This is a genomic window from Rahnella sp. PD4, assembly GCF_049199325.1.
Classification (GTDB): Bacteria; Pseudomonadota; Gammaproteobacteria; order Enterobacterales; family Enterobacteriaceae; genus Rahnella; species Rahnella perminowiae.
On the sequence record NZ_JBLZQF010000005.1, the window covers coordinates 249950 to 307620 of the forward strand.

Annotated in this window: 52 protein-coding genes and 1 pseudogene (1 of these 53 cut by a window edge); 27 read left to right on the plus strand and 26 right to left on the minus strand. The window is 52.1% G+C overall.

All coding sequences use genetic code 11. The features are described 5' to 3' along the window. Window positions 1-216 carry the 3' portion of a GNAT family N-acetyltransferase gene (locus ACOZIO_RS15140; RefSeq protein ID WP_129991523.1) on the plus strand. Its footprint begins 264 nt before the window's first position, so 216 of the gene's 480 nt are visible here — the last part of the coding sequence; the start codon falls outside the window, past its left edge; its stop codon occupies window positions 214-216. 9 nt (window positions 217-225) lie between these two features. Here the strand turns inward: ACOZIO_RS15140 and ACOZIO_RS15145 are convergent, their stop codons facing one another. Then, entirely contained in the window at window positions 226-678 is a 453-nt protein-coding gene (locus ACOZIO_RS15145; protein WP_129953990.1) for a GNAT family N-acetyltransferase, read from the minus strand. A gap of 29 nt (window positions 679-707) precedes the next feature. Further along, entirely contained in the window at window positions 708-1274 is a 567-nt protein-coding gene (locus ACOZIO_RS15150) for a helix-turn-helix domain-containing protein (RefSeq protein ID WP_129953991.1), read from the minus strand. A gap of 138 nt (window positions 1275-1412) precedes the next feature. Between ACOZIO_RS15150 and ACOZIO_RS15155 the strand changes: the two genes are divergently transcribed. The 6 genes and pseudogenes from ACOZIO_RS15155 (at window position 1413) to ACOZIO_RS15180 (ending at window position 8177) form a co-directional block, all read left to right on the plus strand. Then, entirely contained in the window at window positions 1413-2615 is a 1203-nt protein-coding gene (locus ACOZIO_RS15155) for a benzoate/H(+) symporter BenE family transporter (protein ID WP_129953993.1), read from the plus strand. Between the two features lie 122 nt (window positions 2616-2737). Further along, the gene (gene idnD, locus ACOZIO_RS15160; RefSeq protein WP_129953995.1) at window positions 2738-3769 is read left to right on the plus strand and encodes an L-idonate 5-dehydrogenase; all 1032 of its coding nucleotides are present in this window, start codon (window positions 2738-2740) and stop codon (window positions 3767-3769) included. Window positions 3770-3856: 87 nt separating this feature from the next. After that, window positions 3857-4453 (plus strand): DJ-1/PfpI family protein, encoded by a 597-nt coding sequence (locus tag ACOZIO_RS15165; RefSeq protein WP_129953997.1) that lies wholly within the window; start codon window positions 3857-3859, stop codon window positions 4451-4453. Window positions 4454-4581: 128 nt separating this feature from the next. Further along, window positions 4582-5124: pseudogene (locus ACOZIO_RS15170) on the plus strand (isochorismatase family protein); the annotation flags it as partial. Window positions 5125-5171: 47 nt separating this feature from the next. Next, window positions 5172-6086 (plus strand): GlxA family transcriptional regulator, encoded by a 915-nt coding sequence (locus ACOZIO_RS15175; RefSeq protein WP_129991528.1) that lies wholly within the window; start codon window positions 5172-5174, stop codon window positions 6084-6086. Between the two features lie 99 nt (window positions 6087-6185). Continuing rightward, window positions 6186-8177: an RNA-binding domain-containing protein gene (locus ACOZIO_RS15180; RefSeq protein ID WP_421595467.1), complete on the plus strand. Its 1992-nt coding sequence runs from the start codon at window positions 6186-6188 to the stop codon at window positions 8175-8177. A gap of 19 nt (window positions 8178-8196) precedes the next feature. Here the strand turns inward: ACOZIO_RS15180 and ACOZIO_RS15185 are convergent, their stop codons facing one another. After that, window positions 8197-9192, minus strand: a complete 996-nt coding sequence (locus ACOZIO_RS15185) for an acyltransferase (RefSeq protein ID WP_217138513.1) — start codon at window positions 9190-9192, stop codon at window positions 8197-8199. Between the two features lie 237 nt (window positions 9193-9429). On the opposite strand from ACOZIO_RS15185, the gene ACOZIO_RS15190 reads away from it, so the two are divergent. Then, the gene (locus ACOZIO_RS15190) at window positions 9430-10668 is read left to right on the plus strand and encodes an MFS transporter (protein ID WP_129954005.1); all 1239 of its coding nucleotides are present in this window, start codon (window positions 9430-9432) and stop codon (window positions 10666-10668) included. A gap of 65 nt (window positions 10669-10733) precedes the next feature. On the opposite strand, the gene ACOZIO_RS15195 is transcribed toward ACOZIO_RS15190, so the two are convergent. The 8 genes from ACOZIO_RS15195 to fdnG form a co-directional block, all read right to left on the minus strand. After that, window positions 10734-11351, minus strand: coding sequence for a hypothetical protein (locus tag ACOZIO_RS15195; protein WP_129991531.1), 618 nt, complete (start codon window positions 11349-11351; stop codon window positions 10734-10736). Beyond that, window positions 11351-11671, minus strand: coding sequence for a DsbA family protein (locus ACOZIO_RS15200; RefSeq protein ID WP_129954008.1), 321 nt, complete (start codon window positions 11669-11671; stop codon window positions 11351-11353). The genes ACOZIO_RS15195 and ACOZIO_RS15200 overlap by 1 nt, the downstream gene beginning before the upstream one ends. Window positions 11672-12076: 405 nt before the next feature. Beyond that, window positions 12077-13615 carry an aldehyde dehydrogenase family protein gene (locus ACOZIO_RS15205; protein ID WP_129954010.1) on the minus strand — a complete coding sequence of 513 codons (1539 nt, stop codon included), beginning with the start codon at window positions 13613-13615 and terminating at the stop codon, window positions 12077-12079. A 101-nt stretch (window positions 13616-13716) separates the two neighbouring features. Beyond that, window positions 13717-14358 carry a glutathione S-transferase gene (locus tag ACOZIO_RS15210; protein WP_129954012.1) on the minus strand — a complete coding sequence of 214 codons (642 nt, stop codon included), beginning with the start codon at window positions 14356-14358 and terminating at the stop codon, window positions 13717-13719. Between the two features lie 85 nt (window positions 14359-14443). Further along, window positions 14444-15358, minus strand: a complete 915-nt coding sequence (gene fdhE / locus ACOZIO_RS15215) for a formate dehydrogenase accessory protein FdhE (protein ID WP_129991532.1) — start codon at window positions 15356-15358, stop codon at window positions 14444-14446. Continuing rightward, window positions 15355-16014, minus strand: coding sequence for a formate dehydrogenase cytochrome b556 subunit (gene fdoI / locus ACOZIO_RS15220; RefSeq protein WP_129954015.1), 660 nt, complete (start codon window positions 16012-16014; stop codon window positions 15355-15357). Before fdoI ends, fdhE begins: the two co-directional genes overlap by 4 nt. Then, on the minus strand, window positions 16011-16922 hold the full coding sequence (fdxH, locus tag ACOZIO_RS15225; RefSeq protein ID WP_129954017.1) for a formate dehydrogenase subunit beta: 912 nt from the start codon (window positions 16920-16922) through the stop codon (window positions 16011-16013). Before fdxH ends, fdoI begins: the two co-directional genes overlap by 4 nt. Window positions 16923-16934: 12 nt before the next feature. Further along, a complete protein-coding gene (fdnG, locus tag ACOZIO_RS15230) occupies window positions 16935-19982 on the minus strand; it encodes a formate dehydrogenase-N subunit alpha (protein WP_421595468.1) in 3048 nt (1015 codons plus the stop codon). A 145-nt stretch (window positions 19983-20127) separates the two neighbouring features. Between fdnG and fdhD the strand changes: the two genes are divergently transcribed. The 6 genes from fdhD (at window position 20128) to yiiM (ending at window position 25774) form a co-directional block, all read left to right on the plus strand. Further along, window positions 20128-20970 (plus strand): formate dehydrogenase accessory sulfurtransferase FdhD, encoded by an 843-nt coding sequence (fdhD, locus tag ACOZIO_RS15235; RefSeq protein ID WP_129954021.1) that lies wholly within the window; start codon window positions 20128-20130, stop codon window positions 20968-20970. A gap of 50 nt (window positions 20971-21020) precedes the next feature. After that, a complete protein-coding gene (locus ACOZIO_RS15240; protein ID WP_421595469.1) occupies window positions 21021-21233 on the plus strand; it encodes an AAA family ATPase in 213 nt (70 codons plus the stop codon). A 141-nt stretch (window positions 21234-21374) separates the two neighbouring features. Further along, window positions 21375-21548 (plus strand): hypothetical protein, encoded by a 174-nt coding sequence (locus ACOZIO_RS15245; protein ID WP_217219909.1) that lies wholly within the window; start codon window positions 21375-21377, stop codon window positions 21546-21548. A 613-nt stretch (window positions 21549-22161) separates the two neighbouring features. Then, window positions 22162-22782: a superoxide dismutase [Mn] gene (gene sodA, locus ACOZIO_RS15250; RefSeq protein WP_129954025.1), complete on the plus strand. Its 621-nt coding sequence runs from the start codon at window positions 22162-22164 to the stop codon at window positions 22780-22782. A gap of 267 nt (window positions 22783-23049) precedes the next feature. After that, window positions 23050-24996, plus strand: coding sequence for a methyl-accepting chemotaxis protein (locus ACOZIO_RS15255; RefSeq protein WP_129954026.1), 1947 nt, complete (start codon window positions 23050-23052; stop codon window positions 24994-24996). Between the two features lie 106 nt (window positions 24997-25102). After that, window positions 25103-25774 (plus strand): 6-hydroxyaminopurine reductase, encoded by a 672-nt coding sequence (yiiM, locus tag ACOZIO_RS15260; protein ID WP_129954028.1) that lies wholly within the window; start codon window positions 25103-25105, stop codon window positions 25772-25774. Between the two features lie 63 nt (window positions 25775-25837). On the opposite strand, the gene ACOZIO_RS15265 is transcribed toward yiiM, so the two are convergent. Continuing rightward, on the minus strand, window positions 25838-26197 hold the full coding sequence (locus ACOZIO_RS15265; RefSeq protein WP_217158895.1) for a YibL family ribosome-associated protein: 360 nt from the start codon (window positions 26195-26197) through the stop codon (window positions 25838-25840). A 65-nt stretch (window positions 26198-26262) separates the two neighbouring features. After that, complete coding sequence (locus tag ACOZIO_RS15270) at window positions 26263-27762, minus strand: PLP-dependent aminotransferase family protein (protein WP_129954032.1); 1500 nt, start codon at window positions 27760-27762, stop codon at window positions 26263-26265. A 144-nt stretch (window positions 27763-27906) separates the two neighbouring features. Between ACOZIO_RS15270 and ACOZIO_RS15275 the strand changes: the two genes are divergently transcribed. Next, entirely contained in the window at window positions 27907-28515 is a 609-nt protein-coding gene (locus ACOZIO_RS15275) for a LysE family translocator (RefSeq protein WP_129954034.1), read from the plus strand. Window positions 28516-28645: 130 nt separating this feature from the next. On the opposite strand, the gene ACOZIO_RS15280 is transcribed toward ACOZIO_RS15275, so the two are convergent. The 5 genes from ACOZIO_RS15280 to ACOZIO_RS15300 all read right to left on the minus strand — a co-directional run bounded on the left by ACOZIO_RS15280 (window position 28646) and on the right by ACOZIO_RS15300 (window position 34752). Beyond that, a complete protein-coding gene (locus ACOZIO_RS15280; RefSeq protein WP_014411435.1) occupies window positions 28646-29194 on the minus strand; it encodes an MltR family transcriptional regulator in 549 nt (182 codons plus the stop codon). A gap of 136 nt (window positions 29195-29330) precedes the next feature. After that, entirely contained in the window at window positions 29331-30479 is a 1149-nt protein-coding gene (locus ACOZIO_RS15285; protein WP_129954035.1) for a mannitol-1-phosphate 5-dehydrogenase, read from the minus strand. A 138-nt stretch (window positions 30480-30617) separates the two neighbouring features. Beyond that, on the minus strand, window positions 30618-32531 hold the full coding sequence (locus ACOZIO_RS15290; RefSeq protein ID WP_129954037.1) for a PTS mannitol transporter subunit IICBA: 1914 nt from the start codon (window positions 32529-32531) through the stop codon (window positions 30618-30620). A 526-nt stretch (window positions 32532-33057) separates the two neighbouring features. Further along, window positions 33058-33852: a DsbA family protein gene (locus tag ACOZIO_RS15295; RefSeq protein ID WP_129954039.1), complete on the minus strand. Its 795-nt coding sequence runs from the start codon at window positions 33850-33852 to the stop codon at window positions 33058-33060. A gap of 177 nt (window positions 33853-34029) precedes the next feature. Beyond that, window positions 34030-34752: a DUF3053 domain-containing protein gene (locus ACOZIO_RS15300; RefSeq protein WP_129954041.1), complete on the minus strand. Its 723-nt coding sequence runs from the start codon at window positions 34750-34752 to the stop codon at window positions 34030-34032. Between the two features lie 504 nt (window positions 34753-35256). On the opposite strand from ACOZIO_RS15300, the gene ACOZIO_RS15305 reads away from it, so the two are divergent. Continuing rightward, window positions 35257-36546: a hypothetical protein gene (locus ACOZIO_RS15305; RefSeq protein ID WP_129991538.1), complete on the plus strand. Its 1290-nt coding sequence runs from the start codon at window positions 35257-35259 to the stop codon at window positions 36544-36546. A 65-nt stretch (window positions 36547-36611) separates the two neighbouring features. Here ACOZIO_RS15305 and glyS read toward each other — a convergent pair whose 3' ends face one another. The 5 genes from glyS to ACOZIO_RS15330 all read right to left on the minus strand — a co-directional run bounded on the left by glyS (window position 36612) and on the right by ACOZIO_RS15330 (window position 42455). Next, complete coding sequence (glyS, locus tag ACOZIO_RS15310) at window positions 36612-38681, minus strand: glycine--tRNA ligase subunit beta (protein ID WP_129954047.1); 2070 nt, start codon at window positions 38679-38681, stop codon at window positions 36612-36614. A 9-nt stretch (window positions 38682-38690) separates the two neighbouring features. Then, window positions 38691-39605 carry a glycine--tRNA ligase subunit alpha gene (gene glyQ, locus ACOZIO_RS15315; protein ID WP_014333298.1) on the minus strand — a complete coding sequence of 305 codons (915 nt, stop codon included), beginning with the start codon at window positions 39603-39605 and terminating at the stop codon, window positions 38691-38693. Window positions 39606-39850: 245 nt separating this feature from the next. Then, window positions 39851-40135 (minus strand): type II toxin-antitoxin system RelE family toxin, encoded by a 285-nt coding sequence (locus ACOZIO_RS15320; protein WP_421595470.1) that lies wholly within the window; start codon window positions 40133-40135, stop codon window positions 39851-39853. Further along, window positions 40125-40373: a type II toxin-antitoxin system Phd/YefM family antitoxin gene (locus tag ACOZIO_RS15325; RefSeq protein WP_129991539.1), complete on the minus strand. Its 249-nt coding sequence runs from the start codon at window positions 40371-40373 to the stop codon at window positions 40125-40127. The genes ACOZIO_RS15320 and ACOZIO_RS15325 overlap by 11 nt, the downstream gene beginning before the upstream one ends. A 75-nt stretch (window positions 40374-40448) precedes the next feature. Then, on the minus strand, window positions 40449-42455 hold the full coding sequence (locus ACOZIO_RS15330; protein WP_421595471.1) for an autotransporter outer membrane beta-barrel domain-containing protein: 2007 nt from the start codon (window positions 42453-42455) through the stop codon (window positions 40449-40451). 191 nt (window positions 42456-42646) lie between these two features. Between ACOZIO_RS15330 and ACOZIO_RS15335 the strand changes: the two genes are divergently transcribed. The 10 genes from ACOZIO_RS15335 (at window position 42647) to ghrB (ending at window position 53643) form a co-directional block, all read left to right on the plus strand. Further along, window positions 42647-43219, plus strand: a complete 573-nt coding sequence (locus tag ACOZIO_RS15335) for a DNA-3-methyladenine glycosylase I (RefSeq protein WP_129954052.1) — start codon at window positions 42647-42649, stop codon at window positions 43217-43219. Continuing rightward, on the plus strand, window positions 43216-43659 hold the full coding sequence (locus ACOZIO_RS15340; protein WP_129954054.1) for an N-acetyltransferase: 444 nt from the start codon (window positions 43216-43218) through the stop codon (window positions 43657-43659). Before ACOZIO_RS15335 ends, ACOZIO_RS15340 begins: the two co-directional genes overlap by 4 nt. A gap of 221 nt (window positions 43660-43880) precedes the next feature. Further along, on the plus strand, window positions 43881-44543 hold the full coding sequence (locus ACOZIO_RS15345; RefSeq protein ID WP_129991541.1) for an OmpA family lipoprotein: 663 nt from the start codon (window positions 43881-43883) through the stop codon (window positions 44541-44543). A gap of 103 nt (window positions 44544-44646) precedes the next feature. Continuing rightward, window positions 44647-45654 (plus strand): LacI family DNA-binding transcriptional regulator, encoded by a 1008-nt coding sequence (locus tag ACOZIO_RS15350; RefSeq protein ID WP_129991542.1) that lies wholly within the window; start codon window positions 44647-44649, stop codon window positions 45652-45654. A 141-nt stretch (window positions 45655-45795) separates the two neighbouring features. Beyond that, window positions 45796-47922, plus strand: coding sequence for an alpha-galactosidase (locus tag ACOZIO_RS15355; RefSeq protein WP_421595472.1), 2127 nt, complete (start codon window positions 45796-45798; stop codon window positions 47920-47922). 59 nt (window positions 47923-47981) lie between these two features. Next, window positions 47982-49268, plus strand: coding sequence for an MFS transporter (locus tag ACOZIO_RS15360; RefSeq protein WP_129954062.1), 1287 nt, complete (start codon window positions 47982-47984; stop codon window positions 49266-49268). A 67-nt stretch (window positions 49269-49335) separates the two neighbouring features. Beyond that, on the plus strand, window positions 49336-50370 hold the full coding sequence (locus tag ACOZIO_RS15365; protein ID WP_129954064.1) for a LacI family DNA-binding transcriptional regulator: 1035 nt from the start codon (window positions 49336-49338) through the stop codon (window positions 50368-50370). A gap of 213 nt (window positions 50371-50583) precedes the next feature. Next, window positions 50584-51333, plus strand: a complete 750-nt coding sequence (locus ACOZIO_RS15370; protein WP_129954066.1) for a sugar phosphate isomerase/epimerase family protein — start codon at window positions 50584-50586, stop codon at window positions 51331-51333. Window positions 51334-51376: 43 nt separating this feature from the next. Continuing rightward, window positions 51377-52669, plus strand: a complete 1293-nt coding sequence (locus tag ACOZIO_RS15375; RefSeq protein ID WP_129954068.1) for an MFS transporter — start codon at window positions 51377-51379, stop codon at window positions 52667-52669. After that, window positions 52666-53643 (plus strand): glyoxylate/hydroxypyruvate reductase GhrB, encoded by a 978-nt coding sequence (ghrB, locus tag ACOZIO_RS15380; RefSeq protein ID WP_129991545.1) that lies wholly within the window; start codon window positions 52666-52668, stop codon window positions 53641-53643. The genes ACOZIO_RS15375 and ghrB overlap by 4 nt, the downstream gene beginning before the upstream one ends. A gap of 67 nt (window positions 53644-53710) precedes the next feature. On the opposite strand, the gene ACOZIO_RS15385 is transcribed toward ghrB, so the two are convergent. Next, entirely contained in the window at window positions 53711-54922 is a 1212-nt protein-coding gene (locus ACOZIO_RS15385; protein ID WP_421595473.1) for a hypothetical protein, read from the minus strand. A gap of 260 nt (window positions 54923-55182) precedes the next feature. Between ACOZIO_RS15385 and ACOZIO_RS15390 the strand changes: the two genes are divergently transcribed. Beyond that, a complete protein-coding gene (locus ACOZIO_RS15390) occupies window positions 55183-56436 on the plus strand; it encodes a valine--pyruvate transaminase (protein WP_129991546.1) in 1254 nt (417 codons plus the stop codon). An 89-nt stretch (window positions 56437-56525) separates the two neighbouring features. On the opposite strand, the gene ibpB is transcribed toward ACOZIO_RS15390, so the two are convergent. Further along, a complete protein-coding gene (gene ibpB, locus ACOZIO_RS15395; protein ID WP_129954076.1) occupies window positions 56526-56960 on the minus strand; it encodes a small heat shock chaperone IbpB in 435 nt (144 codons plus the stop codon). Window positions 56961-57103: 143 nt separating this feature from the next. Further along, complete coding sequence (gene ibpA / locus ACOZIO_RS15400; protein ID WP_014333282.1) at window positions 57104-57514, minus strand: small heat shock chaperone IbpA; 411 nt, start codon at window positions 57512-57514, stop codon at window positions 57104-57106. Window positions 57515-57671 lie beyond the last annotated feature (157 nt).

The window sequence follows — 57671 nt, forward strand, 5'->3', positions numbered from 1 at the left end:
GCTTTTATTTATGAAGTGTCAGTGTTTCCGCAATTTCGCCGTCAGGGTCATGCCCGCGCAGCCTTTTTACAGCTGGAAGAAAAAGTGCGCGGACTGGGTTTGACATCTGTCGGCCTGAATGTGTTTTATAAAAACAGTGCTGCGCAGGCGTTATACAGCAGTCTGGGCTATGCGCCGACCAATCTGACGATGGTAAAAGCGTTAAGCGCAGAATGACAGCGCCGGTCAGCGCTGGTATTTAATAAAATCAGTCAGCCGCCCCACACGATCGTACAGTTTGCGGGCAGTATGATTCGAGGTTTGGGTCGTCCAGTAGACGTTAGCTTTATTGTTTTCATCGGCGTAGGCGTAAACCGCTTCAATCAGTTTTTTCCCGATCCCCAGTTTACGCGCGCCGTCATCGACATATAAATCCTGCAAATACACCACCTGCTGCATATGCCAGCCATGATCGTGATTGATACAGTTCACCAGACCGACCAGTTTCCCCTCATACTCCGCCACATAGCCAAACATACTGGCATACTCGGGCTGCGATAACCGCCGGAAGGTGTGATCAAACTGCGCCGGATCGAGCGTCGACTGATAAAAATCCAGGTAATCGCGCCATAACATTTCCCACTCCTGACGGTCTGCGGGCGTTAACGGACGGATCACCACATCTTGCGGCTGGCTCATCGGGACATTCTCCTGAGGAAATGAAAACGTTACGGACGTGACTGCGGATAATGTATCAGGTCGTGGAAACGTACGGAATGACCGCTTTCATTGCGGTAAGCGTGCGGGCAATCGGCGGCAAAACGCAAAGCTTCACCGGCACTGAGCAGGCGCGTCATACCGTCCACCGTCAGTGTCAGTTCTCCTTCGATAACAATGACATGCTCAATCACACCGGCTTCGTGTGGCGTGGATTCGCTGCATCCACCCGGTTCAAGATCGATAACAAACATGTCCATACGCAATGTGGTGTCAAACGGAAACAAAGGCACCACGCGCATTCCTGAGCTGTCGCTGTTAAACGTGGTCAGCAAACCGTGCCGGTGCAATGCCGCCGACTGCGCAGGCGGGGTTTCAAGAAACTCCGAGAACGAAACATTCAGGCCACTGGCGATTTTCCATAGCGTCGCAACGGTCGGGCTGGATTCGCCGCGTTCAATTTGCCCCAGCATTGCCTTGCTGACACCGGTGTGTTCTGCCGTCTGGCTGAGGCTCCAGCCACGTTCGCTGCGAACGGCTTTCAGCTGGCTGCCAATATGGCGGGTGAGCTCCTGCATCCTGACTCCTCTGGCAATCATTTTTAGCGATCATGGTTGTGCGCTATAACGCACAATGATATTTTGAGCGCATCCGATGTACGCTATAACGCACAACAGCATACCGCCAGCAAGCGGTAACCAGAAGGAATTTCACCTATGGCCTCGCGTTTCAGTCCGCAGGATTTGACATTTTCGGCGGTAATCGCCGGATTTGTTGCGGTTTTAGTCGGTTATACCAGCTCCGCAGCGATTATCTTTCAGGCAGCGGAAGCGGCAGGGGCCAGCGCGGGACAAATTGGCGGCTGGCTGAGTATGCTGGGTCTGGGAATGGGGGTCACCAGCATCGGGCTATCACTGTATTACCGCACACCGGTGGTGACGGCCTGGTCGACACCCGGCGCGGCGCTGCTGGTCACCAGCCTGCCCGGCACCTCACTTAACGAAGCCATTGGCGTATTTGTCTTTGCCACCGGGCTGATCCTGCTGTGCGGCGTGACCGGCTTATTCGCCCGACTGATGCATTACATCCCGCAGGCGCTGTCAGCGGCGATGCTCGGCGGCATTCTGCTGCGCTTCGGGCTGGACGCCTTTACCTCACTGCAAAGCAATTTCGCCCTGGCAGGCACCATGTGTCTGGTGTATCTGCTGGCAAAGCGCGCCCTGCCGCGCTATGCGGTGGTGCTCGCACTGGCCGCCGGGCTGATCGTCGCCGGATTACAGGGTGATATTGCGCTGCACGGCCAGACGCTGACCTTCGCCGCACCGGCGTTTGTGATGCCGCATTTCACGCTTTCCTCAATTATCGGCATCGGCATTCCGTTTTTTGTGGTGACCATGGCCTCACAGAATGCGCCGGGCATCGCCACACTGAAAGCGCACGGCTATCATCTGCCTGTTTCGCCCCTGATTTCCTGGACGGCGCTGACTGCGTTAGTTTTAGCGCCGTTCGGCGGTTTTACCATCTGTATCGCCGCCATTACCGCCGCGATTTGTATGGGCGAGGATATTCATCCCGATCCTAAAAAACGCTATATGGCGGCCGTCTCGGCTGGCGTTTTCTATCTGATTGCGGGCGTGTTTGGCGGCTCCATCGGCATGGTCTTTACCGCCCTGCCACAGGCGCTGATCCACACCATCGCCGGGCTGGCGTTGCTCGGCACCATTGCAGGCAGCCTGTACCGCGCGCTGGAAAACGAGCGTCAGCGCGACGCGGCAATTATTACGTTTCTGATCACGGCTTCCGGTGTCACGCTGCTGGGTGTCGGTTCGGCATTCTGGGGTCTGGCGGGCGGTGTGATAACTCATCTGATCCTCAGCATGCCGGCGCGAAATCGTGATAAATCCGCCGGGAAAAGTTGAGTCCGTTCAAGTTATGGGTAACAGGTTTTCGTAACACGGCACAAGGTGACGACGATCACATTTTCTGACCGGTAAACCCTCTTTACTGGGTGCAATCAGGCCCTTTAAAGAGCGAGAATCCCATGACTATTGCCACACAATCCTGCGTCGTGACCGGGAAAAAAGACGTCTCGGTGATCCACCAGACCCTCAGCTATACCGGCCAGGGCACGCTGGTGAAAATCACCCGCGGCGGCATCTGCGGTTCGGATCTGCATTATTACGAACACGGCGCTGTCGGTGATTTCAGAGTGCGCGAGGCGATGGTACTTGGCCATGAAGTGGTCGGTGTGGTGGAGAAATCGGATAACCCGCGTTTGCAGCCCGGTCAGAAAGTGGCGCTGAACCCGAGTAAGCCGTGCAAAGCCTGCAAGTACTGTCTGTCCGGTGACGAAAACCAATGCACCACCATGAAATTTTTCGGCAGCGCGATGTATTTCCCGCACATCAACGGCGCGTTCACGCAGTATAAAATCGTCGACAGCGACCAGTGCATTCCTTACGACAATCAGGTCAGTGACCGCCTGATGGTGTTCGCAGAACCGCTGGCCGTCGCCATTCATGCCGTAAACCAGGCGGGCGATATTCATGGTAAAACCGTGTTTGTTTCCGGCGTAGGTCCGATTGGCTGCTTAATCGTGCTGGCAGCAAAAGCCAAAGGCGCGGCGCAAATCGTGGTGACCGACCCGAGCGAACGTTGCCGTACGCTGGCACTGGCGGTTGGCGCAAATAAAGCACTGGACGCTGCACAAGGTGATTTCAGCGAATATCAGGCAGAGAAAGGCTTTTTCGATGTCTCCTTCGATGCCTCCGGCCATCCGTCTTCCATCCGCCGTTGTCTGGAAGTGACCCGCGCACGCGGCACCCTGGTGCAGGTTGGCATGGGGCCGGTAGTGAATGAATTCCCGCTGATGTCGCTGATTGCCAAAGAAATTAACTGGGTCGGCAGTTTCCGTTTCACAGAAGAATTTAATACTGCCGTCGAATGGCTGGCGAATAGAACCGTCGATCCGATGCCATTGCTGTCAGCAGAATTCCCGCAGGAAAGTCTGGTGGAAGCGCTGGAATACGCCCTGGATAAATCCAAAGCGTCAAAAGTGCAGCTGGTCTTCTAGCCCGGTCTGCAATACCAGTCACAATATCAAAACACCGTTTCATTTTATGATGTCCTCTGATTTTTATCCTCAGAGGACATTTGCATTATGGTAAAGGACAAGGCGAAAAAGCAGGTCGCGCTGCTGCTGGCTAACGGATTTGAAGAAGGCGAAGCGGTGATTGTGCTCGATATTCTTGAGCGGCTGGAGATTCAGGTCACCACGCTGGCCTGCCAGGAAAGCCTGACGCTGCGCACGTATCACGGCATTCAGATGCAGGCCAACGAACTGCTGTCCGCGCAGGGCGACCGCTTATTTGATGCTGTGGTAATGCCCGGCGGACCGGAAGGCTCAGTGGCGCTGGCGGCCAGTAAAGCGGTGGTGGAATTTGTCCGACGTCACGACGACGCCGGTAAACTGATCTGCCCGCTGTGCTCCGCTGCCGCGCGTGTGCTGGGCGGGAACGGTCTGCTGAAAGGCCGTCGTTACGTCTGTTCCGGCGATTTATACCAGGACGTGAAAGACGGCGTTTACGTCAATCAGTCCTTTGTGGAAGACGGTAACTTGCTCAGCGGAAAAGGATTAGGGCTGGCGTTTGACTTCGCCTTTCAGCTGGCGTACCGCCTGACCGGCGATGCTGAAACCACCAATTTCCAGGCTGATCACATCGATTATCACCACTGGCGCGCCGGCCAGAAGCGTTGATCAAAAAGTTGAACCGGGGCAGATGGCGCAGGTCGTCCGCCCCGGTCAGTATCCTGTCCGTTTTTGGCATTCTTCCCTTTCCAATTCAGGCGCACACTGATTTCACACTCACCAGATGGAGTCCGTAAATGACCCAAAGCGCCCTGTTAAATATCGACGTTCAGCGTTCATTTGAACAAAAAGACTTCTGGCAACAGGATGATTTACCGGCTTTCAGCGAAGCCCTCAACGGCCTGATCGCTGGCTGTCAGACCCGCAATGTACCGGTTATCGATGTATTTCACGTCAACCCTGATGGCGACTTTTCGCTGGCCTCCGGTCTGGTCACGCCAATGACTTTTCTCACACACCGGCCGCAGCATGTTGTGCATAAACATGTCCACAATGCCCTGACCGAATCCGGCCTCGATAGCTGGTTGCGCGAAAAAGGTATCACGCATCTGATTATCGCCGGTATGCGCACCGAGCAGTGCTGTGAAACCACGGCCCGGGTGGCGTCAGACCTCGGCTATTCAGTGACCTTTGTCACCGATGCGACACTGACATTTCCGATGACGCACGCCAGTGGTCTCACGCTGAGCGCACAGGAGATCAAATTGCGGACCGAACTGGTACTCGCCGACCGCTTTGCCACTGTCACTGACGTGACCGGTGCGCTGGCGCAACTCGACCGCACTGTGTGAAGATAGCGTTTTTCCCCACAGACGGATGAAGCACTATGCAGCGCAATGTCTACTTTGTGACGCTCCCCGGCGTGATGTCGTTAGATCTTACCGGCCCGGCGGAAGCGTTGCGCCTGAGCGGGCAATTTTCGCTTCATTATATCGGGCCGCAGCCGGAAGTGATGATGTCAACCGGCCTGATGGTCAGCCATTTGCAGCCACTGCCGCAAAGCCTGCCCCCGGGCAGTATTGTGATCATACCGGGTGTGGCAGAATCCGACGAAAACTTCTCCTCACCGGTCGCACAGACCGCCTGTGAGTGGCTGCATCAGCAAAAAAGCGCCATTGAAGCAGGAAATTTAAGACTGGTATGCATCTGTTCCGGCAGCCTGCTGGCCGGGCAAGCCGGTCTGCTCGACGGCTATCAGTGCACCACGCATCACGATGTAATCGGACGGTTGCGCGAGCAGGTACCTGCTGCCCAGGTGAAAGATAACCGGATATTTGTCGAAGACCGTTCGGTACTGACCAGCGCAGGCATCAGCGCCGGTATCGATCTGGCACTACATTTGATCGCCACACATCTTGGGCCGCAGGCCGCGCTGGATGTTGCCCGCGAAATGGTGGTCTATTTCCGCCGTGGCGGTGATGATCCGCAACTCTCTCCGTGGCTGCGTTACCGTAATCATCTGCACCCCGCGGTGCACCGTGCGCAAAACCTGATTGCTGCCGAGCCGGAATCGGCCTGGCAGGTGGAAGATGTTGCCGCCAGGGCGCACATCAGCGCACGCCACCTCACCCGTTTGTTCCGACAACATCTGGGCATCAGCGTGCGTGACTACCACGAGCAATTGCGTATCGCCGTGGCGCAACAACGCCTTCAGCAGGGATCCGGCATCGAAAAAGCCGCACTCGCTGCGGGCTTCTCATCCGCACGGCAATTACGCCGGGCGCAGGAACGGTGGGCGTAATATCAGGTCAACCGGGAAGTCACAAGAACACGTATATTATTTTCTCCTGATTAAGAATAAAATTCCTTCAGTACTTAACCATGACTTCAGGAAATTGAGATGTTTAAGATAACAGACTTAATTGATCTCCAAACCCTTGCTGAATCTGTCGAGTTAGAATTTAAACAAGCACAGGGGCAGGATGGTCAAGGGAAATTACCTCAGGATTTTTGGCCAACATATAGTGCAATGGCTAATACCCGAGGAGGCTATGTTGTCTTAGGTGTCAAAGAAAAAAAGGGTCAGTTCATTCCTGTAGGAATTAATGATCCGGAAAAAATCAAAAAAGAGTTGTTTAACAATCTTAACAATAAAAACCTGGTAAATATAAATTTGCTAACAGATGCAGATGTGCAAACAACACTTCTTGATAACAAACTCATCCTTGTGATCCATATTCCTATTGCAAACCGACATCAAAAGCCTATTTTCCTTAAAAATAATCCTCTTGAGTTTACCTATATCAGGCTTCATGAAGGCGATCGCCATTGTTCTCAGGAGCAAGTAAAAAGAATGCTGGCAGAGCAGGTTGAGGATAGCCGAGATGATAAAATTCTCACTGGCTTTGACCTGAATGATATTGAACAAGAAAGCCTGAATGCTTATAAACAACTTTTAGCGATTGCGAAACCACAACATCCATGGTTAGAGCTTAATAATTTCGATCTTATGACCAAAATTGGAGGCTGGCGTAAAGATCGTCAGACGGGTCAGGAAGGAATCACTCTCGCTGGTATTCTGATGTTTGGGACCTGGCAAGCTATTCAGGATGCAGTACCTCATTACTTCGTTGACTATCAGGAACGCCCGGAAGCAAAGACCGAGTTACGCTGGGTAGATCGTTTATGCCCTGATGGTACATGGTCAGGAAATATCTTTGATTTTTATCGACGGACATATCGAAAGCTAACAACAGACCTAAAGATTCCATTCAAAATTAAAGATGGTGTGCGTCAGGATGATACATTAATTCATGTTGCGCTACGCGAAGCCTTAGTTAATACACTTGTTCATTCTGATTACACAGGACGCGCATCTATATTGATAGTTAAACGCCCCGATATGTTTGGTTTTCGCAACCCTGGGCTAATGAGAATCCCGCCAGAAATAGCAATAAAAGGCGGAGAAACTGATTGTCGAAACCGGCGCATGCACCAGATGTTTCTCAACATTGGTGCTGGCGAACGAGCCGGTTCCGGTATCCCAAAAATTTACAGCGGCTGGCAATCCGCAAATTGGCGCGCACCAAAACTTTATGAGAAAACTGAGCATACCGAGCAAACATTACTAGAACTTTCAACAGCAAGTTTGATTCCTGAATACATTTCAGCGCAGCTCCAAAAACTCTTCGGTACCAGGTTCAGTACCCTTGATGACTTTGAGCGCATGATCATAACGACTGCGGCGATAGAAGGGTGGATTAATCACCAAAGAGCCTGCCAGCTGACGAGCAAACACACGCGGGATGTCACGCTGGCGTTACCTCGTCTTGAGGCTAAAGGTTTTCTGGTTTCTAGTGGTGAGCGTAAGGATAAATCTTACAGCCTGCCGGGAATGGAGCAACCTCCTTCCCCTGAAGATGTATTTTCAAATGCGTTAAGTCTCATCTCTGACTTCACGCATAGCAAAGACAGCTTAACGCATAGTGAAGGGGACTTAACGCATAGCAAAAATAATCCGATGAGCCATGATGCAATGCTACCGAGAATAGATGAGCATCGAGACTCTCATGGCAGATATATTAGCCCTTTATTAGACCGACCTTTTGTAGATCAGCTTGACGCGTTGGAATTATCCTTTAGAAGTTATTTATTAAGCCTTGCAAAACCTGCAAGAGAGAAAAGAAGATTAACCAATGAAGAGATGCGAGATGTCATTAGTACATTGTGTAACGAACATTACATCGCCATCTCAGTTTTAAGTGATCTTACAAACAGAACGGCTCAAAATATCAGACAAAGCCATTTAAAACCCATGGTTGAAAAGGGTGAATTAAAACTGGCTTTTCCCAATAAACCAAATACCCCAAAACAAGGATATACCGTTACATAACAACTGGGTTTCAGAGTATTCAGCTCACCCAGTTCCGGCGGTCTATTTTCCCCAGCCCCATCGCCAGAAATAATCCGCCGCCGAGTCCGCAGATAAACAAAAAGACCAGGTTCAGCAGCGGGTATTGCGGAAAGTCGAGATGCCGGCCGCGCAGGCCGGTGATGATCAGCGCATGAAAGCCGTAGATAGCCAGAGAGTGGCGGGAGATTAACGAAAATCCTGGCAGGAGACGTTGTGCCAGTGTGTTCTTGAAAACCACAAATAAAGACATCGCAGAGATAAATACCAGCGGACCACTGTAGATATAAAAGGTATCGGCGAAACTCTGATTAATCTGCATTTGCCGGTATGTGCCGGTGGCAATCGCCAGCGTGCTGAGAATGAACATGGCGCTGGCGACGAGCGTGATCGCCGTTTTTTCAGTCCTGAGCTGGCTGATGGCGCGGCCCAACAGGGCATATAGCACGTAATAGAAAGTGTCACCGCTAATGTATAAATCCAGCGGCAAAAGATGGATTTTGTGCCACGTCACGGCAGGAAGCTGCGGATTTGCCAGTACGCCGAACAGCATTGCGACAATCAGCAGGTATCTGCCGGATACGGCTTTAACATTAATCAGCGGGGAAAGCAGGTAAATTAGGATGATCGCGTAGAAGAACCAAAGATGGTAAAACACCGGTTTTTCCATGATAAGACGCAGAGACGGCCAAAACCCGATTTTTGTCATCGTGAGGATATAAATCAGCGAGACGGCGCTGTAGAACAGCAAACATAATGTGACTCGCAGAAAATGGCGTTTTTGCGCGCTCCTTTCCCCCAAAAACAGCGCACCGGAAATCATAAAAAACAGGGGTACGCAGACGCGCGAAGCGGAATTGAGCACGTTTGCCACCGTCCATTCAGGGGTATTTACCGCAGCGAAATTGACGACCAGCGACGTGCTGGCGTGGATCATCACCACCATCATGCAGGCGAGTGCGCGCAGATTATCTATCCAGCTGATTTTTTGGCTCATTCCCGGTAATTTCCTTCTTATCGATGGGCTGTTTGCAGCCTAGCCAGCTTTTGGACGGCTAACAAGGCAAAAGTGCCGATCTCAGATTGTGCTGAACGTGAACCTGAACATTGCGTTGCGCTCAAATAATCGGCAAAATAGTCCCTATTACTGCCTCGCTTGCGAAACCCGCCCGGACAGTCTCTTATTTTCTGCTAATTTTCAAAGAATTAGCCTTACGTCTGTGAAATAACTACAATGCATAATTCTCCAAATACTGCTTCCCTTCTGGGTCGGCAGGCGCTTTTGTTCCCTCTGTGCCTGGTGCTGTTCGAGTTCGCGACTTATATCGGCAACGATATGATCCAACCGGGCATGCTGGCCGTCGTGGCTAATTTTAATGCCGGCGAAGAGTGGGTGCCGACATCCATGACCGCTTATCTCGCTGGCGGCATGTTCCTGCAATGGCTGCTCGGTCCGCTGTCCGACAGGCGCGGCCGTCGTCCGGTCATGCTCGCGGGCGTGAGTTTTTTCATCATCACCTGTCTGGCGATTCTGTTTGCGCAAAATATAGAACAATTTATGGTGATGCGATTCCTGCAGGGCATCAGCCTGTGCTTTATCGGCGCGGTCGGCTATGCCGCTATACAGGAATCTTTCGAAGAATCGGTGTGTATTAAAATCACCGCCATGATGGCTAACGTCGCGCTGATTGCGCCGCTGCTCGGGCCTCTGGCTGGTGCGGCGCTAATCCACGTTGCGCCATGGCAGTCAATGTTTGTGATCTTCGCCCTGCTCGCCGCCATTGCGCTGTGGGGATTGTGGAAATCGATGCCGGAGACCGCTTCCCGCCTGGGCGAACCGTTCTCCATGCCAAGCCTGCTGCGTGATTACAAGCATGTGCTGAAGAACCGCCAGTTCCTGTGTGGTGCGCTGGCGATAGGTTTTGCCAGCCTGCCATTGCTGACGTGGATTGCACAGTCGCCGGTGATTTTAATCAGCGGTGAAGGGTTAGCGGCCTATGATTATGGCTTGTTGCAGGTACCGATTTTCGGCGCACTGATTATCGGTAACATCACACTGGCGCGCCTGTCCGGCAAACGTACCGTCGAATATCTGATTAAACTGGGCGCAGGCCCAATGGTGGTTGGTTTGCTGATCGCAGCTGCGGCCACGCTGTTTTCCGCACATGCGTATCTGTGGATGACTGCCGGTCTGAGCCTGTACGCCTTCGGGATTGGTGTGGCGAATGCCGGTCTGTACCGTCTGACGCTGTTCTCCAGTGACATGAGCAAAGGTACGGTTTCCGCCGCCATGGGCGTCATCAGTATGTTGATTTTCACACTGGGCATTGAACTGGCAAAAGTGGCTTATGTCGAAGGCGGTGCGGGGATGTTTAATACATTCAATTTGTTAAGCGGTCTCGCCTGGCTGGCACTGGTGGTGGTATTTCTGCGCAGCCGACAGGTGGTTCTGCCGCCAAACAGCGTGGTGTGATTTCGTTCGTTTCACCGCTCTGTTTCAGAACAAGACATGGAAGATCGCTCTCCCATGTCTTTCGTTTACGTCTTTCTATTCTTGTTTATTTCTTGGATGGATCGCAGCGCGGCAAGGTGTTCATGAGAAGCCCGGGTGGTATCAATGCCTGCGATGCAGATCTCGCCACTGTCAGGGATATCCAGTCCGCCTGACAGGTTCATCAGGGTGGATTTTCCTGGATAGGTTTTACTGGCAACAATACCTGCCAGGATATCCGAAACCATATGCAGCGGCGCAAGGATGACGGGTTTCCTGCTCTGATGCAGCGGTTTAACGAATTGATCTAACTGATATGCACAATTTTCCAGCTGGCTGACGACACGCTGATTTTTGCCATAAGTTGCCGCGTAATCCAGGGCTTTCCGGCGTTGCGCAATCCAGGTGAAATCGACGATGCCGGTGTCGTTTAACAAACACCGTTTATTTTCATTGGCGACCAGCGTCAGTGCTTTTTGATGTTTCCCTATACATCGCAGAAAACGCATCACATGCAACATTCCAAAAATAATTTCTAATGGCAATAACTTATAAAGAGACAGTCCAACTTTTATTATCCGGCTATAAAATAAGAAAATTTTATAGTTTATAGCCGCCCCCAAAGACATGCTGTGCAAATAGATCCATACCGGAACAAAGCGCATTATATCTCCAGTGGTTTATGCCTGGTAAGCAGGGAGATAAGTTGATCACCAAAAGCTTTAAAATCGCGATCCTGATAGGCAAGCCATTGCTTGTTTACAATAAATGCCGGCGTTGCAGAGACGTCATAATAGTTACTGACAGCTGACATATATTGAAGTAACGCTTTGACCGCCGGCGATGCGTTGATTTCGTGATATTTCCCAACGTCAATACCATTATGTTCCAGCCAGTTATTTAAAACAGTGTCGTCAGCTAAATCAATGTTATCTTTGATCACAGCTGTATAGATTTTTTCCCGATATTGAGACTCCAGCCCCATCACCTCAAGTGTTGCAAATAACGGTGCGTAACGGGCTAAACCACTCTGACCAAAGGTGCCGCATCGGAATTGAGAACAATATATTGATAATAGGCAACGGTGCGACCTATTGAAACAGCAAAAATGAAAATCGTATATATCACAATATATAAAAACCGTTTAAACATGACTCTCTATCCTTAGATATGAACATCCGTCCACGGTCACGTTTAAAATATTACAATTAGCGCATTCATAATGTTTTATTATTGAATTAACATATAAAATATTTATATAGGCACTTTAAGTTAACCGCTAAATGAGAGCAATGCACATGATGTATTAAGTAATCTCACTGACGATGGCGTTTTTATATGCCATCGTCAGCCGGAAAAATCAATTACGGTCAGAATGCGCGATCATTCCTCAGAAAAGCCCCATCGGTTTACTCGAATAAGAAACGAGTAAACATTTCGTTTGCTGATAGTGATCCAACATCATTTTATGAGTCTCGCGCCCGATACCGGACTGTTTGTACCCCCCAAATGCGGCATGCGCCGGATAAGCGTGATAACAGTTGGTCCATACGCGCCCGGCCTGAATATTGCGGCCCATGTGATAGGCCACATTGCCGTCACGACTCCAGACACCTGCGCCTAATCCGTAAGCGGTATCATTGGCAATTTGCAGCGCATCGTCCATATCTTTAAACGTGGTGACGGCCAGCACCGGTCCGAAGATTTCTTCCTGGAAAACACGCATGTTGTTTTTACCCAGCAAAATGGTGGGTTGCAGGTAATATCCCTCGTTCAGCGAACCTTCGAGTTTTTTCTTCGCGCCGCCGGTCAGTACCTCTGCGCCCTCTTTTTTACCGATTTCGATATAATCCAGAATGGTTTTCATCTGTCCGGCAGAAACCTGCGCGCCCATCTGGGTTTCAATATCCAACGGGTTACCGGTTTTAATAGCCTCAACACGTTTGATCGCACGTTCCATAAAACGTTCGTAGATAGATTCCTGAACCAGCGCACGGCTCGGACAGGTACAGACTTCACCCTGATTGAAGGCAAACAGCGCAAACCCTTCCAGCGCTTTGTCGAAGAATTCATCCTCTTTATCCATCACATCGGCAAAGAAAATATTGGGTGATTTACCGCCCAGTTCCAGCGTGGCCGGGATCAGGTTTTGTGCGGCATAGCCGGCGATTTGCTGGCCGACCTCCGTCGAGCCGGTAAACGCCACTTTCGCGATACGTTTAGACGTCGCCAGATATTCGCCGATCTCACCACCCGCGCCGTTAACCACATTAATGACGCCCGCAGGCAAAATGTCCTGCACCAGCTCCATCAACAACAGAACGGACAGCGGCGTCAGTTTGGCGGGTTTGAGCACAATGCAGTTACCTGCCGCCAGCGCCGGTGCCATTTTCCAGCACGCCATCAACAGCGGGAAGTTCCACGGGATAATCTGCGCCACCACGCCGAGCGGTTCGTGGAAATGATACGCAACGGTTTCGCTGTCGATTTCGCTGATCCCCCCTTCCTGCGCACGCACGCAAGAGGCGAAATAGCGGAAATGGTCGATGGCTAACGGCACGTCGGCGCCGCTGGTTTCGCGGATCGGTTTACCGTTATCCCAGGTTTCGGCGTTTGCCAGCAGTTCAATGTTTTGTTCCATGCGATCGGCGACTTTCAGCAGTAAATTTGCACGCTGCTGCACCGGCATTTTTCCCCATGCGTCTTTGGCCTTATGGGCGGCGTCCAGCGCCAGATCGACGTCATCGGTGCCGGAGCTGGCCACTTGGCACAGTACCTCGCCGGTCACCGGTGTCAGATTGTCGTAATACTGTTTTTTCACCGGCGCGACCCATTCACCGCCAATGAAGTTGTCGTATTGTTTTTTGAGTTTAAGCGGGAAACCGTATTCTTCCGGTTTGACGGCATGAGGATTTTTATCATAAGCCATGATGGAACTCCTTTATGCAGCAGGGATTAGCAGAGCGCTGCATAAAGTCTAGGCAGTGAAAATCGAACCGGTGGGATGTAAAGAGAACTCTTCGAGCGGCTTCACACCTTTTTAGCTGCAAAGCTGGCGTTACCACTCCCGGGTGGGGTGGTGCGCGCGAAACTCTCGCGCTGGAACAGGCGTTCTGCCAGTTTTACCAGTTCAGGACGCTCAACACACCAGCCCGGCGCGATACGCCGGAAATTGAGATAGCCCAGACAACAGGCGACAGCAATATCGGCCACATTGAGGCTTTCAGAATTGAGCAATGTACGGCTTGCCGCATGCTTTTCCAGCGCATCCAGCCCGCGCAACAGTTTTTCCCTCTGGCGCAAAATCCAGGCTTCGTTACGTTTATCAGCATCGCGGCGACCTTCCAGCACCAGCGCCACGGCGGCATCAGTGACCCCGTCGGCCAGCGATTCAATTTGCCTCACACGTAACGCGTCCAGCGGTTGCCACGGCAACAGCGTGGGTGCGACATTCATCAGTTCGATGAACTGCACAATAATCGGCGAATCATAAAAAATTTCGCCATCATCGGCCACCAGCGCGGGGACTTTTCCGAGAGGATTGTACTGTGTGATTTTGCAGCCCGGTTCGTGGGGCGTGTCGTTAATGAAATCAAACGGGATGCCTTTTTCCAGCAACATCACCGAAATTTTGCGCACATACGGGCTGGTATAACTGCCGATCAATTTCATCAGACCCTCCTCGTTTTCGCCGGAACCTCTATTAAAACTAGCAGCCATGCAGGGGTTTACCAGTCACGGCTGCCGGTTTTACCGGTTATTCAGCGGGAAACAGGAACGGGTTGATGCCGCTGCCGGAAAAACCTTTGTCCTCCAGACGGTCATCAAGTAACAGCGTCGCAAGGTCGTCCGCTACCGCGTCTGCCTGCGGGTCTTTATCCTGATAAATCACTTTCAGGTAAGCATTGCAATCGTCGCAGGCTTCGGCTTTCACCGTGGCCTGTTCATCGCCGATGGACCAGAGGTTTACATGTTCCATTGCATCGCAGTTGCTGCATTTTGCGCGCACGACATGCCATTCACTTTCGCAAAGATTACAGTGCAGATAGCGCAGGCCGCTGTGGGTACCAAACGCGATCACCGCAGAAACGGGAACGCTGCCGCACACCGGACAGAACAGACGATTTTCGCCATAATCTGCCCGCCCGACACCGCGCAGTTGCGCCGCCATCTGTGCCCAGTACAGCGACAACGCAGCCCAGATAAACGGGGCTTTGTCAGCCGGAACGTGTTTGAAATCCTGGCAAAGCAGCTCTGTCGCCATCATTTCGCGCTGAAGATTCGGGGAGTGTTCAAGGCGCTCAAGCACACCGAGCACCGGCTCTGACGCGCCGTGTTTGAGCACCCTGATCAGCGCATCCAGCAATGTAAGCCAGTGCGGCGTTCGTGGAAACAACCGGCAATCGAGCGGCGGTTTACCCGCCGCTTTCGCTAATTCATCACGCAGGTCGACAGTGAGCGGGAAATCTTTCAGCACGCGCTGCTGGGCATCGCAAATCGCCGCAGCAAAATTCAGATATCCGTCGAGCGGGCTGTCTTCGGCCAGTTTACGCAGGCGATCGGCACGGCGCTGATACAGCGTTTTCAGATTGGCGAACAGTACCGGCGGGATATTCCCCGCCGTGGTTTTACCGTCTGCCAGCGCGTCCCGGGGAACAATCTGGATGCTCATCCGGCTTTCCTCTCATCTTTATCTTGTTCTTTCTTCAACGCTTCAGCACGCACCTGACGGTACCAGCGTGGATGGTGATACTTCGCCCATGACGCAGGCACTTTACCGCCGGTCATCGCCGGGATAGAGCCTTTCGCCCAGGTCGCAGCGTAGACATGCATGATAATCACCAGAATCAGGCCGATGCCGGCCAGCGAATGCACCAGCAGCGCCAGACGGATCAGCGGGATCGGGAAATAACCGGCAAACCACGGACGCCAGATAATGACGCCGCTGGCCATCAGAAGCACAAGACAACTGATCGCCGCCCAGAACACGCATTTCTGACCGAAGTTGTAGCGCCCGGTATCGCCGACCTCATGGTTGGTCAGCACTTTACCGATATTTTTCACCCACACAATGTCGTCTTTTTCCGGCAGGTTGTGCTTCCAGTAGCGCAAGAACATGCCGAGGAAAGAGATGAACATCACCACGCCGAAAAACGGATGCAGGATACGCGCCATCTGGGGTGTGCCGTAAATGTTCATCAGCCAGTTAAACGACGGGAAAAAGAAGCCGATGCCGCTGAGGGCGAGCGTCACAAAACAAAAGGCAACAATCCAGTGATTGAGACGTTCCGCCAGATTATAGCGCTGGATTAACTTCTCTTTTTTCATGGTCGTTTCTCCTCATCATCATGTTTTTCTTCCTCTTCTCTGTGCTCATCCTCTTTCACGTAGTTCGGCCCCACGCCCAGGAAATGGAATGCTGCGGCGGCGAAGGTTACTGCGAAGCCGACAGCAGCCAGTGGTTTCCAAACCCCTTTCCACAAGGTGACCGCCGCGCTGATGGCCGGATCTTTTGGCAGGCCGTGATACAACTCAGGATTGTCGGCGTGATGCAGCACGTACATCACGTGCGTACCGCCAACACCCTGCGGATCGTATAAACCGGCATGATCAAACCCGCGACCTTTCAGCTCGCTGACCCGTTCTGCAGCTAAATCCTGCATGGCGGTTTTCGTACCGAAATGAATTGCACCGGTCGGGCAGGTTTTCACACACGCCGGTTCCTGACCCACACTCACACGGTCAACGCACAGCGTGCATTTATAGGCACGGTTATCCTGTTGATTGATGCGCGGAATGTTGAACGGGCAACCGGCGATGCAGTAACCGCAGCCGATGCAATGTTCCGACTGGAAATCGACGATGCCGTTGGCGTACTGCAAAATCGCGCCTTCCGCCGGACAGGCTTTCAGACAGCCCGGATCGGCGCAGTGCATACAGCCGTCTTTGCGGATCAGCCATTCCAGCTTGCCGTTTTGTTCCACTTCAGAGAAACGCATCACCGTCCAGGATTTCGCACTGAGATCCATCGGGTTATCGTAAACGCCGGTGTTGATACCGACCTCATCGCGCAGGTCGTTCCATTCGGAACAGGCGACCTGACAGCCTTTACAGCCAATGCAGGTGGTGACGTCGATAAGTTTCGCCACTTCCTGCTGATGGTCACGGGCGCGCGGCGCTGGCGTCAACCCGTTGGTTGCGGACTTACGCAGTATGTCCTGAGATTGCATTGCCATAATTCGCCTCCGTTAGACCTTTTCCACGTTAACCAGGAACGCCTTGAATTCCGGCGTTTGCGAGTTAGCGTCACCGACTGACGGCGTCAGCGTGTTGGCTAAATAACCTTTACGCGTCGCACCTTCAAATCCCCAGTGGCACGGGATGCCAATGGTATCGACGTGCTTACCGTCGATGGTCAGCGGCCGGATGCGCCTGGTCACCACGGCTTTGGCCACGATGAATCCGCGCTTCGAAGACACTTTCACTTCATCACCCTGCGCAATGCCCTTCGAGGCGGCCAGACTTTCGCCGATCTCGATAAACTGCTCAGGCTGCGCAATGGCGTTGAGCAACGCGTGTTTGGTCCAGTGGCGGAACAATTCGGTAATTGAATAGGTGGTCGCCACATACGGGAAGTCTCGGGCGGTGCCCATATTCGGCAAATCACTGGCAAAAATACGCGCAACCGGGTTCGAGATAACGTCCGGATGCAGCGGGTTGGTGCCAATCGGTGATTCGATAGGTTCGTAATGCTCAGGGAACGGACCGTCGGCCATTTTGTCGGTCGCAAATAAACGCCCGACGCCTTCCTGTTGCATGATGAACGGCCCGACACCCGAACCCGGCGCAGCGGCGCTGTAATCCGGGACGTCAAAACCGGTCCACTTCGCACCATCCCAGCGGATGATTTCGCGTTTCGGATCCCACGGCTGTCCCTGCGGGTCGGCGGAGGCGCGGTTATACAGAATGCGGCGGTTGAGCGGCCAGCACCATGCCCAGCCGGACGTGCAGCCCAGACCGGACGGATCGGCGTTATCGCGGCGCGCCATCTGATTACCGGCTTCCGTCCAGCTTCCCGTATAAATCCAGCAGAAACTGGCCGTGCTGCCGTCATTTTTCAGATGGGCAAATGTTGAAAGTTGCTGGCCTTTTTTCGCCAACAGATTGCCCTGATCGTCATGAATATCGGCCAGCGCTTTGCCGTTGGCTTCGCGGGCGATCTCTTCCGGCAACGGGTCGAGTGGATCCTGATAATCCCACGCCATATTCAGCACCGGCAGCGGGTTCGCACCGCCTTCTTTCTGATACAGTTCGCGCAGTTTCATAAACAGACGGGCGATAATTTTGCCGTCATGCAGCGCTTCACCCGGTGGCTCAGAGGCCTGAAAGTGCCATTGCAGCCAGCGACCGGAGTTGACTATTGATCCGTTTTCTTCGGCGAAACAGGAAGACGGCAGGCGGAACACTTCGGTCTGAATATCGGCGGTTTGTACGTCGTTCATCGCGCCGTGGTTCTGCCAGAAATTCGAGGATTCGGTGACCAGCGGGTCGATCACCACCATGTATTTGAGTTTCGAGAGCGCGCGCGAAGATTTGTTTTTATCCGGGAATGCCGCCAGCGGATTGAAGCCCTGCACGATATAGCCGTTGAGTTTGCCTTCGGTCATCAGCTCGGTCTGTTGCAACACATCGTAGCTTTTGTCCCATTTCGGCAACCAGTCAAAGCCCCAGTCATTTTCCGCCGTGGCATGTTCGCCCCAGAAGCTTTTCATCATGCTGACGAAAAAATTCGGCGTGTTTTTCCAGAAATTGACCTGTCCGTCCACCAGCGGCACGGGGGTGATTTGTTGCAGATAATCAGTAAAACGGGTCTGTTTTTCAGACGGCAAAGGCATGTAGCCGGGCAGGTTCAGAGACAACAAACCGAGGTCGGTATAGCCCTGAATATTGGAGTGACCACGCAGGGCATTCACGCCACCGCCGGGCATACCGATATTGCCGAGCAGCAACTGGATCATCGCCGCACAGCGGATGATTTGTGCGCCGCCGGTATGGTGCGTCCAGCCCAGTGCATACAAAATGGTCGACGTTTTGTCGCGCGCACAGGTTTCCGCCAGAATGGAACTGATCAGCAGGAAATCTTCTTTCGGGGTGCCGCACAAGCGCTCCACCAGTTCCGGCGTGTAACGGGATACGTGCGCTTTCAGCAGATTCCACACACAGCGCGGGTCCTGCAACGTTTTATCCTGTTTCGCGAAGCCTTTTTCATCAAGCTGATAGTGCCAGCTTTCCTTGTTATAGGCTTTTTTCGCTGCGTCAAAACCGCTGAACAGCCCGTCGTTAAATTCATAGTCTTCACGCACCAGCAGGCTGGCGTTGGTATATTCCCGGACGTATTCGGTCTGGATTTTATTGTGGGTGATCAGGTAGTTGATCATGCCCAGCAGGAAAACCGTGTCGGAACCGGCGCGGATAGGCGCGTAAATATCGGCCACGGCAGCACTGCGGTTAAAGCGCGGGTCGACCACGATGACTTTAGCGTTGTTTTTGGTTTTGGCCTCAATCACCCATTTGAATCCGACCGGATGCGCTTCTGCCGCATTTCCGCCCATAATCAAAATCACGTTAGCATTTTTGATGTCGACCCAGTTGTTGGTCATCGCGCCACGACCGAACGTAGGCGCTAATGCTGCAACGGTCGGGCCGTGACACAGCCGGGCCTGGCAGTCGATCGCCACCATACCCAGTGCGCGGGTGAATTTCTGATCAAGCAGACCGGTTTCGTTACTGGCCGCTGAAGAACACAGCATACCGGTGGTCAGCCAGCGGTTGACCGTGACGTTATTGTCATTTTTCTCGACAAAGTTGGCGTCGCGGTCATCTTTCATCAGGCGGGCGATACGGGAAATCGCCTCATCCCAGGAGATGCGCTGCCACTTATCGGAGCCGGGTGCACGGTACTGCGGATGTGTCAGGCGGCCTTCACTGTGGATGTAATCCAGTACGCCTGCGCCTTTCGGGCACAACGAGCCACGACTGACCGGATGATCGGCGTCACCCTCTACGTGGAAGATATTTTCAGTGACGTTTTTCGCGCCGTCGCCCTGGCTGTAAATCAACATGCCGCAACCTACGGAACAGTAAGTGCAGTTGTTGCGGGTTTCACGTGAGCGAAGCAGTTTGTATTGGCGGGTTTCCGCCAGCGCCAGGGTCGGCGTGAATCCTAATAATGCTGCTGTGGTGCCGGCCATACCACCCGCACATATTTTGAATAATTGTCTTCTGCTGACTTGCATGAAAGACTCCTTCCCATCATTTAGGCACACATTGCTTTTCAAATTGGCGCTTTCATGAACAACGTCGAAAGCGGTAAAATTAAGGTATAAAGTCCTGACTTTTTGTACGGCTTATGTAGCCGGAATGTTTATAAGGTTATTGCTAATGGATGTCCATCACGTAAACGAACTGGGCGAAAAAGATGACAAAAAAGTGACTCAGATCATCGGAGCGAGCCAAAAACCGGTGATGCAACGCACACATCTCAATGAACCCGAAGATGACTGGATTGCTCAGGAAGTGCCCGTCGCTCTGGTCTATAACGGCATTTCACATGTGGTGATGATGGCGTCGCCAAAAGATTTACAAGCCTTTGCGCTGGGCTTTTCATTGTCAGAAGGGATTATTGAATCCACCGGTGAGATTTACGGGATGGAGGTGACGCCAAACTGCCACGGTATAGAAGTTAATATCGAACTGTCGAGCCGCCGTTTTGCCGGGCTGAAAGAACGCCGCCGGGCTATGGCGGGCCGCACCGGTTGCGGAGTCTGCGGCATCGAACAGTTAGACGATCTGTTCCGCCCGCTCGCGCCACTGCCGTTTACCCAAACGTTTGAGCTGGCGAATCTGGATAATGCGCTGCATCAACTGAAATCCGTACAGGAAATCGGCCAGCTTACCGGTTGCACCCACGCCGCTGCCTGGATCACGCCGGAAGGTCAGCTACTGGGTGGATGCGAAGATGTGGGCCGTCACGTGGCGCTGGATAAAATGCTGGGTATCCGTGCCAGACAGAGCGACTGGAAATCCGGTGCCGCGCTGGTATCAAGCCGCGCCAGTTATGAAATGGTGCAAAAAGCCGCCATGTGCGGCATCGAAATTCTGTTCGCCGTCTCCGCCGCCACCACGCTCGCGGTCGACGTCGCCGAAAAATGCAATCTGACGCTGGTCGGTTTCAGCAAACCGGGACGGGCAACGGTGTATACGCATCCGCAGCGGCTGAGGTAAACTCAGCGCAGAATTTGAACAGTTATCCATCAGAATAATAAGGAAATCAAATGCGGCGGCCGTACCGACTGGAAAGCATAACTCTCAGGGATGTGGGCGTATTCGAGAATACGCATTTTGATTTCCCACCGATTAAAAGCGCAGAAGCTGATGCTGAAAAGGCAGAGATCCATATCTTCACCGGCCCGAACGGCTGCGGGAAAAGTACTCTGCTGTATGCGCTGGCGGCGGTATTTGATGAAGCAATGGAGACATGTCTTTAATTAATTCGCGGCTGGCGACAAAAGACAACCGTGTTCATTACATGTTTGACCATCAAAACGGTTCATATAGCGGGTATAAGTTTCTGGCTCAAGGCGGTGACAGCCTTGGTTATTCTGATTCAAGCTATTCAGAAATTATTTATGAATACCATCAATCTGCAAAAGCATTCCTTGATTCTGGAAGAGATTTTTGAAGTGAAGGAACAGTTTGATGTCGAAAACGTTTCCGCTGGTATTCACCCAAATGCTATGAAAATGTCCGCCAAAAGTTATTCGACGCAAGCCTTCAACATTGTGCATTTTGCGACGGACTGACCGGTGCTGAAAGCCGCCAGACCATCGAACATTTTAAGCCCAAGGAACGCCACGCCTTTCCGGAACTGGCTTTCCACTGGCAAAATCTTTATCCCTGCTGTGACCGCTGTCAGAGTGAAAAAGGTAACCGATATGATCCCGCACTGATCAACCCTGATGATCTCGAATATCATTTTGATGATTACTTCGTGGCAAATTACCTGACAGGTGAAATTGAAGTATCTCCGCTCGCCAGCACGGAAAACTGTCACAGAGCATGTGTTACTCTTGAGCTATATGGATTAAATCTGGATATCCGTACTGCGCGTCGTAAACGGGAAGCGCAAATATTTCAGCGCAGAAATCCGGAAACAGAACTCTTAGATGACTTCAGTTATCGCTATTTCATCAAGAACAGCTAAAGGCCCCTTTAAGCACCGCGTGCCTTTAGACAATTTAGGATTGTTTGCGGTTATCTGGTTCTAAGCCCCGTATAACAGGCGCTTACGCGTATCTATCCGCTGGCGGGGACAGAGATAATCATTTTCAATATCATTTAATTAACTATAATGATCCGACTGATTACGCGGTGCTCACAATGACGGTGCCGCCCTACACTACGGAGACGATGAACATGAGTTATTCACTGCCATCACTGCCTTACGCATACGACGCACTCGAACCGCATTTCGACAAAGAAACGATGGAAATCCATCACACTAAACATCACCAGACTTACGTTAACAACGCTAACGCTGCGCTGGAAAGCCTGCCGGAACTGGCTGCACTGCCGGTTGAAGAACTGATCACCAAGCTGGATCAGGTTCCTGCAGACAAGAAAGTCGTTCTGCGTAACAACGCAGGTGGCCACGCTAACCATAGCCTGTTCTGGAAAGGCCTGAAAACCGGCACCACACTGCAAGGCGAACTGAAATCTGCCATCGAACGCGATTTCGGCAGCGTTGACGCTTTCAAAGAAACTTTCGAGAAAGCAGCGGCAACCCGTTTCGGTTCAGGTTGGGCATGGCTGGTACTGAAAGATGGCAAACTGGCCGTCGTTTCTACAGCTAACCAGGACAGCCCGCTGATGGGCGAAGCCATTTCCGGCGCTTCCGGTTACCCGCTGCTGGGTCTGGATGTGTGGGAACACGCTTACTACCTGAAATATCAGAACAAACGCCCTGACTACATCAAAGCCTTCTGGGCTGTTGTAAACTGGGACGAAGCTGCAAAACGTCTGGCTGAAGCGAAGTAATTTCGCACTGCCGCCCAGCACGGGCAAGATGTCTTAGCCAATGGCGGGTCTGTGACCCGCTTTTTTATGTCCTGAATTTGTACGCATGATCACTGTTTCACAGCGAATTATTCTTCTGTTTCCCACCATTATTAGACCCCGCTCGCATTAATCAAAAATACGCCACACATCCTATAAAGTTTATGAAAAAGCCTACCGATAGATTGTTCACAAAGGCGTCACAAAACCGCATGTCTATTTAAAAGGGATGTTTGACGGAGAATGATTATGAGTAACGGATCGGGTCTTTCGCAGTGGATGAACAATCTTAAGGTCGGCACCAAACTGGGTCTGGGTTTCGGCCTGGTGCTTTTAATCGCGGCCGTCATTACCACTGCGGGAATGATTAAATTTAACGACATCAGTCAGCGTGCGGAAAAAGTCGATTTCAGTAATCAGATGAATGCATTACTCAATGATGCCCGCCTCAGCCGTACGCTTTATCAGCTCAATTACAATCCGGTGTATCTCAAACAAAACCAGGACAACATTGACGCACTGTCGCAACTGATAACCCAGTCGAAAGACAAGCTGGACTGGGATACCGCCAGTCAAACAAATCTCGATCAGGTGCCGGTGAAAATCCATGAGTACCAGCAGGCGCAGGCCGCATTCAAAGAAGCCGTCGATCGCAAAGATGCGGTGCGGGCCAGCTGGAATCTTTCCGAGACGGAAGCCGTGGTGACGCGTTTGCAGGATCAGTTACGCGTAGAAGATGCCGATCCTTCCATTCGGCTTTCACTGGCTGAAGTGATTCAGAAACTGATCAGTGTGCGTTATAACGTGCGCGGCCTGTTGCTGAACATTAATAAAGAAACTGAAGCCAAGCTGTTGAAGTCAATTGATGATACACAAGCGAATGCTAAAAAACTCAATGCATTATTGTTGCCGGATCAGCAGGCCACACTTGCCCCGCTGATGAGTGCACTGGCAACCTATAAAAATCACGTTCAGGCGTTCATGCCGGCTTATGAAGATGAACAAAGAAATTCACAATTGCTGTCAGTAAAAGCCGCAGAGATGAACGCCCTGGTAGCGAAAATCTTTAAAAATGAACTGATTAACACGCATAAAGACATACGTGATGCGCAGAACATCATGATGGTGATTACGCTGATCGTACTGCTGGTCGGGATTATCATTGCATGGCGAATCACCCGCCAGATTGCCCAGCCGCTGCGTGATACGCTGAAAACAGCAGAGGCGATTGCGCAGGGTGACCTGACTGTGGCGCATCCGACCACACGTCGCGATGAACTGGGCATGCTGATGAACGCGGTATCCGCAATGAGCCAGAACCTCAGCACCATGATTTATGAAATCCGCTCCGGTGTTTCACAGGTATCTCACGCGGCGGCGGAAATCGCTGCCGGGAATACCGATCTTTCCTCACGCACCGAACAGCAGGCTGCGGCCGTCGAAGAAACCGCCGCCAGCATGGAAGAACTGAGCGCAACGGTGAAACAGAACGCTGATAATGCCCATCACGCCAGCAAACTGGCCAGCGAAGCTTCAGGTACCGCGACGCTCGGTGGCAAACAGGTCGGCCAGGTGGTCGACACCATGCAGCAGATTTCCGGCAGCTCAAAACGTATTGCTGAAATTACCTCCGTCATCAACGGCATCGCGTTCCAGACCAATATTCTGGCGCTGAACGCCGCCGTTGAAGCCGCCCGGGCCGGTGAACAGGGGCGCGGATTCTCCGTCGTCGCCTCGGAAGTCCGCACACTGGCACAGCGCAGTGCACAGGCAGCGAAAGAAATTGAAGGACTGATTGCCGAATCCGTTGAGCGGGTGAATACCGGTGCGAAGCTGGTGGAAAACACCGGACGAACCATGCAGGACATCGTAAAATCGGTCTCGCATGTGCGCGATATTATGGGTGAAATCGCCTCTGCTTCTGACGAACAAAGCCGTGGCATCAGTCAGATTTCGCAGGCGATTGTCGAAATGGACAGCACGACACAGCAGAATGCCGCGCTGGTTGAGCAGTCTTCCGCCGCCGCTGATTCACTCGAAGATCAGGCCGCGACGCTGACCCAGGCAGTCTCGGTATTCCGTCTGGCTGATAATGGCGACAGACTGGATGCGCCAGCATCCGCCGCGCTGCGCCGTCCGACTCTGGCACTGCCGGCACAAAGCAAAACCAGTCAGGATAACTGGGAAACGTTCTGATTAACGATTTAACCTGCGCACCCGTTTGTGTGCAGGTATTCCTTCTACTCCCGCTGTCGAATGCAGGTTATGCTTGAGCAAGTGACCTTTCAGCAGCGGAGAGCTTATGCATTATCCCGACGTATATATCGGTACCATCGAACATTATCCCGATTTTTCATCCAGTGCGATTGCCAAACGTCAGGTTGATGGCAGCATCGCTTTAACGCCGCTCGGGCTGGAAAATGATCAGCAAGCCGAAAAGGCTTATCACGGTGGCGCTGACCGCGCGCTGTGCCATTTCCCCCGCGAACATTACGCCTGGCTGCGCCAGCAATTTCCCGAAGAAGAAGACCGCTTTCATCCCCCTGCGTTTGGCGAAAATCTTTCAACGCTGGGCATGACCGAAGATAACGTGTTTATCGGCGATATTTTCCGCTGGGGCGACGCGCTGATTCAGGTCACCCAGCCGCGCGCGCCCTGCTACAAGCTGAATCATTTTCTCGACTGCAAAAACCTGTCGCCGTTGTTACAACAAAGCGGACGTTGTGGCTGGTTATATCGGGTCGTCAGTACCGGAAATGTCAGCGGCGACCGGCCGCTGGAATTACTGACGCGCAACAGCGAGGTGTCTGTTGCAGAAGCGATTTCTATCGCCTTCAACATGCCATTTGATGAGGAACAGTATCGCCGTCTGATGTCTGCCGCAGGGATCTCCGCCAGCTGGAGTAAAACCATGCAAATGCGGCTGGTAAACCGCAAGATCGAAGATTTTGGACGACGATTGTTTGGGAAGTAATGTTAACGCCCTCCCCTTCGCAGGGGGAGGAGCAGGGCAAAACTTCACCCCCGGAGTATTAGTTTAGAATTCTTTCTTAGAAAAACCGGTCACCGCTTTCAGGCCCATTTCGCGGCCCAGCGCCGTCATCGGGTGAACCACCACGATACCGCGTACGGTTTTCTTCAGCGTGCCCATATCAGCCTGTTCTTTCTTGGTGATTTCACGGCTGAACAGCTTTTCCAGCTTCTGCGCTTCGGTGCTGAGTTTTTTCTCACGCACGGCTTTCAGACGCGCGATTTCTGCCGCGAGCTTTTCTTTTTCTTCTTCGTGCTTAGCGATTAACTCGGCGTTACCCGCCTGAATCACGATCGCATCTTTGTGATTCAGTGCATCCAGCATATCGCTGAGACGTTTGATCTCGGCTTTTTCAACTTCTTTCATGATTTCAGATCCGTTCATGCCGCAGCGGGCACGATTGTAAATGGGGGATAATAACCGTCAGTGTATCAGGAAGTGCGGGATTCTTCAGCTTGCTCCTGCGTTTCTGCCAGCCCCGGAGGCAAACCGCACATCTCACAGGCCCGCTCACCAATGCGGATCATTGCTGAAATATAGCGTGTATCAAAAACATAGCAGCACGACAAACGCAGGCCATTGGTGTAGCGGCCGCTGGGTGAATACAGTTGCCCCGGCGTCATACAAATTTTATCTTTCAGCAACTGGCGGAACAGCGTGACGCAGTCGACACCCGGCGGGAAATCCACCCAAATCACAAATCCGCCTGCCGGCTGTGTGGCACGGGTGCCTTGTGGAAAGTGGCGGGCGATTAGCGCGCGTGCCTGCTCAACCTGCGACGCGTAGCGCTTGCGTAAAGCCCGCAGATGATGATCGTAACCGCCTGACTCCAGAAACAGCGTCAGCGTTTGGGAAAGCAAAGCGGACTCTGCCATTGACGATACAGCTTTCAGTTTATGCAGCTTATCGGCAAAGCGTCCGCCTTCCACCCAGCCGATGCGAAAATCAGGGGCCAGCGTTTTGGTAAAGCTGGTGCAAAACAGGATCCAGCCGTCACGGTCAAAGGCTTTTACCGCCGGAGACAATGTCGCGCCAAATTGAATTTCCGCGTACAACCCGTCTTCAATCAGCGGGACATGGTGATCGTTCATCAGCCGCGCCAGCCGTTTTTTTGCCGCCAGCGGCATAGTAAAGCCCAGCGGATTTTGCGCCGTCGGCATGGCGATCACCGCATTCAGACGTTTCTCGGTCAGCAGCATTTCCAGCACATCCAGCGACAGGCCAGTTTGCGGATCCGTGGGGATTTCCACCGCTTTCAGCCCGAGACTTGCCAGCATCGGCAGCAGGTAAAAATAGGTCGGCGTTTCCAGCCCGACGCTGTCACCGGGTTTGGTGGTGACGCGCAACGCCAGCTGTAACGCTTCCATGCAACCGTGCGTAATCGTGATATCTGCGGGTTCTAAAATCATACCGAGCGCCAGTGCACGGCGGGCAATTTGCTGGCGTAACGCCGGGCTGCCCGGCGGCAGCGCGTATTGCCCGATCAGATTGGGCTGACGACGCAGCAGTGATGCCATAATTCGCCCCAGCTTGCCGGTCGGGTAAAAATCGTTCGACTGCGGGCAGGCCAGCGATAAGTTGGTATAGGTGGGGTCAATTTGTGAGGCGAATACTGTGTCGATCAGATCCAGCACTTCATCTGCGGGTTTTGCGGCTGCCGTTTGTGGTTGTTCCTGTGGCTGATGGTTCAGCGCAGGCAACGCGGCACGGACATAAAAACCCGACTGCGGGCGTGCCTCGATAAAGCCGCGATCTTCCAGCCGCCGGTAAGCCGCTACCACAGTGTTGATGCTGACTGACCAGGTTTGTGCGCTGCGCCGCACGGACGGCAAACGGCTGCCCGGCGCGAGTGTGCCACGGCGGATAGCGTCCGCCAGTTGTTCTGCCAGCTGGTTATATCGGGTGTCGCTGAAATCCGCGGTGTCAGTCATGGTGTCAGTTCCGTAAAAAGTGATGGGTACAGTTTTGGGTTACGCAATCTGTAACCATAACAATAGCGTATTTCTGGTTCTGTTACCTTCTCTGTTCAGCGTTTACTCTGGCTATCTGGAAAACAGGGGATGCAGGAAAACAACATGATCGATACCGCTTTTGTCAGTTACGTCACTGTGATGTCAATTACGCCCGGCCCGAATAATCTGTTGCTGGCGGCTTCCGGGGTGAATTTCGGGCTGCGCCGCAGCGTGCCGATGATGCTGGGCATTACACTTGGCTGCGTGGTGCAATGTGCGCTGATGACTTCCATGCTGGCGATTCTGCTTAGCTGGATGACGGTGGTGCGTCTGCCGATGGCGGCAGTGGGCTGCGCCTATCTGTTCTGGTTGTCGTGGAAAATTTACCGTTCCGGTTCGCCAAAAGAAGGGACCAAACAGCAACCGATGAACATGGTTAATGGTGCATTATTTCAGGCTGTGAACCCAAAAGCCTGGCTGATGGCGACTAATGTGGCGATCTTATTCACCCCGCCTGATGGCAACATGCTGCAACATACACTGCTGATTTGTATCGGCTTCGCGCTGATCAATCTGCCCTGCATTCTGGTGTGGGTAGTGATGGGTGACAGATTACGTCAGGCATTACGGATAGAATGGAAGCTGAAAATGTTCAACACGATCATGGGCGGCATGATGGCGTTAACCGCGCTTTGGCTGCTGGTGGGCGAAGTGCGTCATGCGCTTCACTAAAACGAATCCCCAAAATAGTTCGGGTTGCAAAAAGGCGGCAAGTGATGGAATCCTGATGAGCTTACTCAAGTAAGTGATTCGGGTGACTGAACGCAGCTAACGCATCTGCGGCCCGAAGTATGACGGGGATTCACTTTTGCACCGGAGAAAGCCTGGAAGGCTGCTGATTACTGATATGGGCAATCAGCCCGGTCACGGAAAGCACCATGGTGGAGCGGACGATTTGCTGATAACGCTGGCGTTGCATGGCGATCAGCGATTCGTCGGCTTCCCCGGGTTTCAGGAAGGTCGGTGCCGGCGGCAGTTCTGTCACACAATGCAATTCACCGAACGGGCCGAGAATTTCATCATCGGTAAAACGATACTCTTCGCCGTCGTAATTCAGCTCTTCACGCAACGCCATCAGTAATTCCGCATCTTCATACTCGTGACGGCTGATTACACCCAGCGCATAAATCAGTTTTAAGCGAACAGACAAATCACCAAGCGGGCCGGTGCCGGTCAGTAAAGGTTCGACTGCATATTTCACCGCGTAATCGTCTTTGCGGAAAACCTGCACGACCAGAATATCCAGCGCTTCCGCCAGTAACTCCACAGCGGTCATTAAAAAGCTGCGCACGGTTTTACCCGCATTGAGCTTTTCAAGGACACGGTTTTCAAACGCCTGAGCTTTTTCCATAGGGCTTACTTGCATTAAAGAGCCGGTGCCGACAGCGCCCCTGGCGTCATCCATGATGCGCGCATGTCGGACAGAGACATCCTGCCCGACAGGGCTTTCTTTGCCTGGTGTTGGCGAAATCAAAATAAACGCAGTATCAGCGCATCGATTCGTAGAGAGCGACGGCTTTCGCCACGACTTCGCCATCTTCTGGCAGACCTGAAATCTGGGCGAGGGCTGCTTTTGGCCCCACTTTCTCCAGCAATTCTACCAGTTCTTTCGCTTGCGGATCCTGCTCGCTGCGATAATGCATCGCGGCCGCAATTCCTCTCACCAGGTTGTCGTTCGGCAGGCGATATTCCTGCGTACCCAGCAAAGGTTTGATCAAACGATCGCCTGCGCTCAGTTTACGCAGTGGCTGACGGCCAACGCGTTCAACATCGTCATGCAGGTACGGATTTTCGAAACGGGTCAGAATCTTTTCGATGTACGCGAAATGTTTTTCCGGGTCAAAACCGTAACGGCGGATCAGCACTTCACCGCTCTCCTCCATCGCACCACGAACCACCAGACGCACTTTCTCATCAAGAATTGCATCACGAATTGTCGCATGGCCTGCCTGCTGACCCAGATAGGCGGTGATGGCATGGCCGGTATTGAGGGTGAACAGTTTACGTTCGACAAACGCCATCAGGTTATCGGTCAGTTCCATGCCGGCGATTTCGGGCAATTCGCCTTTGAACTGGGTTTTGTCGACGATCCATTCACTGAAGGTTTCAACGGTAACCTCCAGCGGATCGGTGGTGCCAGCAGCGGCAGGCGGAACGATACGGTCAACCGCAGAATCGACAAAGCCGATATGCGCTTCAACCCAGGCTTTTTCATCTTCCGGCAGCGCATTGAATACGTGCTGTTTGAACTGGCTGGTGCCGCGCACCATGTTTTCACAGGCAATAATGTTCAGCGGCTTTTCGTTGCCCTGCTGATGACGCAGCACCAGACCTTTGGCGACGTTTGGCGCGATTTTTTCCAGCACGGTCGGGCCGACGGCGGTGGTCACCAGATCGACTTCAGCGATCAGGTTGATGGCCTCCTGACCGGCGCTGTTCACGGCATTCACATTCGTGACAGGCTCAATGGTGGCCTGCTCACCGACAACGTGCACGTCATAACCTTTACGGCTGTTCAGCGCGTCCAGCAACGCAGGGCTGACATCCGCAAACGTCAGTTCAGCCCCGGCATCAGCAAGTAATTTGCCAATAAAACCGCGACCGATGTTACCTGCACCAAAATGTAATGCTTTCATAATATTTCCTTCAAATCGGGGGCCATACTTTATGGTAAAAAGCTTTGGGTAAAGCCGGGAGCCGCCCGGCTCCGAATCAACAAGCGGGTCTTTTATCAAGACCCGCTTAGTGACGCTCTACTGATTAACCGCTCAACGTTAGCCGCGAAGGATGGTCAGAACTTCTTCAACGCTGGTGGTGTTCGCCAGACGGTCAATAACCCCGTCTTCATCCAGCGCCGTGGTCAGTTTGGTGATCACGTTGATGTGCTCATTGTTACGCGCTGCAATACCGACGACCAGGCGTGCACGGTCATCTTCATCATCGCCCCAGCGGATACCCGCCGGATACTGGCAGAACACGATACCGGTTTTCAGTACGCGATCTTTCGCTTCAATGGTACCGTGCGGCACAGCAATGGATTCCCCCAGATACGTTGAGGTCAGTTGCTCACGTGCCAGCATCGCCTCCACATATTCTGCCTGAACATAACCGCCTTTCACCAGTTGTTCACCGGCAAAACGAATCGCGTCTTCTTTGGTGCCCGCATTCAGGCCGAGGAAAATGTTGCTTTCGCTGATGCGGAACAGGTTTTCGTTTTCATTGTCAGCCACAAGGCTGTCGCCCAGCGTAGTGGTCACTTTCTCTTTGTACTGGCTGGCTTTGTTCACTTCTACCAGACGGGAAGTCAGGTCCGTGTACAAGCCGCTGTCGAGGAAGTTAGTCAGCGAAATGTGCTGTGCATGTGGCACCTGACGCATGGCACGTTCGGTCAGGTCACGGTGAGTAATCACCAGATCCACGTCATCAGGCAGATTGTTGATTGCACTGTTGGTGACGCTGATGTTGGTCAGACCTGCATCCTGCACTTTTTTGCGCAGCACACCGGCACCCATGGCGCTTGACCCCATACCGGCGTCACAGGCAACGATGATTTTACGTACGGTAGACAGGTCACCCGCTACGCCTGCAACAGCCGGTTTGCCGCCTTTAGACTGGGCTTTCATATCCTGCATGCGACGTGTTGCTTCGTCCAGATCGTCGCCATCTTTCGCTTTGGTGGTTTTCAACAGGAATGCGGAGATAACGAAGGACACCGCAAATGCTGCCACAATCGCCGCAATGTTAGCGAAGTACGTGCCTTTTGGCGTCATCGCAAGAACCGCAAGAATGGAACCCGGAGAAGCCGGGGATACCAGGCCACCGTTGAGCAGCGTCAGGGTGAACACGCCGGTCATACCCCCCAGGATTACCGCCAGCAACAGACGTGGGTTCATCAGAACGTATGGGAAATAAATTTCGTGGATACCACCCAGGAAGTGGATGATTGCCGCACCGCCCGCAGATTGCTTAGCGCTGCCACGACCGAAGAACATGTACGCCATCAGGACGCCCATACCCGGACCTGGGTTCGCTTCGATCAGGAAGAAGATAGATTTACCGGTTTCAGTCGCCTGCTGGATACCCAGCGGAGAGAAGATACCGTGGTTGATGGCGTTATTGAGGAACAGGATTTTCGCCGGTTCAACAAAGATAGAGGCGAGCGGCAACAGGTTATGGATAACCATGATATGCACGCCTGCAGCCAGCAATTTAGACAGGGCTTCAACCAGCGGGCCGATGGCCAGGAAAGCCAGGATTGCCAGCAGCATACCAATAATACCGGCCGAGAAGTTGTTAACCAGCATCTCGAAGCCGCTTTTGATTTTACCGTCAACCCAGCGGTCAAAACGCTTGATGCACCAGCCGCCTAACGGGCCTGCAATCATTGCGCCGAGGAACATTGGCATATCCGCACCAACGATAACCCCCATTACGGTGATTGCGCCGACCACACCACCACGATCACCACCAACCAGACGACCACCGGTAAAACCGATGAGCAATGGCAGAAGATACGTGATCATCGGGCCAACCAGTTTCGCTAATGTTTCATTAGGGATCCAGCCGGTAGGAATGAACAGAGCAGTAATGATACCCCAGGCGATAAATGCGCCGATGTTGGGCATTACCATGTTACTCAGGAAGCGACCAAAGTTTTGAACTTTGATCTTAACGTCTGGTGAAAACATAAAACGCACCCCTATTGATACGCGCTGACAATAGAGCGCGTGATATCAGTTAATTATCGGTGACGGTTATTTCGGTTTTTGTGCCACTGCTTTAAAAATCCGTCCGTCGAATTGCTGTCTGCGAGGCGGACTCTACCATGTGATTATAGGCCTCGCGTAGCCACCCCACAGCTCGTGACGCAGATCACACATACGGGACCCTTACCCCCTGTATTTTGGTGACTTCGATCACAAAAACAGCCTGTAACCGAGCTACACTGGTGATTATTTAAGCGCATCACCTCTAATAATGTGACTTAAGTCACTTTTTGTTAACGAGTCTTTATCATTAAAACGTGATATTCATCACAAAGTATTTTTGGGCGGACTTGTGTATTTCGCTTAAAAAAAATTCAGACGTGTCTTAGGAAAGGAAAACTGAGTTTACAGAGGAAATGCTGAAAGAAAATTACAGGCGGGGGCGGAAAAACAAAACGGCGAACTGTCAGACAGCCCGCCGTGATGAAATCGTGTTTTACAGAGAAAATTACTTCCCGCCCTGCGCCTTCACAATGGCGGCCTGCAGTTCTTCGGCAGAAACGGCACCAGGCAGCACACTGGTGTTTTCAGCAGTTGCACCGCTGGTTGGCATCACCACGAAACCCGGGGTGCCGCTGAAGCCCAGCGTACGTGCCAGCTCATCGTTAGCGGCGATCGCTTCGTGTGTGGCTTTGCGCTGTGCATCGGTTGGCGCTGTCGCTTTGGCAGCTTTCACTGCACCGGCGATATCAGCATCTGTAAGCTTACCTTCATCATGACCCGTGCGGTAAATGCTGTTGTGATAATCGAAATACGCCTGGCTGCCTTTTTCTTTCCAGATGGCCATACCGGTTTCCGCAGCCGTGATGGAGGCTTTCCAGCGATCACCGAAGATTGGCCATTCTTTGAAGACGAAGCGCACGTTCGGGTTCGCTTTCACGGTCTGCTCAACCACCGGCGCCATGTGGCTACAATACAGGCACTGATAATCGAAGAATTCTACGAACGCGACTTTGGCATCTTTCGGACCATAGCTTGGGGTCGCCGGGTCGTTTACCAGCGTTTTGGCGTTTTCAAGCACGGCGCTCAGGGTTTGCTGTTGTTGCTGATCAGCCTGCTGTGCCTGCAATTTCTGGCTGACCTGCACCAGAATTTCCGGGTGCTGCAACATGTAATCCGCCGCAATTTTACCAATGGCTTCCTGCTGCGCCGGGGTGAAATCTGCGGTTGCGCTGTCGGCAGCAAAAGCCAGCGTCGGCGCCAGCACCAGAGAAGCCAACAGAGTCATCGTCTGACGTTTCATCAAAAATCCTTAAAGTGAAATACGGGGAAAATCGGACAGTTGCCTTCAAAAGTAGAGGAATTCAGCCGGATTTGCAGGCTAAAAATTGTCATTTTTTATAAATCTATGGGCAGGGTCCGGGGCAATAAAAAAGCCACGTACAAGATGACGTGGCTTTTTTGCAGATTTTAGTGTGGCTTAGTGGCTGAAATCGCCCTGCGCGACTTTTTGCGCCTGAAGCAATGTCTGCTGTTTGCCCACCAGATTAGACATCATGGTGTTGTACTGCGTAGCCTGTTGCTGCGTCGGGAACTGCACGCCGCCGTTAGCAAAGGCGACCTGAGTGCCCTGCTGTTGCAGGAAATCACCCACTGACACGATATCCTGCGTGAAGCTTTGCAGCGCAGGCACCAGCGGGGTCAGCACGTTAGCAGGCTGGGTCACCACACTGTTGTATACCTGGCTATAAACGGCTTTCAGATCATCCGGCTGTTTCAGTGCAGCCATCGCGGTATCGGCTTTGACTTTCGAATCACGCAACTGGGCATTGAGCATGCTCAGCGTACTTTCCGCCTGTTGCAACGCGCTGCGCTGCGTCATGTAATCCTGCGGCGTACGCACCTGACCAATCGCGCTGACCACCGGTACCAGGCTACCTTCAACGGCACCTTTCATCTGGCGGGAGAATGACAGAATGATGCCGTAGTCATTCGCGTAATTACCAAAACGTTGTTTCTGATCTTCACTCAGCGACGGCAGATTTTGCCCGCTGCGCATGACGGTATTTTGCAAATAATCGATAAAGGCTTTGCGTTGTTCCGGTTCTTTATCGCCGCATGCAGTGAGCTGAAACACCACCAGCAGTGCGATAATCGGCGCCAGCCAGCGAGACAATACACCGCTTCTGATCCCTACAGCCATGAGTCCTGACTCCTGATTTCAATGTTCTTCTTCCGGCCAGTTCCCTGCCGATATGCGGCTTTCCATGCCAGGTATCAACCCAAAATAATTCCAGATGCGGGAAGGCAGCAAGCACGCGAATCCCTATGAACTTACATAAGTAAGTCATTCTGGCGCAGCCGCCACCTGCAATCTGAAGTATGACGGGTATAGGATAGAACATCTCAGGCAGATGTGATACTCACAAAACAAGTACGTTGAGTTATCGTTTCCAGGCCCCCTTCGCTTTTTTTGCGTACAACGCTTACCTGTCATTTCACTATGTGGCTTTATCTCCTGAATGAATAATAGAAATAAATCTTCATACCTATTTCTATTTATTCATATTTATTAACAAGCTGAGAATTAAAGATTTATATTTATATAGATCACTAAAAATATCTTAATAAACAATTAAGTTAAGGCAATTCACCACCGTGATAAACTGAAGGTGGGATTATATAATCATTAACTTTAGGAGTAGGTATGTTCTCAGAAAAAGAAACGCAAGACAAAATCGCTGATATGCAAGATAAAAAACAAAAAATGCTACAGATAAAATCAAAATTAGAAAATGAAATCAAAGAGTTAGAAGAAAAATTCAGTCGTCAATGTGATTTCGCTAATATATCTCAAAACATGAGACATTATATTTTATTAGAAAAAAAAGTGGAAGAATTAGCAAATAGGTGCTTCAGTAATTCGACGAGATACTGTAACACCTTTCATGAGGGATTATATAAAGAGAAAGATGAGATAAAGAAAAACCTGAAAAGCCTGCAAGGATATTCCTCTCTCTTAAATAAAACAAAAGTGACCGATAAAAATGCAGAATTACGATTAAAAGGTCAAAAAATTAAAGCAAGCCAACCTAAAAACGTGTTAAAAAAACTCTTTTACCAGGGGCGGTATGAGAGAGAAACTCAGGCATTGAATTATGCTTTATCTTGTTACGATATAAAACCTGCAGGCGAAAATTTCACACTCAATGACGCACATACTATTAATGAAAAAATAGATGATTTCCGCCATTTCAGCACACAACTTGATCAGCTTCATGAAGAAATAAAGAAATTCGGCTCAAATTATACACTTGCATTAATGAGTTTATCATCAGTAGCCAGATCTATTTCCGATAACCCTGCTTATTTAAAAATGAAAGAACTGTTCCTTGGATATAAAACTCTTTCCTGTATTTATTCAAGTAACAGAGGATCCAGCGAGATTAACAAAGCCCTTCGCGCAAAAAGAGATCCCCACCTCAGTGCAAATGATGTGATCGAAGGCATGCGTAAATTCAATCACGATATTGAACACCGAAGCCTGAAAGAAGAAAGAGACAAAATTAAGTTCTATTGCAAAAAAATGTCTTACGCCACACTGTGTAAGATGGAAAAATTTATGTATCAACCTAAAGGAGTTAAGAGGACTTATTATCGTGGACAGGATCTGAATTCCAAATTGGCAATTAGCCAGTTTCAAAGTTATATGGACAATGGCACCACCGTAAGCCCGACGTCATTTTTCTCCACTTCCGGCACCCGATCCGTTGCTGAAAAATTCGCCAGAGGTGGTGTTAAGGTACTCTTCAAAATATCCGGGTTCTCCTGCGTGAGGATGAGCGGGGAGTATGCAGATCCTTCAGAAAATGAATTCGTTTTTACCCGTCTGGCAAAATTTAGCGTTAAGGAAGTCAGCGAAGACAGCTCCGGCATGTATCACATCAGCCTCCAAGAAGTCACCGTAGGCAACAATAATAAAGAAATGCCTTATTAAGATCAGAAAACAAAAAGCCAGTTCAAATACGATTTTGAACTGGCTTTTTCATTACCGAACTACCCTTACTGAAGCAGCGAAATATCCGCGACCTGCAGGAACAGCTCACGCAGTTTGGACAGCAGTGTCAGACGGTTAATCCGCACCGCTTCGTTCTCGTCCATCACCATGACGGTGTCAAAGAACGTATCGACGGTTTCACGCAATGCAGCCAGCTCCACCAGCGCTTCTTTGTACTGACCAGCCGCAAACAGCGGTTCCAGTTTGTCGCGCAACACCACCAGATGCGTTGCCAGTTTCAGCTCAGCAGGTTCTTTCAGCACCGATGCGTGGACGTGATCGAACAGGACATCCGTGGATTTGGCCAGAATGTTGGAGACACGCTTGTTGGCCGCAGCCAGCGTTGCCGCTTCGTCCAGCGTACGGAAGTAACTCACCGCTTTCACACGGGCATCGAAATCAGCCGGTTTGGTCGGACGGCGTGCCAGCACAGCCTGAATAGTATCGACCGCATGACCTTCTTCCTGATACCACGCACGGAAACGCCCGAGCATAAAATCAACCACATCATCAACAACCCTGGTGTTGGTCAGCTTGTCGCCATACAGACGCACCGCTTCTTCAGTCAGGGTTTGCAGATCGAGCGACAGGTTTTTTTCAACAAGAATACGCAGAACGCCCAGCGCGGCACGACGCAGCGCGAACGGGTCTTTGTCGCCTTTCGGATGTTGACCGATACCAAAGATACCGGCCAGAGTGTCCATCTTATCCGCGATAGCCAGCGCGCATGCCACCTGCGAAGCCGGTAATTCGTCGCCCGCAAAGCGTGGCTGATACTGTTCGTTCAGCGCAACGGCAACTTCTTCCTGCTCGCCGTCGTGACGCGCATAGTGCATGCCCATCACGCCCTGCGTGTCGGTGAACTCGAAGACCATGTTGGTCATCAGGTCGCATTTTGACAGCAGACCGGCGCGTTTTGCGTTCTCAACGTTGGCACCGATTTTCTCAGCGATCCAGCCAGACAGCGCCTGAATACGGTCGGTTTTGTCGCGCAGCGTCCCCAGCTGTTTCTGGAACAATACGGTTTCCAGACGCGGCAGGTTATCTTCGAGACGTTTTTTGCGGTCGGTGTTAAAGAAGAACTCGGCATCAGCCAGGCGCGGGCGCACCACCTTCTCGTTACCGGAGATGATTTGCTGCGGATCTTTCGATTCGATGTTAGCCACGAAGATAAAGTTCGGCAGAAGTTTACCTGCGGCGTCATACACCGGGAAATACTTCTGGTCACCTTTCATGGTGTAAACCAGCGCTTCTGCCGGCACCGCCAGGAATTTCTCTTCGAATTTAGCCGTCAGTACCACCGGCCATTCCACCAGAGATGCGACTTCTTCCAGCAGGCTTTCGCTCAGATCAGCGATACCGCCAATCTCTTTCGCTGCTTTTTCAGCATCACGTTTGATCAGTGCTTTACGCTCTTCGTAATCAGCGATCACTTTGCCGCGTTCCAGCAGAATTTGCGGATACTGATCGGCATTATCAATCGTGAACTCCGGCTCACCCATGAAGCGGTGACCGCGAATAGTGCGGGCGGAATCAATACCGAGGATTTTCGCCGGGATCAGTTCATCGCCTAACAATAGGGTGACGGTATGCACCGGACGCACGAACTGCACGTCGGAATCGCCCCAGCGCATCAGTTTAGGGATCGGCAATTTGGACAATGAAGTTGCAATCATCGCAGGCAGCAGCTGTTGTGCGCTTTCGCCTTTGACGTGCGCACGGTAAACCAGCCATTCACCTTTGTCAGTGACCAGACGATCGGCCTGATCCACCGTGATACCGCAACCGCGAGCCCAGCCTTCAGCGGCTTTGCCCGGTTTGCCTTCAGCATCAAACGCCTGCGCCACAGCCGGACCGCGTTTTTCAACTTCGCGGTCAGCCTGTGATTCGTGCAGTCCGGAGACTTTCAGCGCCAGACGGCGCGGTGCTGCAAACCATTTTACATCGCCGTGTGGCAGATTCGCCGCATCCAGCTCCGCAGTCAGGTTGGCCGCAAATGATTCAGCAAGGCTGCGCAGAGCCTTCGGTGGCAGTTCTTCCGTGCCGATTTCCACCAGAAATGTTTTTTCAGTCATGGACTTATCTCACTTCTCGTTCTTTTTGCACATCGGGAAGCCCAACACTTCGCGGGAGGCGTAATACGCCTCAGCTACCGCTTTAGTCAGGGTACGGATGCGCAGAATGTAGCGCTGACGTTCAGTCACAGAAATCGCTTTACGGGCGTCAAGCAGGTTGAAGCAATGTGCCGCTTTCAGGATGCGCTCGTAAGCAGGCAGCGCCAGTGGCTTTTCGAGCGCCAGCAGGGTTTGCGCTTCTTTCTCGTGCTGTTCAAAACAGGTGAAGAGGAAATCAACATCGGCGTATTCGAAGTTGTAAGTAGATTGTTCTACTTCATTCTGATGGAACACGTCACCGTACGTCGTTTTGCCCAGCGGACCGTTGCTCCACACCAGATCGTAAACGCTGTCCACGCCCTGGATATACATCGCCAGACGTTCCAGACCGTAAGTGATTTCACCGGTCACCGGTTTACATTCCAGGCCACCGACCTGCTGGAAGTAAGTGAACTGTGTCACTTCCATGCCGTTCAGCCACACTTCCCAGCCGAGGCCCCAGGCGCCGAGCGTCGGGTTTTCCCAGTTGTCTTCAACAAAGCGAATATCGTGGATCAGCGGGTCGAGGCCCAGCTCTTTCAGCGAGCCGAGGTACAGCTCCTGAATGTTTTCCGGTGAAGGTTTGATCATCACCTGGAACTGATAATAGTGCTGCAGGCGGTTCGGGTTTTCGCCGTAGCGACCGTCAGTCGGACGGCGTGATGGCTGAACATAGGCTGCCGCAAAAGGCTCAGGGCCGAGTGCGCGCAGGCTGGTCATCGGGTGCGATGTGCCCGCGCCAACTTCCATATCCAGTGGTTGAACAATGGTGCAGCCCTGCTGCGCCCAATAATCCTGCAGTGTCAGGATCAGGCCCTGAAATGTCTTGGTATCAAACTTTTGCATGTTGGTTTCGCACGCGAGAAAGTGGGTGTATACACAAAATACTTCGAGTTGCAGGAAGGCGACAAGCTCGTGAATCCCCGGGAGCTTAGATAACTAAGTGACCGGGGTGAGCGAGCGCAGTCAACGCATCTGCAACTTGAAATATGACGTGTATTAGAGAGTGCGACAGTATACCCGCTGAACGGAAGATAATCAGCCAGAATGACACATCCGTTCTGCCGGATTGGCTTTGGAGACGCAAGTATTTACCGCTTCTCAGCCAGTTTGTACGCTTCGTTGCCTTCGCGTTTACCCACGGCGACAACGGTCACCACGATTTCCTGCTCCTCTACCTGATAAACCAGCCGGTAACCAAGACTCTTTAATTTGATTTTATAGCGGTTGTTTTTAGGGCCGCATAAGCGGGCAGAAGCCACGTGGGGATTCTCCAGCCGCTCAGCCAGTTTCTTTTTAAATTGTTCCTTGATCGTTGGGGCAAGTGCTTTCCATTCTTTTAAAGCTGATTGGAAAAAGTTGAGTTTATAGGTCATCCAGTGTCAGCCCTATCCTTTCTTCACCCTGCCGCGCATCCATTATGCGGTTCAATTCGACGTCTTCTGCAAGACTCAGAAAATAGGCGTAAACATCGGGTGGAACACAATAAAAAGCGGGCTCGTTACGGTTAAGGATGGCCACCGCTTCGCCCTCACCTGCGCTAAACGTTCCCATCGGGTCACGTTTTAGCTCAGTGATACTTGCAGCTGAGGAAGTGAGTATTTCAAATGGCATCGTTTTTCTCCTTTCATGTTATGCCATCAGTATAGCTTTTAAAGACACCTTTTAAAGCACTCTTAAAGATATGTTTTAAAACCGTGCGCTCAGCCCGGCGTTGTAGGAGGTTTGTTCGCCGGAATCCAGTCCGGTAGTTTGTGAGATAGCGGCAAAGGCTGAAATGCTGTGGGTGATTTGCACGTTTAAGCCCGCCGTCATATCCACCCAGTCGTCATCCTGCTCGCCGGTGGTACGGCTGAACCGGGTGCGGGTGGATTTAATCGCGCCGGTGGTGGTGTAAGTATTATCCCCAAACTGGCGGTCATACGTGACCTGCGCATACGGATTGACGATGCCGAGTTCGGCATTGACACGCCAGCCGAGCGCACCGACTTGTGAATGGGAAGTCTGATCACCAAAACGCATTGATGTGCTGTTGTTACCCTTCTCGCTGTAGCCGTCGACGCTGCTGTAATCCCAGCTATATTGCGCCACCGGCCCGGTTTTCAGCACCGGCAAAACCGGGAAATCCCAGCCCGCCGTAACGCGCCCGCCGATCTGTTTGCCTTCCGTTTCGCCACGCTCGGTACGGGTGGCGGGCCCGAGTGTAATGCGGCGTTTGATGTCGTCATAATTAAGCGAGCCGTAATGCACGTCCCCGTTGATCCAGCCATTTTCGGCGATTTTGATACCGGTGAATGCGGTCGCCATCCAGCCGCGCGTGCGGTAGCTGTAATGATCGGTCGGATCATCCTTATCATCGGAACCGGAAATCATCAGCCCCATCATCCAGCGATCGGTCATCTGATAATCCATGCCGATATTCAGCGAGTGAGACGTCAGATCGCCATCACCCAACCCCATCGACGGGCTGAATTTACTGTCCGCACTTTGTCCGGCATAACCGCCGAACATGCCGAATGTCCCGGCGTCGTTATCCTGGGTGCGCAGTTGCTGATAACGGCTGTCGAGCAATCCCTGAGTATTTCGTGCCAGCGACAGCGATCCCTGACTCAGTGCGGAGGCTTCGAGCGGACCATCGATAACCGACTGCATATACTGAGCCATCAGCGCGTGAGCCTGCGGGGTCGGGTGGAAATGGTCAGAAAACAGGAAGGCTTTGCTGCTGTCGAAACCCGGCAAATTCGAAGTGCATTCCGAGGCTGATGTGCCGACCGGGCAGGCCGTTCCGGCGGTATTGGCGAAACCGTACAACGCCGGATCAGCCACCACTTCGTTGAACAGTCCGTTGATATCCACACGCACAATGTTGCCGCCGGTTCTGGCCAGTGCGATATCTTCGGTGGTGTTATAGGTATCGGTCAGCCCGCCCGCCACGTCTTTCAGCGCGTCGTAAGCCGCTGCCAGTCCTTTGGCGAGAATGTCCTGCACCAGCGGAATATTCGAACCTTCTGCCGCAGCGGCCGCCAGCGCACTATGAATAGCCCCGGTGCGGGCGTCAGCGTTTGGCGTGTTTTGCGCATTCAGATACTGGTATGCGGCTTCCAGCGCCTGTTGCTGCACCGGCAGCAGTCCGACCTGAACAATACCTTCCATCAGCACAGGTGTCAGGCCAATGTTTGGCACCGTCGGTACCACCACTGTGCCGGCACCGGCTTTGAGTAAATCATTCACCTGTGAGGCAGCCTGCGTCGCGCTGTTCGTCGCAATCTCTGCCGCGGTGACCGGGTTCAGGCTGAGCGCTGCCGCCGCCAGATCATTGCCGCCAATCCAGTGAACATACAGGCCGTTAGGATCGGCTTTACCGCCGGTCGAAGCCAGATAGCTTTTCACCTGATCCTGGGTGGTGTAATCGGAATCCAGCCCCGGCACCGCCACACCACCGCCTTCGGCATAGTTCAGACCCCCTTTTGAAGACGGGGTTAACGTGGTGCCGATATTGTTCGCCAGGATCTCGTCATAGAGCTGATGGGAACTGCTGTCGAAGGTCCAGCGGCCGATGTTACCCGTGTCGCTCAGGCTGTCACCAAAAACATAAAGCTGATCAAACGCCTGCGCGGGCATCTGTAAGCCGAGACACAGCGCCACCGCGAGTGCCCCCCGGGAGAGTCGTAAAATGGATGTATTTCTGTCTGCCATAACGGTAATTTCCCTAAAATAATGGCGTTCAACGCAAGGATTAAACGTAAGGATTGCGTAATGATTGGCTTTAAATATTGTTCAGATCCGACCAGCGTCAAGGCGGGAGTTGAGAAATTGCGACGTTGCAGAGTTATCCGAGAAGCCACACACTGACGCCACGCATTTAGGCCCCTTATAAGGACGACAGAATGGCAACCACCCGATGCAGCTGGGTTTCGAAAGAACCGATTTACCTCGAGTATCACGACAAAGAATGGGGCGTGCCGGTGAAAGATGGCCGTGAATTGTTTGAAATGTTGTGTCTGGAAGGTCAGCAGGCCGGCCTGTCGTGGATCACCGTGCTGAGAAAGCGCGACAACTATCGCCAGAATTTCCATCACTTTGACCCGGTACGCATTGCAAAAATGACCGATGATGACGTCGAGCAGTTGGTGCTCGACGCCGGCATCATCCGCCATCGCGGCAAAATCAAAGCCATTATCGTCAACGCACAGGCGTATCTGGCGATGCAGGCCAATGGTGAAGACTTCTCTGAATTCATCTGGAATTTTGTTGGCGGCCAACCGGTCATCAATAATCCGCTGGGCCCGGAAGGTATTCCGGCCACCACCGCTGTGTCAGACGCCATGTCCAGGGCACTGAAAAAGAAAGGCTTTAAGTTTACCGGCCCGACAATTTGTTATGCCTTTATGCAGGCGGCAGGGCTGGTGAACGATCATCAGTCCTATTGCTTCTGTCACCCTGCGAATCAGCCGTCATGATCCGCGCTGCGCGGCCCGCCGATACCGAAGCCATTCTCATGCTCTGGCTGCGCAGTTCATTGCTTTCCCACGCGTTTATCGCCGAATCCTACTGGATTGAAAGCCTGCAAATGGTCAGGGAAGATTTTCTGCCCAAAGCCAGAACCTGGGTTGATTGCGACGAAAATGATCAGGTTTGCGGCTTCATCAGTGTGCTGAATCAGCAGTTTATCGGCGCACTGTTTGTCGAAGCCTCACACTACGGAGATGGCACCGCCCGGCGTCTGATGGCGGCGGCAAAAGAGGCATATCCGGTGCTGTTACTGGAGGTTTACCAGCAGAATCATCGCGCCGTCTCGTTCTACCGTAAGGAAAATTTTGAGATAACTGCCAACACCCGCCATCCCGGGACTGATCTGCCAACGTATATTCTGCGCTGGTATTGTCCCCTTTCAGAATAAGTTCCTAAAATACGAAAAAATACAAAAACGGATATCCGGAATTCTCCTACTGCTTAACCTGCCAAAATTGCGCATAAAGAGCGCCGGAACGCCGCAGGACTGATGTCCTCCCGTTGCATTTGTTTATGTTTTGACACCTTTTTTTGTGCAACTTGTTGGAAAGCAGGTAGTCATAATGCAGCGGTAAAGTTCTAAATAATAAACATCCTGAAGGAAATAAGATGAGCAAAAGATTACTTGTGGTTGCGGGCGTACTTTGCGTCACCCTGGGCCTGTCAGCCTGTACCACTAACCCTTACACCGGCGAATCAGAAGCAGGGAAATCCGGCATTGGCGCAGGTCTTGGTGCCGCGCTTGGCGCCGGTGTCGGGATGCTGTCTTCCTCTAAACATGATCGCGGCAAAGGCGCCCTGATCGGTGCCGCAGCGGGTGCCGCACTGGGTGGCGGTGCAGGTTATTACATGGATGTGCAGGAAGCTAAACTGCGAGACAAAATGAAAGGCACCGGCGTCAGCGTGACGCGTCAGGGCGACAATATCGTGCTGAATATGCCGAATAATGTCACCTTCGACACCAACAGCAGTACGCTGAAACCGGCAGGCGCAAATACGCTGACCGGCGTGGCGATGGTACTGAAAGAGTATCCGAAAACCGCGGTTAACGTGATCGGTTACACCGACAGCACCGGTACCCGCGCACTCAACATGAAATTGTCGCAGCAACGTGCTGACGGCGTGGGCAGCGCACTGATCACCCAGGGCGTTGAAGGCAGCCGCGTACACACCACCGGCGCAGGCCCGGATAATCCGATCGCCAGCAACAGCACTGAAGCCGGCAAAGCGCAAAACCGTCGTGTAGAAATCACGCTGAGCCCGTTGCAATAAAGTTTGCAGACTCTCTGTCATCACGGGGCCAAATGGCCCCGTTTTGTTTGGCTTATGATATTCTCCCGCAACGTCCCTTCCAAACTGCGTTACGGGTGTCAGTATGTCTCTGAAAGCAATCGCGAAAGATCTCGGTATTTCCGTAACCACAGTCAGCCGTGCGCTGAACGGTTACGACGACGTTTCAGCAGAGACCAAAGCCCGGGTTCAGGCGGCGGCAAATGCGCGCGGATATCGTCCTAACACCCTCGCCCGCCGCTTAAAAATGGGTAAGATCGACGCCGTTGGCCTCATTTTCCCCTTCAGTTCCCATCCTTTAAGTAATTCTGCGTTTATCGAAATGGTCGGTTGTATCACGCGTGAGCTGGCCAAACATGAAATCGATCTGTTACTGGTGCCGGACGAACTGGGCACGTTTTCGTGGCAGCGTCTGATTGAAAGCAAACGCGTCGATGCGATGCTGGTGGCGCATACACTTGACAACGATCCCCGGCTGCTGGATTTGCAGCAACGTAATTTCCCGTTTCTGGCCCTCGGCCGCAGCGGGTGTCTGACACAGGATTATGCCTGGTTCGATTTCGATAACCGCGCCGGTATGCAGATGGCGGTGGATCACCTCGCCGCGCTCGGCCATCGGCGCATCGCGTTTCTCGGCGAAAATAATCAGCAATCTTTTATCGGCCAGCGCTATCAGGGATATCTTGACGGGTTGCGGATAAACGCGCTGCCGGTGAACACCGGCTATATGCATAAAATCAATCCAAGCCGTCGGGCCGGTTATCAGGCCACGCAGGCAATGCTGGCATTACCGGTGCCGCCTACGGCAATTGTCTGCGACTGCAATATGCACGGTGAAGGCGCAGCACTGGCGTTGCATGAAGCCGGTTTGTTGCTCAGCGGCGCTGTGTCGCTGATTATCTTTGACGGATTGCCGTACGACAGCGTGCCGGATGTGGCAGTGACCGCCGTCCGTCAGGGCACCCGCGAAGCGGTGGGGCTGCAAATCGCTAATATGACAATGTCGCTTATCCGCAATGAACCGCTGAAGGATTTACAGGTTCTGTGGCAGCCGGAATTACAGGCGGGCGTTACCGCACATCCACCACGCTGATACTTCCCCTTTCGATTATTTTTCCACCCTATATCACAAATCTGACGCTACACATTTCCCATCCGAAACGTTTCGGATCCATAGTAATCCGACTAACCCGCTTTTTTGCAGTCACAATTTTTCTGACGGAGTCGTGAAACTATGGAAAACCAGTTCGTCCATTTAACCGCCGCGCACACCAGCCTGATCGTCCGCTGCACCCCGTTCGCCGAAATCCTTTACTGGGGTAACCGCCTCAGCCAGTTTTCAGCCGATGACATCATTTCCCTGAGCCGCGCGGTGCCCAATGGCCGGATTGATGTGGAAGCGCCGGTGAATGTCAGCGCAGATACCGGACGTGGTTCCTTTGGTGCGCCGGGCATGGAAGGCCATCGCGACGGGCTGGACTGGTCACCGGTGTTTAATACCACGCAGGTGGAGCACGACGGCAATCAGCTGATTCTCCTCACTGAAGATCCCATCGCCGGCCTGCAATTTCGCAGCGAATTGCGTCTGGATGACAGCGGCATTTTGCAGACGCGCAATGCCCTGACCAATCTTAAACCCGGCGCCTATCAGGTGACGCGACTGGCCGTCACGCTGCCGCTGCCGGAACGTGCCGCCGAAGTGATGGCTTTTCATGGCCGCTGGATCAGGGAATTTCAGCCACACCGTACCCTGCTCGATCACGGCGGCATCATTCAGGAAAACCGCCGGGGGAAAACCTCCTCCGAATATTTCCCGGCAATGATGATCGGTCATCCGGGTTTCAGCGAAGAACAGGGTGAGGTCTGGGGAATGCATCTGGGCTGGAGTGGCAACCACAGGCTGCGCGCTGACATTAAAGTCGACGGTCGCCGTCTGGTGCAAGCCGAAGCACTGTATTTTCCGGGTGAGCAAAAACTGGAACAAGGCGAAACGCTGGAAACCCCGTGGCTGTATGCCGGCTTTTCCAGGACTGGCCTGAATGGCATGAGCCAGCAATTCCACCGCTTTGTGCGCGAACAGATTCTGCGCTTCCCGGATCAAAAACCACGGCCTGTACACCTTAATACCTGGGAAGGGATTTATTTCAAACATGATCCTGACTACATCATGCAGATGGCCACCGAATCAGCGGCGTTAGGCGTTGAACGCTTCATTATCGACGACGGCTGGTTCCGGGGACGTGATCATGACCGTGCGGCCCTGGGTGACTGGTATCTCGACGAGAAAAAGTACCCGCACGGCCTGAAACCGGTGATCGACCATGTCAAAAAACTCGGCATGGAATTTGGTATCTGGGTCGAGCCGGAAATGATTAACCCGGATTCCGATTTATACCGTGCGCATCCTGACTGGCTACTGGCATTACCCGGCTATCAGCAACCCAGCGGACGACATCAGTATGTGCTTGATCTGAACAACCGGCAGGTCTTTGACTATCTGTTGGAACGCATGAGCTGGCTGCTCGGTGAGCACGATGTGGATTATGTGAAATGGGACATGAACCGCGAAATTGTGCAGCCGGGGCATGAAGGCCGCGCGGCGCTGACAACACAGACGCAGCAATTTTACCATCTGCTGGATGTACTGGGCGAACGCTTCCCGCACATTGAGTTTGAATCCTGCGCATCCGGCGGTGGCCGCATTGATTATGAAGTGCTTAAACGCAGCCACCGTTTCTGGACTTCCGACAATAATGACGCGCTGGAACGGCAGAAAATCCAGCGCGGTATGAGCTATTTTTTCCCACCGGAAGTCATGGGATCACATATCGGCAACAAACTGTGCCACGCCACCTCGCGCCAGCACAGCATTGAATTTCGCGGACTGACGGCGCTGTTCGGACACATGGGTATTGAGCTGGATCCGGTGAAAGAAGGTGAGGCCGAACGCGCAGGTTTCGCGAAATACACCCGGCTTCATCAGCAGCTTCGGCCGTTATTGCACAGCGGAAACGTGTATCGGGTGGATACCCATGACAAGACGGTGCTGATTAACGGAGTGGTCAGTCAAAACGCCGATCACGCCGTATTCCTGATCAGTCAGCTGGCGATGCCCACCTGGTCATTGCCTGGTGCCTTGCGCGTGCCGGGGCTGAAACCCGCCGCACGTTATCGCGTGACGGTGCTGGACGAACCGCCATTGCTGGCAGGCGGCGGCAGCGGTCACACCATGCGTGCGCAACCGGCGTGGCTGCATGAATCTCCGGTATTGAGCGGCGAATGGCTGGCAAATGCCGGGCTGACGCTGCCGGTGCTGGATCCTGAAAGTGCCCTGCTTCTGGGCTTCGAAGAAGTCCGATAACAACAAAAATACGCCGGTACGACAGTGCCGGTTTTCATGGTTTCGGCAAGGAAATCACTATGACCCCTACACAAACCTCCGATCGTTGCTTCTATAAAAACAATACTAATTTCTGGATATTTGGCAGCTATTTCTTCCTCTATTTTTTCATCATGGCGACCTGTTATCCGTTTTTACCCATCTGGCTTTCTGACATTATCGGCCTGAGTAAAACGGAAACCGGCATTGTGTTTTCCAGCATGTCTTTGTTTGCCATTCTGTTTCAGCCGGTTTTCGGCATCATTTCTGACAAGCTCGGCCTGAAGAAACACCTTCTGTGGATCATCGCCGTACTGCTGTTTCTGTTCGCGCCGTTCTTTATTTACGTTTTCGCGCCCTTGTTAAAACTGAATATCGTGCTCGGCGCGATACTCGGCGGCGCCTATATCGGTTTCGTGTTTGCGGGCGGTTCAGGTGCAACCGAGGCCTATATCGAAAGGGTCAGCCGCAACAGTTCGTTTGAATACGGCAAGGCGCGGATGTTCGGCTGTTTCGGCTGGGGGATTTGTGCTTCAACGGCAGGCGTGCTGTTTAACATCAACCCGGATATTGTGTTCTGGATGGGTTCCGGCGCAGCGGTGATCCTGATGATTCTGCTGTTGATTGCCCGTCCGCAGGAAAACAAAAACGCGCTGGTTTTGAATAAACTTGGCGCCAATCAGTCGCAATTCTCGCTGAAAACGGCAGCTTTATTGCTGAAAGAACGCAAGCTGTGGATGCTGATTTTATATGTGGTTGGCGTGGCCTGTGTCTATGACGTATTCGATCAACAATTCGCCACCTTCTTCAAAACCTTCTTCGCTTCCCCGCAGCAGGGCACCGAAATGTTCGGCTATGTCACCACGGCAGGCGAGCTGTGTAACGCACTGATTATGTTCTGTTCACCGTGGATCATTAACCGTATCGGCGCAAAAAACACCTTACTGCTGGCGGGTACGATTATGTCTATCCGCATTGTCGGTTCGTCGTTTGCCACCACGGCAATCGAAGTGATTTTACTGAAGATGCTGCACGCGCTGGAAGTCCCATTCCTGCTGGTTGGCGTATTCAAATACATCACACAGATTTTTGATGTCCGGTTCTCCGCGACCCTTTATCTGATCGGCTTTAACTTTGCCAAACAGCTGGCGGCGATTTTCCTTTCGGCCTTCGCGGGGAATTTGTATGACCGGATAGGATTCAGCGATACTTATCTGATCCTCGGCGGTATCGCCTTCGGGGTCACGATCATTTCGGCATTTACCCTGAGCAGCCGGCCAAAGGCAGAAGCCACGCCGCCAATACACACGGCAGAAAGTTTGCGCTGACTGGCGGGTGCAGCCTTTCGGCACTCTGTGCTAGTCTCCGTGGGATAAGCATGAGGGGAGAAAGGCTGTGAGTAAAAAACAGGAACCGGGCGTGACGGTCCGCGCCACGATACGTGATGTCGCCAGTGCTGCCAAAACCGGCAAAACCAGCGTGTCGCGTTATCTCAACGGCGAAAAACACCTGCTGTCTGATGCGCTGAAAGAGCGTATCGGACGGGCAATCTCCCTGCTGGATTATCAGCCCAGCCAGATGGCCCGCAGCCTGAAAAGCGGGCAAACGCGCCTGGTGGGGCTTATCCTTGCAGATATTACTAACCCGTATTCGGTTGAAGTGATGCGTGGCGTCGAAGCCGCCTGTCGTCAGGAGGGCCTGACTCTGCTGGTGTGTAACACCAATAATGAGCTGGATCAGGAAAAGCATTACCTGCAATTGCTCAGCAGCTATCGCGTCGATGGTATCGTGGTGAATGCCGTCGGGATGCGCGAGGCGGCAATTTCCACGCTGCAACAGGCTAATTTACCGATGGTCCTGATTGACCGCAAAGTCGCGAATTTCGCCTGCGATGTCATCGGGTTGAACAACATTGAAGCCACACAGATGATGACCGGTCATCTCCTGAAGCAGGGTTTCGAAGCCCTGCTTTTTATCAGTGAACCTGCCACCATTAATACCCGTTTTGACCGCTTACACGCCTTCCTGAAATGTATGCAGCAATACCCGCAGAACATTGCTGAACAGGGCGAAATTGAGCTGAACAATACCCAAGGGCTCGATAATCTGTTGGAAGATTTTGTGGCACGGCATGCGGATAAACACAAAGCCGTGATGTGCGTGAATGGTGCACTGACGCTACAGGTCGCGCGCGCTATGCAGCGGCTGAATATCCGCTGGGGACCCGACATCGGTTTATCCGGTTTCGATGAGCTGGTCTGGGCTGATCTGGCGGGCGTGGGCATCACCACGCTCAGGCAACCCACCTATGATATGGGTGTTGCGGCACTCAGACAGCTGGTGACCCGGATTCAGGGCAATTCTGACCCTGTGGCTGAGCTGGAATTTTCCGGTGAGCTGGTTGTGCGTGGTTCAACAGCCGCGCGCTGATCCCTTTTCTTCTCCCGCTACCTGTCCGTTCTTCGTGAGCGGGATCATATTTTTGCGCTTTTGTTCTGTCGGTTGGAACCGGTTCCAATTAGGTTGTATAAAACGAAACAAAACGTTAACAACAGCTCGACCTGTCATTTGTTCCACTAAAATGAGGTTTCGGAAATGATTGTCTGCACCGGTTTTACCGGGTGCTTTACAGGATAAATATTCATGAAAAGAGAAATCGTCATTGTCACCGCCGCCTACGGCAACAGTGTGGTAAAAGCCCGTGGCGGCCAGACAGCGCTGCTTTCAGTGATTGCTGATGCAAAGGCCGACGGCGTGGAAATTCGCCGCGAATTATTCTCTGCCGGAGAGCTGGATTCGCTGCCAACGCTGGCAGAAAAAATCCAAAATCATGGATTGTTTGCTGTGTACTCCGTGCCTTTTCCGCTGTTTTCACCAGGTGGCAAGCTTAACCCTGATGCACCACAATATTTTGAAGAGGCGCGGATTCTCAATGCACGCACAGTTAAGTTTTCTCTCGGCGAATTTGAGCCGGGCCAGGATCTGACGCCGTTGAAAGTCGTGCTGGCATCAAGCCCGGTGAAACTGGTGGTTGAGAATGACCAGTCACCGGATTGTGGCATTCTGTCGCGCATTAACGCCTTTATGTTTGCTGCTGAGTCGCTGCATCTGCCGTTAAGCATGACGTTCGACATGGCCAACTGGCTGTGGGTCGGACAGGATCCGGCGGTTGCTGCTGAACGTCTGGCGCGTCACGTGGGTTATGTGCATGTCAAAGCAGCCCAAAAACGTAGCGGGAAATGGCATGCCGTTGCACTCGATGACAGCGACGGCAGCTGGGAACCTTTATTAAAAATTCTGCCTCAGGATGTTCCGCGCGGTATCGAATTCCCGCTTGAAGGGGATGATCTGACCGCGGTGACGCGCTATTACGTAGAACTGTTACGTCAGTAAGCGGAGACGGGAACGTGCTGATGCACTATCAGGAGAACGCGTTATGAATCAGTCCAGGATCGCCACCCGCCGCTGGTGGTACATCATGCCTGTCGTGTTCATCACTTACAGTCTGGCGTATGTTGACCGCTCGAACTTCAGTTTTGCTTCGGCGGCCGGTATCAACGACGATTTGGGCATCACCAAAGGAATGTCGTCCCTGCTCGGGGCACTGTTTTTTCTGGGTTATTTCTTCTTCCAGATCCCCGGCACGATTTATGCTGAGCGCCGCAGTGTTAAGAAACTGATTTTCTGGTGTTTATTGCTGTGGGGTGGATTTGCCTCTTTAACCGGCGTGGTGACCAACATTCCTATGCTGGCGGTGATCCGATTCGCACTCGGCGTGGTTGAAGCCGCCGTCATGCCCGCTATGTTGGTGTATATCAGCAACTGGTTCACAAAATCCGAACGTTCCCGTGCCAACACTTTTCTGATCCTCGGTAATCCGGTGACAGTATTGTGGATGTCAGTACTTTCCGGCTATCTGATCAAATCGTTTGGCTGGCGAGAGATGTTTATCTTCGAAGGTATTCCGGCGATTATCTGGGCGGTTATCTGGTGGTTTACCGTCAAAGATAAACCCGAAGAAGTCAGCTGGCTGAGCGATCGGGAGAAACAGGCGCTGGCCGCGCAACTGGAAAAAGAGCAGAAAAATATTCAGGCGGTCGGCGGTTACCGCGAAGCCTTCCGCTCGCGCAATGTGGTGCTGCTTTGTCTGCAATATTTCTTCTGGAGCATTGGCGTGTATGGTTTTGTGCTCTGGCTGCCATCGATTTTACGCGACGGCAAATCAATGGGCATGGTCGAAGCGGGCTGGTTATCCTCCGCCCCTTATCTGGCCGCCACGCTCGCGATGATTCTGGTGTCCTGGGCATCGGACAAAATGCAAAACCGTAAGTTGTTTGTCTGGCCGTTATTGCTGGTGGGCGCGCTGGCGTTCTTTGGTTCATGGGCCGCGGGCACAAATAATTTCTGGCTTTCGTACAGTTTACTGGTGGTCGCTGCTGCGGCAATGTATGCCCCGTACGGCCCCTTCTTTGCCATCATTCCTGAAATGCTGCCGAAAAATGTTTCCGGTGGCGCAATGGCATTAATCAACAGTCTCGGTGCGCTGGGCTCGTTCTTTGGTTCCTGGTTTGTCGGTTATCTCAACGGGAATACGGGCAGCCCGGCAGCATCCTTCATTTTCATGGCCGTGTCGTTACTGGTTTCCGCAGGCCTGACCCTGCTGGTGAGACCACGACAGGCCAACATTCAGCCGAAAGAAGTTTCCTTAACCCAAGGGAGTAAGTCATGAAGCCGTCTATTGTTTTATATAAAAAATTACCCGCAGATTTGCATCAGCGTCTGGAAGAGCATTTCACCATCACTGAATTTGATGGCATCACGGATAAAAATCGCGCTCAGGTTTTTGATGCGCTGCAAAACGCGGAAGGATTACTGGGTTCTGGCGGGAAAGTGGATAAGGAATTGTTTGACCATGCGCCGCGCCTGCGGGCTGTCTCAACAATTTCAGTGGGTTATGATAATTTCGATGTAAAAGAACTGACCCGTCGCCAGATCCCGATGATGCATACTCCGACGGCGCTGACCGATACCGTAGCCGATACGGTGATGGCGCTGGTGCTTGCCACCGCCCGTCGTGTGGTGAATGTGGCCGAGCGCGTAAAGGCCGGTGAATGGAATGAAAACATTGGCGAAGACTGGTTCGGCACCGACGTGCATCATAAAACCATGGGTATCGTCGGTATGGGCCGTATCGGTCTGGCGCTGGCACAACGTGCCCACTTTGGCTTCGATATGCCCATTCTGTACAACGCACGCAGTCAACATAAAGAAGCCGAAGAGCGTTTTGGCGCCCGTAAATGTGAGCTGGATGAACTGCTGGAAGCATCAGATTTCGTTTGTGTTCTGCTGCCAATGACGGAGCAGACTTTCCATCTGATTGGCAAAGAGCAACTGGCAAAAATGAAATCCAGCGCCATTTTGATTAGCGCTGGCCGTGGCCCTGTGATTGATGAGCCGGCACTGATTGATGCGCTGAAAGCCAAAACCATTTATGGCGCAGGTCTGGATGTATTTGAAACGGAACCGCTGCCAAAAGACTCACCGCTTCTGAGCCTGCCGAACGTGGTTGCCCTGCCCCACATCGGATCTGCAACTCATGAAACCCGTTATGACATGGCTGCCTGTGCCGTAGATAACCTGATTGCGGCGCTGAAAGGCGACGTCAAACAATTCTGCGTTAACCCGGAAGTTCTGCAGAAATAGGTGAGGGCAATGAAGCGGACCGGCCCGGGCCATGACCTGATGGCCGGTCTGTTAAGTTGGCGAAGGGTCAGAGGTATTTCATTAATATCTCTCTGATCTGCCTGTCAGCTTTTCTCGCATACACTTCCTGGTTAAATGCCAGAAGACTATTTTTCAGCACCGGGGTGGGGACATGGTCGGGTGTCAAAAGTTTGTAGATAATATTGCCATCATAGGGGCTACTGCCAGCGACCATCGACTCGAATTTGTTGAGCAATTCTTCGCCCCCCAGCGCGTTGGCGCGTTTATTTAAACCTTCGATAAGAGGCTCTTTCCAGGGTTGCTTGTCGTAATACGGTAAGCTCTTTTTCAATGACAGATAGTCGGAAAGACTTTGGTCGCCGGACATCATGCCGGTTTTACTGAAACTGGTAAGATTTTTGAACATCGTTGAAGGAAGCGTTTTAGTAATACAAATATGAATTTTTTTATTACCGGCCCCCCGGTTGTAACCGTGATTGATGACTTTACTTTCATCGGTTATTGAAGAGAGATGAAACTCCGAAAACAAGTCATTATGAGGAGGTCTTAAAAAAGAGCCTTTGAGTTTTATTAGTAAGCGATTAATGACATGTTCTTCCCGGCAGACAAAAACATACGCTGAATTACCCGGGGTATTTCTGTCTTCGATCAGTGTATTGATAATAAAAATCTGGGCACAAGTGAAAAAGGTATCAGAGCTTAAATATGCAAAATAGAGCGCGCAATCTTCCGGTAAACATAAATTATAACTATCCAGCAATTTAATAATATCCTGCTTGGCGGATTTTTGTATGCTGATAACCTCTTGCTCCGGCATAGGCAAATAACCCAGAGATTTTTTTCTGAACCCAAGGCTATGAACACTGATGTTTTTTAAGCCTAAGCTGGAGAGAGCGGCTTTATAGTCACGATCAGATGAACCGTAATCACGAGTAATATCCATTTCGTCAATTAGAATAACAGTATCACAATTTATTATGTCCAACTGAAAGAATAAATCCGCCAACACGGAAGCTAAAGGCACGGGAGGCTTAATGCTATAGGGCGTCACAACAATCACACAATCCCTGTAATTCATTTTTTTGCCTTGATTGAATTTTTCCTCCCCCTCGATTTTAAAAGATTTTGATCTTGAACTAACCTTAAATAACACCCCCTCTGCCTGAGTGCTGCGCGCGATATCTTTTATTTTCTTTCCCAGTGCATAATCCCCGCCACCCGCCATAACTAAATTCAAAATAATTATACTTTTTTTCATTGTATTAACCTGGCTTATGTATTTTTGAATAATAATTATGCCATTCGTGAAAATGAAAACACAGACGAGTTTCATTACTCTGTCAGTAAGCAAATCATAATAAGGTCAGGGGCATATATAATTTCCTGACATAATTTATCCCACTCTTTCCTGTAACACTCTGAAAGGAAATGCTGCGTTAAACCCCGGTGGTCCGATTGCACTGTTTTGCTGCAGGCGTTATGGTGGAAGACACATTTCGATAACATACAAAGCTTTCTATGACGTTTTCTGCTTTCGGTGACAAATTTACCCGTTTTTCAGGTATAACACGCCTGATGGGCGATATGAATGATGGTCTGCGCACACCTGGCGCCGTGATGCTGGGCGGGGGCAATCCGGCTCAAATTCCTGAGATGCAGGATTATTTCCAGACGCTGCTGTCGGAAATGCTGGCCGCGGGCAAACTGACTGAAGCGCTGTGCAACTACGACGGTCCGCAGGGCAAAGACGTTCTGCGCCACGCGCTGGCCGAGATGTTGCAGAAAGAGCTCGGCTGGCAGCTGGATGCACAAAATATCGCGCTAACCAACGGCAGCCAGAGTGCCTTCTTCTATTTATTCAATCTGTTCGCCGGTCGTCGCGCCGACGGCAGCATGTCGAAAGTATTGTTCCCGCTGGCACCGGAATACCTCGGTTACGCAGATGCCGGACTGGATGAAAATCTGTTTGTGTCGGCCAAGCCAAACATCGAATTGCTGCCGGAAGGCCAGTTCAAGTATCACGTCGATTTCGATCATCTGAATATTACCGATGACATCGGCCTGATATGCGTTTCCCGCCCGACGAACCCGACCGGCAACGTGATTACCGATGAAGAGCTGATCCGCCTCGATGCACTGGCACAGCAGAAAAATATTCCGTTACTCATCGATAATGCCTATGGCGTGCCGTTCCCCGGCATTGTGTTCACTGACGCGACGCCGCTGTGGAACCCGAATATCATCCTGTGCATGAGTCTGTCGAAACTCGGCCTGCCCGGTTCGCGCTGCGGCATCGTGATTGCCGATGAAAAAATCATCAAAGCGATCAGTAATATGAACGGCATTATCAGTCTGTCTCCGGGCAGTGTCGGACCGGCGATTGCCCACGAAATGATTACGCGCGGCGATTTACTGCGTCTTTCCAACGAGGTGATTAAACCGTTCTATTTCCAGCGCGTGCAGGAAACTATTGCCACGCTGCGCCGTTATCTGCCAGAAGAACGTTGTCTGATCCATAAACCGGAAGGCGCGATTTTCCTGTGGCTGTGGTTTAAGGATTTGCCGATCACCACAGAAGTGTTGTATCAGCGCCTTAAGCAGCGCGGCGTTCTGATGGTGCCGGGCGATTACTTCTTCCCGGGGCTGGAACACCCGTGGCCACATACCCATCAGTGTATGCGAATGAACTACGTCCCTGACGCCGAGCAGATCGAGCGCGGCGTGCAAATTTTGGCCGAAGAAGTGGAAAAAGCACACGCCGAAAATCAGTAACTGAGCGCGATTTATTGAGAACGGGTCGGCACAAAGAAAAAGGGAGGACATATTAATGTCCTCCCTTTCTTTATTGGGCTGAAACCGTCTTATTCAGACTGGTTTTCCAGCGCTGGTTTCTCAGTGCCGATCGCGATTTTTTGTGGTTGCAGCGCTTCCGGTACTTCGCGCACCAGATTGATATGCAGCAGGCCATGGGTAAATTCAGCGGCCGAAACGTGCATATGCTCTGCCAGCGTGAAACTCAGGGTGAAAGGCTTAATCACTAACCCCTGATGCAGATATTCCACCTGCGTTTCCGGCTGAGCCGGTGTGCCGCTGACCGTTAATCGTGGCCCTTCGACTTCAATATTCAGTTCACTTTGCTGGAAACCCGCCAGCGCCAGTGAAATGCGGTAATGGTTGTCATCCGACTTTTCAATATTGTAAGGAGGGAAAACCTGATCGGCCCCCTGCATTGAACTGGCTAATTTATCGAAACCAATCCACTGACGCAGCAATGGGGAAATATCATAATTACGCATAATGTAACTCCTTCTTTGAAGCGAGATGATTAATGCCATCATCCGTTTTGGATGTGACGGTACAGCCCCCTGACGGCGAGCCTAAACTTTTTCATTTTCTGGCGGTCAGTAAAGATGGCCGCTGGTGATTTATTGCCGCTAAATCAGCGGATTTCGATACGCCGTGGTTTGGACGATTCAGGAACGACACGTTCCAGATCGATATACAGCAAACCGTTCGACAAATTGGCGGCTTTTATTTGAATATGCTCCGCCAGCTGAAATTTGCGTTCGAAATTACGTTCGGCAATGCCCTGATATAAATAGGTCCGCCCGGTGTCGGCGGGTGCATGCGCACCTTTGACCAGCAGCATGTTGTCATGCGCAGTAATGTCCAGCTCTGATTCGGCAAAACCTGCAACTGCGATAGCAATCCGGTAATGGTTTTCGTCAACCAGCTCGACATTATATGGGGGATAGCCGCCACCCTGATTCTGACCCGATTCGATAAGATTAAACAAACGGTCAAAACCAATGGCAGAACGGTATAACGGGGATAAATCAAAATTACGCATGACAACTTCTCCTGATATTCAGCGAGTATTGTTGAGTCGTCCTCCTGGCGGACCGACCCGCGACACAGTGATGACTGAAAAACCCTTCCGGCGTTTCTCCTCCTGCGTCGTACAGTAAAAATGGAGACGAAAGGAAAATTTTCAAGCCAGAAAAAAC

Coding starts and splice junctions, on each gene's coding strand:
- ACOZIO_RS15360 (WP_129954062.1), top strand. CDS start 47,982: ATGACCCCTACACAAACCTCCGATCGTTGCTTCTATAAAAACAATACT.
- ACOZIO_RS15195 (WP_129991531.1), bottom strand. CDS start 11,351: ATGCGCTTTGTTCCGGTATGGATCTATTTGCACAGCATGTCTTTGGGG.
- ACOZIO_RS15275 (WP_129954034.1), top strand. CDS start 27,907: ATGATCGATACCGCTTTTGTCAGTTACGTCACTGTGATGTCAATTACG.
- ACOZIO_RS15305 (WP_129991538.1), top strand. CDS start 35,257: ATGTTCTCAGAAAAAGAAACGCAAGACAAAATCGCTGATATGCAAGAT.
- ACOZIO_RS15390 (WP_129991546.1), top strand. CDS start 55,183: ATGACGTTTTCTGCTTTCGGTGACAAATTTACCCGTTTTTCAGGTATA.
- ACOZIO_RS15320 (WP_421595470.1), bottom strand. CDS start 40,135: ATGACCTATAAACTCAACTTTTTCCAATCAGCTTTAAAAGAATGGAAA.
- ACOZIO_RS15245 (WP_217219909.1), top strand. CDS start 21,375: ATGAATACCATCAATCTGCAAAAGCATTCCTTGATTCTGGAAGAGATT.
- ACOZIO_RS15335 (WP_129954052.1), top strand. CDS start 42,647: ATGGCAACCACCCGATGCAGCTGGGTTTCGAAAGAACCGATTTACCTC.
- ACOZIO_RS15270 (WP_129954032.1), bottom strand. CDS start 27,762: ATGACTGACACCGCGGATTTCAGCGACACCCGATATAACCAGCTGGCA.
- ACOZIO_RS15370 (WP_129954066.1), top strand. CDS start 50,584: ATGAAAAGAGAAATCGTCATTGTCACCGCCGCCTACGGCAACAGTGTG.
- fdhE (WP_129991532.1), bottom strand. CDS start 15,358: ATGAGCATCCAGATTGTTCCCCGGGACGCGCTGGCAGACGGTAAAACC.
- ACOZIO_RS15200 (WP_129954008.1), bottom strand. CDS start 11,671: ATGGGGCTGGAGTCTCAATATCGGGAAAAAATCTATACAGCTGTGATC.
- ACOZIO_RS15210 (WP_129954012.1), bottom strand. CDS start 14,358: ATGAAATTGATCGGCAGTTATACCAGCCCGTATGTGCGCAAAATTTCG.
- fdxH (WP_129954017.1), bottom strand. CDS start 16,922: ATGGCAATGCAATCTCAGGACATACTGCGTAAGTCCGCAACCAACGGG.
- fdoI (WP_129954015.1), bottom strand. CDS start 16,014: ATGAAAAAAGAGAAGTTAATCCAGCGCTATAATCTGGCGGAACGTCTC.
- idnD (WP_129953995.1), top strand. CDS start 2,738: ATGACTATTGCCACACAATCCTGCGTCGTGACCGGGAAAAAAGACGTC.
- ACOZIO_RS15150 (WP_129953991.1), bottom strand. CDS start 1,274: ATGCAGGAGCTCACCCGCCATATTGGCAGCCAGCTGAAAGCCGTTCGC.
- ACOZIO_RS15350 (WP_129991542.1), top strand. CDS start 44,647: ATGTCTCTGAAAGCAATCGCGAAAGATCTCGGTATTTCCGTAACCACA.
- ACOZIO_RS15325 (WP_129991539.1), bottom strand. CDS start 40,373: ATGCCATTTGAAATACTCACTTCCTCAGCTGCAAGTATCACTGAGCTA.
- ghrB (WP_129991545.1), top strand. CDS start 52,666: ATGAAGCCGTCTATTGTTTTATATAAAAAATTACCCGCAGATTTGCAT.
- ibpA (WP_014333282.1), bottom strand. CDS start 57,514: ATGCGTAATTTTGATTTATCCCCGTTATACCGTTCTGCCATTGGTTTT.
- yiiM (WP_129954028.1), top strand. CDS start 25,103: ATGCATTATCCCGACGTATATATCGGTACCATCGAACATTATCCCGAT.
- ACOZIO_RS15265 (WP_217158895.1), bottom strand. CDS start 26,197: ATGAAAGAAGTTGAAAAAGCCGAGATCAAACGTCTCAGCGATATGCTG.
- ACOZIO_RS15355 (WP_421595472.1), top strand. CDS start 45,796: ATGGAAAACCAGTTCGTCCATTTAACCGCCGCGCACACCAGCCTGATC.
- ACOZIO_RS15190 (WP_129954005.1), top strand. CDS start 9,430: ATGCATAATTCTCCAAATACTGCTTCCCTTCTGGGTCGGCAGGCGCTT.
- ACOZIO_RS15375 (WP_129954068.1), top strand. CDS start 51,377: ATGAATCAGTCCAGGATCGCCACCCGCCGCTGGTGGTACATCATGCCT.
- ibpB (WP_129954076.1), bottom strand. CDS start 56,960: ATGCGTAATTATGATATTTCCCCATTGCTGCGTCAGTGGATTGGTTTC.
- fdhD (WP_129954021.1), top strand. CDS start 20,128: ATGGATGTCCATCACGTAAACGAACTGGGCGAAAAAGATGACAAAAAA.
- ACOZIO_RS15345 (WP_129991541.1), top strand. CDS start 43,881: ATGAGCAAAAGATTACTTGTGGTTGCGGGCGTACTTTGCGTCACCCTG.
- glyQ (WP_014333298.1), bottom strand. CDS start 39,605: ATGCAAAAGTTTGATACCAAGACATTTCAGGGCCTGATCCTGACACTG.
- ACOZIO_RS15385 (WP_421595473.1), bottom strand. CDS start 54,922: ATGAAAAAAAGTATAATTATTTTGAATTTAGTTATGGCGGGTGGCGGG.
- ACOZIO_RS15340 (WP_129954054.1), top strand. CDS start 43,216: ATGATCCGCGCTGCGCGGCCCGCCGATACCGAAGCCATTCTCATGCTC.
- ACOZIO_RS15285 (WP_129954035.1), bottom strand. CDS start 30,479: ATGAAAGCATTACATTTTGGTGCAGGTAACATCGGTCGCGGTTTTATT.
- ACOZIO_RS15165 (WP_129953997.1), top strand. CDS start 3,857: ATGGTAAAGGACAAGGCGAAAAAGCAGGTCGCGCTGCTGCTGGCTAAC.
- ACOZIO_RS15175 (WP_129991528.1), top strand. CDS start 5,172: ATGCAGCGCAATGTCTACTTTGTGACGCTCCCCGGCGTGATGTCGTTA.
- ACOZIO_RS15205 (WP_129954010.1), bottom strand. CDS start 13,615: ATGGCTTATGATAAAAATCCTCATGCCGTCAAACCGGAAGAATACGGT.
- ACOZIO_RS15295 (WP_129954039.1), bottom strand. CDS start 33,852: ATGAAACGTCAGACGATGACTCTGTTGGCTTCTCTGGTGCTGGCGCCG.
- glyS (WP_129954047.1), bottom strand. CDS start 38,681: ATGACTGAAAAAACATTTCTGGTGGAAATCGGCACGGAAGAACTGCCA.
- ACOZIO_RS15240 (WP_421595469.1), top strand. CDS start 21,021: ATGCGGCGGCCGTACCGACTGGAAAGCATAACTCTCAGGGATGTGGGC.
- ACOZIO_RS15255 (WP_129954026.1), top strand. CDS start 23,050: ATGAGTAACGGATCGGGTCTTTCGCAGTGGATGAACAATCTTAAGGTC.
- ACOZIO_RS15330 (WP_421595471.1), bottom strand. CDS start 42,455: ATGGCAGACAGAAATACATCCATTTTACGACTCTCCCGGGGGGCACTC.
- ACOZIO_RS15300 (WP_129954041.1), bottom strand. CDS start 34,752: ATGGCTGTAGGGATCAGAAGCGGTGTATTGTCTCGCTGGCTGGCGCCG.
- ACOZIO_RS15145 (WP_129953990.1), bottom strand. CDS start 678: ATGAGCCAGCCGCAAGATGTGGTGATCCGTCCGTTAACGCCCGCAGAC.
- ACOZIO_RS15185 (WP_217138513.1), bottom strand. CDS start 9,192: ATGAGCCAAAAAATCAGCTGGATAGATAATCTGCGCGCACTCGCCTGC.
- ACOZIO_RS15280 (WP_014411435.1), bottom strand. CDS start 29,194: ATGGAAAAAGCTCAGGCGTTTGAAAACCGTGTCCTTGAAAAGCTCAAT.
- fdnG (WP_421595468.1), bottom strand. CDS start 19,982: ATGCAAGTCAGCAGAAGACAATTATTCAAAATATGTGCGGGTGGTATG.
- ACOZIO_RS15180 (WP_421595467.1), top strand. CDS start 6,186: ATGTTTAAGATAACAGACTTAATTGATCTCCAAACCCTTGCTGAATCT.
- ACOZIO_RS15155 (WP_129953993.1), top strand. CDS start 1,413: ATGGCCTCGCGTTTCAGTCCGCAGGATTTGACATTTTCGGCGGTAATC.
- ACOZIO_RS15290 (WP_129954037.1), bottom strand. CDS start 32,531: ATGTTTTCACCAGACGTTAAGATCAAAGTTCAAAACTTTGGTCGCTTC.
- sodA (WP_129954025.1), top strand. CDS start 22,162: ATGAGTTATTCACTGCCATCACTGCCTTACGCATACGACGCACTCGAA.